At 27.8% G+C, this 57,671-nt stretch carries 58 protein-coding genes and 1 riboswitch (2 of these 59 only partly in view); of the genes, 1 reads left to right on the forward strand and 57 read right to left on the reverse strand.

Annotated elements, in window-relative coordinates:
* From KXZ80_RS11660 to KXZ80_RS11760, 21 genes are all read right to left on the reverse strand, one after another.
* Positions 1-1,782 carry the 5' portion of a cellulose biosynthesis cyclic di-GMP-binding regulatory protein BcsB gene (locus KXZ80_RS11660; protein WP_021433636.1) on the reverse strand. 285 nt of this gene lie to the left of the window's left edge, so the window shows 1,782 of its 2,067 coding nt (coding positions 1-1,782); the start codon lies at positions 1,780-1,782; its stop codon lies off the left edge, out of view.
* Positions 1,783-1,793: 11 nt separating this feature from the next.
* On the reverse strand, positions 1,794-3,050 hold the full coding sequence (locus KXZ80_RS11665; RefSeq protein ID WP_021433637.1) for a glycosyltransferase: 1,257 nt from the start codon (positions 3,048-3,050) through the stop codon (positions 1,794-1,796).
* Positions 3,051-3,052: 2 nt separating this feature from the next.
* On the reverse strand, positions 3,053-4,678 hold the full coding sequence (locus tag KXZ80_RS11670) for a DUF2334 domain-containing protein (protein ID WP_052011333.1): 1,626 nt from the start codon (positions 4,676-4,678) through the stop codon (positions 3,053-3,055).
* Positions 4,668-5,516: a GGDEF domain-containing protein gene (locus tag KXZ80_RS11675; protein ID WP_021433639.1), complete on the reverse strand. Its 849-nt coding sequence runs from the start codon at positions 5,514-5,516 to the stop codon at positions 4,668-4,670. Before KXZ80_RS11675 ends, KXZ80_RS11670 begins: the two co-directional genes overlap by 11 nt.
* Before the next feature lie 161 nt (positions 5,517-5,677).
* Positions 5,678-8,845: a ligand-binding sensor domain-containing protein gene (locus tag KXZ80_RS11680; protein WP_021433640.1), complete on the reverse strand. Its 3,168-nt coding sequence runs from the start codon at positions 8,843-8,845 to the stop codon at positions 5,678-5,680.
* A gap of 27 nt (positions 8,846-8,872) precedes the next feature.
* Entirely contained in the window at positions 8,873-9,442 is a 570-nt protein-coding gene (locus KXZ80_RS11685) for a hypothetical protein (protein ID WP_021433641.1), read from the reverse strand.
* A gap of 271 nt (positions 9,443-9,713) precedes the next feature.
* Positions 9,714-10,730 carry a 5-oxoprolinase subunit C family protein gene (locus KXZ80_RS11690; RefSeq protein WP_021433642.1) on the reverse strand — a complete coding sequence of 339 codons (1,017 nt, stop codon included), beginning with the start codon at positions 10,728-10,730 and terminating at the stop codon, positions 9,714-9,716.
* Complete coding sequence (gene pxpB, locus KXZ80_RS11695; RefSeq protein ID WP_021433643.1) at positions 10,730-11,425, reverse strand: 5-oxoprolinase subunit PxpB; 696 nt, start codon at positions 11,423-11,425, stop codon at positions 10,730-10,732. Before pxpB ends, KXZ80_RS11690 begins: the two co-directional genes overlap by 1 nt.
* 29 nt (positions 11,426-11,454) lie before the next feature.
* Positions 11,455-12,645, reverse strand: a complete 1,191-nt coding sequence (locus KXZ80_RS11700) for an NRAMP family divalent metal transporter (protein WP_021433644.1) — start codon at positions 12,643-12,645, stop codon at positions 11,455-11,457.
* Between the two features lie 14 nt (positions 12,646-12,659).
* Positions 12,660-13,430, reverse strand: a complete 771-nt coding sequence (locus KXZ80_RS11705; RefSeq protein WP_021433645.1) for a LamB/YcsF family protein — start codon at positions 13,428-13,430, stop codon at positions 12,660-12,662.
* A 104-nt stretch (positions 13,431-13,534) separates the two neighbouring features.
* Entirely contained in the window at positions 13,535-14,944 is a 1,410-nt protein-coding gene (locus KXZ80_RS11710) for a glycosyltransferase family 2 protein (RefSeq protein WP_021433646.1), read from the reverse strand.
* A complete protein-coding gene (locus tag KXZ80_RS11715) occupies positions 14,938-16,074 on the reverse strand; it encodes a HEAT repeat domain-containing protein (protein ID WP_021433647.1) in 1,137 nt (378 codons plus the stop codon). The genes KXZ80_RS11710 and KXZ80_RS11715 overlap by 7 nt, the downstream gene beginning before the upstream one ends.
* 13 nt (positions 16,075-16,087) lie before the next feature.
* Entirely contained in the window at positions 16,088-18,154 is a 2,067-nt protein-coding gene (locus KXZ80_RS11720; RefSeq protein ID WP_021433648.1) for a hypothetical protein, read from the reverse strand.
* Between the two features lie 15 nt (positions 18,155-18,169).
* On the reverse strand, positions 18,170-19,681 hold the full coding sequence (locus KXZ80_RS11725; RefSeq protein WP_021433649.1) for a CotH kinase family protein: 1,512 nt from the start codon (positions 19,679-19,681) through the stop codon (positions 18,170-18,172).
* A gap of 10 nt (positions 19,682-19,691) precedes the next feature.
* Positions 19,692-20,360: a DUF4956 domain-containing protein gene (locus tag KXZ80_RS11730; protein ID WP_021433650.1), complete on the reverse strand. Its 669-nt coding sequence runs from the start codon at positions 20,358-20,360 to the stop codon at positions 19,692-19,694.
* 12 nt (positions 20,361-20,372) lie between these two features.
* Positions 20,373-21,065, reverse strand: a complete 693-nt coding sequence (locus tag KXZ80_RS11735; RefSeq protein ID WP_021433651.1) for a polyphosphate polymerase domain-containing protein — start codon at positions 21,063-21,065, stop codon at positions 20,373-20,375.
* A 449-nt stretch (positions 21,066-21,514) separates the two neighbouring features.
* Positions 21,515-22,360 carry a MurR/RpiR family transcriptional regulator gene (locus tag KXZ80_RS11740; RefSeq protein WP_021433652.1) on the reverse strand — a complete coding sequence of 282 codons (846 nt, stop codon included), beginning with the start codon at positions 22,358-22,360 and terminating at the stop codon, positions 21,515-21,517.
* A 3-nt stretch (positions 22,361-22,363) separates the two neighbouring features.
* Complete coding sequence (locus tag KXZ80_RS11745; protein WP_021433653.1) at positions 22,364-23,437, reverse strand: MupG family TIM beta-alpha barrel fold protein; 1,074 nt, start codon at positions 23,435-23,437, stop codon at positions 22,364-22,366.
* A 159-nt stretch (positions 23,438-23,596) separates the two neighbouring features.
* Positions 23,597-24,958, reverse strand: coding sequence for a PTS transporter subunit EIIC (locus tag KXZ80_RS11750; protein WP_021433654.1), 1,362 nt, complete (start codon positions 24,956-24,958; stop codon positions 23,597-23,599).
* A 21-nt stretch (positions 24,959-24,979) separates the two neighbouring features.
* Entirely contained in the window at positions 24,980-25,885 is a 906-nt protein-coding gene (gene murQ / locus KXZ80_RS11755) for an N-acetylmuramic acid 6-phosphate etherase (protein ID WP_021433655.1), read from the reverse strand.
* A 202-nt stretch (positions 25,886-26,087) separates the two neighbouring features.
* The gene (locus KXZ80_RS11760) at positions 26,088-26,408 is read right to left on the reverse strand and encodes a MazG-like family protein (RefSeq protein ID WP_021433656.1); all 321 of its coding nucleotides are present in this window, start codon (positions 26,406-26,408) and stop codon (positions 26,088-26,090) included.
* 327 nt (positions 26,409-26,735) lie between these two features.
* Between KXZ80_RS11760 and KXZ80_RS11765 the strand changes: the two genes are divergently transcribed.
* Complete coding sequence (locus KXZ80_RS11765; RefSeq protein ID WP_055830801.1) at positions 26,736-26,921, forward strand: hypothetical protein; 186 nt, start codon at positions 26,736-26,738, stop codon at positions 26,919-26,921.
* Between the two features lie 44 nt (positions 26,922-26,965).
* Here KXZ80_RS11765 and KXZ80_RS11770 read toward each other — a convergent pair whose 3' ends face one another.
* From KXZ80_RS11770 to KXZ80_RS11945, 36 genes are all read right to left on the reverse strand, one after another.
* Complete coding sequence (locus KXZ80_RS11770) at positions 26,966-28,084, reverse strand: hypothetical protein (protein WP_021433658.1); 1,119 nt, start codon at positions 28,082-28,084, stop codon at positions 26,966-26,968.
* 254 nt (positions 28,085-28,338) lie between these two features.
* On the reverse strand, positions 28,339-29,094 hold the full coding sequence (locus tag KXZ80_RS11775) for a flagellar hook-basal body complex protein (protein WP_021433659.1): 756 nt from the start codon (positions 29,092-29,094) through the stop codon (positions 28,339-28,341).
* Positions 29,095-29,103: 9 nt separating this feature from the next.
* Positions 29,104-29,877 (reverse strand): flagellar hook-basal body complex protein, encoded by a 774-nt coding sequence (locus tag KXZ80_RS11780; RefSeq protein ID WP_021433660.1) that lies wholly within the window; start codon positions 29,875-29,877, stop codon positions 29,104-29,106.
* Between the two features lie 8 nt (positions 29,878-29,885).
* A complete protein-coding gene (locus KXZ80_RS11785) occupies positions 29,886-30,590 on the reverse strand; it encodes a sigma-70 family RNA polymerase sigma factor (protein ID WP_021433661.1) in 705 nt (234 codons plus the stop codon).
* A 21-nt stretch (positions 30,591-30,611) separates the two neighbouring features.
* Positions 30,612-32,669 (reverse strand): flagellar biosynthesis protein FlhA, encoded by a 2,058-nt coding sequence (gene flhA, locus KXZ80_RS11790; RefSeq protein WP_021433662.1) that lies wholly within the window; start codon positions 32,667-32,669, stop codon positions 30,612-30,614.
* 13 nt (positions 32,670-32,682) lie between these two features.
* The gene (locus KXZ80_RS11795; protein WP_038285330.1) at positions 32,683-34,515 is read right to left on the reverse strand and encodes a fused FliR family export protein/FlhB family type III secretion system protein; all 1,833 of its coding nucleotides are present in this window, start codon (positions 34,513-34,515) and stop codon (positions 32,683-32,685) included.
* 9 nt (positions 34,516-34,524) lie between these two features.
* Positions 34,525-34,794 carry a flagellar biosynthesis protein FliQ gene (gene fliQ, locus KXZ80_RS11800; RefSeq protein WP_021433664.1) on the reverse strand — a complete coding sequence of 90 codons (270 nt, stop codon included), beginning with the start codon at positions 34,792-34,794 and terminating at the stop codon, positions 34,525-34,527.
* A gap of 17 nt (positions 34,795-34,811) precedes the next feature.
* Complete coding sequence (fliP, locus tag KXZ80_RS11805; protein WP_021433665.1) at positions 34,812-35,477, reverse strand: flagellar type III secretion system pore protein FliP; 666 nt, start codon at positions 35,475-35,477, stop codon at positions 34,812-34,814.
* Positions 35,461-35,865 carry a flagellar biosynthetic protein FliO gene (locus KXZ80_RS11810; protein WP_021433666.1) on the reverse strand — a complete coding sequence of 135 codons (405 nt, stop codon included), beginning with the start codon at positions 35,863-35,865 and terminating at the stop codon, positions 35,461-35,463. The genes fliP and KXZ80_RS11810 overlap by 17 nt, the downstream gene beginning before the upstream one ends.
* Before the next feature lie 11 nt (positions 35,866-35,876).
* On the reverse strand, positions 35,877-36,641 hold the full coding sequence (locus KXZ80_RS11815) for an OmpA/MotB family protein (protein WP_021433667.1): 765 nt from the start codon (positions 36,639-36,641) through the stop codon (positions 35,877-35,879).
* The gene (locus KXZ80_RS11820) at positions 36,631-37,446 is read right to left on the reverse strand and encodes a motility protein A (protein ID WP_021433668.1); all 816 of its coding nucleotides are present in this window, start codon (positions 37,444-37,446) and stop codon (positions 36,631-36,633) included. Before KXZ80_RS11820 ends, KXZ80_RS11815 begins: the two co-directional genes overlap by 11 nt.
* 13 nt (positions 37,447-37,459) lie before the next feature.
* The gene (gene flgF, locus KXZ80_RS11825; RefSeq protein WP_021433669.1) at positions 37,460-38,293 is read right to left on the reverse strand and encodes a flagellar basal-body rod protein FlgF; all 834 of its coding nucleotides are present in this window, start codon (positions 38,291-38,293) and stop codon (positions 37,460-37,462) included.
* A gap of 4 nt (positions 38,294-38,297) precedes the next feature.
* Complete coding sequence (locus KXZ80_RS11830) at positions 38,298-38,903, reverse strand: flagellar hook assembly protein FlgD (RefSeq protein ID WP_021433670.1); 606 nt, start codon at positions 38,901-38,903, stop codon at positions 38,298-38,300.
* Positions 38,904-38,912: 9 nt separating this feature from the next.
* Entirely contained in the window at positions 38,913-40,139 is a 1,227-nt protein-coding gene (locus KXZ80_RS11835; protein WP_021433671.1) for a flagellar hook-length control protein FliK, read from the reverse strand.
* 14 nt (positions 40,140-40,153) lie between these two features.
* Positions 40,154-40,594 carry a flagellar export protein FliJ gene (fliJ, locus tag KXZ80_RS11840; RefSeq protein ID WP_021433672.1) on the reverse strand — a complete coding sequence of 147 codons (441 nt, stop codon included), beginning with the start codon at positions 40,592-40,594 and terminating at the stop codon, positions 40,154-40,156.
* A 15-nt stretch (positions 40,595-40,609) separates the two neighbouring features.
* Positions 40,610-41,917, reverse strand: a complete 1,308-nt coding sequence (gene fliI / locus KXZ80_RS11845) for a flagellar protein export ATPase FliI (protein ID WP_021433673.1) — start codon at positions 41,915-41,917, stop codon at positions 40,610-40,612.
* Entirely contained in the window at positions 41,914-42,687 is a 774-nt protein-coding gene (locus KXZ80_RS11850) for a FliH/SctL family protein (RefSeq protein ID WP_021433674.1), read from the reverse strand. Before KXZ80_RS11850 ends, fliI begins: the two co-directional genes overlap by 4 nt.
* A complete protein-coding gene (gene fliG / locus KXZ80_RS11855; protein WP_021429700.1) occupies positions 42,674-43,726 on the reverse strand; it encodes a flagellar motor switch protein FliG in 1,053 nt (350 codons plus the stop codon). Before fliG ends, KXZ80_RS11850 begins: the two co-directional genes overlap by 14 nt.
* A gap of 13 nt (positions 43,727-43,739) precedes the next feature.
* Complete coding sequence (gene fliF, locus KXZ80_RS11860; protein WP_021433675.1) at positions 43,740-45,314, reverse strand: flagellar basal-body MS-ring/collar protein FliF; 1,575 nt, start codon at positions 45,312-45,314, stop codon at positions 43,740-43,742.
* 23 nt (positions 45,315-45,337) lie between these two features.
* Positions 45,338-45,652, reverse strand: a complete 315-nt coding sequence (gene fliE, locus KXZ80_RS11865; protein ID WP_021433676.1) for a flagellar hook-basal body complex protein FliE — start codon at positions 45,650-45,652, stop codon at positions 45,338-45,340.
* Between the two features lie 12 nt (positions 45,653-45,664).
* Positions 45,665-46,069, reverse strand: a complete 405-nt coding sequence (gene flgC, locus KXZ80_RS11870) for a flagellar basal body rod protein FlgC (RefSeq protein ID WP_021433677.1) — start codon at positions 46,067-46,069, stop codon at positions 45,665-45,667.
* Positions 46,070-46,073: 4 nt separating this feature from the next.
* A complete protein-coding gene (locus tag KXZ80_RS11875; protein WP_021433678.1) occupies positions 46,074-46,400 on the reverse strand; it encodes a flagellar basal body protein in 327 nt (108 codons plus the stop codon).
* A 509-nt stretch (positions 46,401-46,909) separates the two neighbouring features.
* Positions 46,910-46,993: riboswitch (cyclic di-GMP riboswitch) on the reverse strand.
* A 177-nt stretch (positions 46,994-47,170) separates the two neighbouring features.
* Positions 47,171-47,827, reverse strand: coding sequence for a hypothetical protein (locus tag KXZ80_RS11880; RefSeq protein ID WP_021433679.1), 657 nt, complete (start codon positions 47,825-47,827; stop codon positions 47,171-47,173).
* Positions 47,828-47,935: 108 nt separating this feature from the next.
* Positions 47,936-49,150 (reverse strand): flagellin lysine-N-methylase, encoded by a 1,215-nt coding sequence (gene fliB / locus KXZ80_RS11885; protein WP_021433680.1) that lies wholly within the window; start codon positions 49,148-49,150, stop codon positions 47,936-47,938.
* A gap of 109 nt (positions 49,151-49,259) precedes the next feature.
* Positions 49,260-50,513, reverse strand: coding sequence for a flagellin N-terminal helical domain-containing protein (locus KXZ80_RS11890; protein ID WP_021433681.1), 1,254 nt, complete (start codon positions 50,511-50,513; stop codon positions 49,260-49,262).
* A 99-nt stretch (positions 50,514-50,612) separates the two neighbouring features.
* On the reverse strand, positions 50,613-50,939 hold the full coding sequence (locus KXZ80_RS11895; protein WP_021433682.1) for a hypothetical protein: 327 nt from the start codon (positions 50,937-50,939) through the stop codon (positions 50,613-50,615).
* The gene (gene fliD / locus KXZ80_RS11900; protein WP_021433683.1) at positions 50,940-52,970 is read right to left on the reverse strand and encodes a flagellar filament capping protein FliD; all 2,031 of its coding nucleotides are present in this window, start codon (positions 52,968-52,970) and stop codon (positions 50,940-50,942) included. It abuts the gene before it with no gap.
* A gap of 15 nt (positions 52,971-52,985) precedes the next feature.
* Entirely contained in the window at positions 52,986-53,366 is a 381-nt protein-coding gene (gene fliS, locus KXZ80_RS11905; protein WP_021433684.1) for a flagellar export chaperone FliS, read from the reverse strand.
* Positions 53,367-53,376: 10 nt separating this feature from the next.
* Positions 53,377-53,589, reverse strand: coding sequence for a carbon storage regulator CsrA (csrA, locus tag KXZ80_RS11910; protein WP_021433685.1), 213 nt, complete (start codon positions 53,587-53,589; stop codon positions 53,377-53,379).
* Positions 53,573-53,968: a flagellar assembly protein FliW gene (gene fliW / locus KXZ80_RS11915; protein ID WP_021433686.1), complete on the reverse strand. Its 396-nt coding sequence runs from the start codon at positions 53,966-53,968 to the stop codon at positions 53,573-53,575. Before fliW ends, csrA begins: the two co-directional genes overlap by 17 nt.
* A 10-nt stretch (positions 53,969-53,978) precedes the next feature.
* Positions 53,979-54,944 (reverse strand): flagellin N-terminal helical domain-containing protein, encoded by a 966-nt coding sequence (locus KXZ80_RS11920; RefSeq protein ID WP_021433687.1) that lies wholly within the window; start codon positions 54,942-54,944, stop codon positions 53,979-53,981.
* Positions 54,945-54,959: 15 nt separating this feature from the next.
* Positions 54,960-56,333, reverse strand: coding sequence for a flagellar hook-associated protein FlgK (gene flgK / locus KXZ80_RS11925; protein ID WP_021433688.1), 1,374 nt, complete (start codon positions 56,331-56,333; stop codon positions 54,960-54,962).
* Positions 56,334-56,354: 21 nt separating this feature from the next.
* Complete coding sequence (locus KXZ80_RS11930) at positions 56,355-56,768, reverse strand: flagellar protein FlgN (RefSeq protein ID WP_021433689.1); 414 nt, start codon at positions 56,766-56,768, stop codon at positions 56,355-56,357.
* Between the two features lie 11 nt (positions 56,769-56,779).
* Positions 56,780-57,040 carry a flagellar biosynthesis anti-sigma factor FlgM gene (gene flgM / locus KXZ80_RS11935; RefSeq protein WP_021433690.1) on the reverse strand — a complete coding sequence of 87 codons (261 nt, stop codon included), beginning with the start codon at positions 57,038-57,040 and terminating at the stop codon, positions 56,780-56,782.
* 21 nt (positions 57,041-57,061) lie between these two features.
* On the reverse strand, positions 57,062-57,385 hold the full coding sequence (locus KXZ80_RS11940) for a FliM/FliN family flagellar motor switch protein (RefSeq protein ID WP_021433691.1): 324 nt from the start codon (positions 57,383-57,385) through the stop codon (positions 57,062-57,064).
* A gap of 17 nt (positions 57,386-57,402) precedes the next feature.
* A protein-coding gene (locus KXZ80_RS11945) for a YaaR family protein (RefSeq protein WP_021433692.1) crosses the window boundary here: on the reverse strand, positions 57,403-57,671 show its 3' portion. 157 nt of this gene lie beyond the right edge of the window; only the last 269 of its 426 coding nucleotides appear in the window; the start codon falls outside the window, past its right edge — the gene reads right to left on this strand; its stop codon occupies positions 57,403-57,405.

Consider the following 57,671-nt stretch of genomic DNA (forward strand, 5'->3'; position numbering starts at 1 on the left):
AATAGCTGAATTTGATTTACTATAAGGTGAATTTATAAGTTGTATTGTTGATAATTGTTTTGAATATTTATCATCTAAAAATTTAATCTTATCGTTATTTTCAAATCCACTAAAATTCTTATCAAATTTAATGTATAAGTCTTTATTTATATCTTTTAAAATACTATTATCATCTGGAGTCCCCATAACTATAAGATTTCCTTTTTTGTTCGTATTTAAAAATTCACTATCAGTTAATACATTTAAGTTTCCTGTATTATAAACTGCATCTCTTCCCATATTTCCAATTATATTAGATATATTACTTAAATCTGAAGAGTTTAAATTCTTAGAAACAACTACATTTATATCATTTGCTTGTTGATTATCTATAAAAGGATAAGGATAACTTTTGAAATTCAAACTATCATTGTCTTTAAAATCAAACTTTATAAATGAACTATCCAAAATATAAGCCCATGGGTTATCTGTATCTCTTGTAACGCACATTAAATCTTTTAACTCTAAATTAAATACAACTTTTATTTTATAATAATTTTTACCTAAAACATCCGTTGGAAGGTTTACTTCTAAATTATCATTATCTGCTTTTTCTAAAGATAATTTTTTACTTGAAATAGGCTTATCATTTACATATACAGTAACTAATGATCTTTCAAAATCTAAATTTTTAGCGTATCTAAACTTTAAATTCAAATTTGATCCAGCTGTACTTATTTTATTTTTAGGTATAGATACATCAAAGTTAGTTTCTTGTGAAAAAGGTCCCTTAAGTAAAAAATCATTATACCCTAAGTCATTTAAAGTCAATTTATTTTTAGTATCTTTTTTTATATCTGAAACATCTTTAGTTTCATCAATTATGAAGCTACTACTATTTAATTCATCCAAAAGTTCATTGCTACATATTAATTTAGTTGCATTTTTAAGAGCTTTTCCATTGTCTGATATTATTAAAATCATTCTTTTTTCTTTATTAAACGGAGAAATTACTTGTTTTATAACAGCTTTATTTTTAGCCTGATTTTTTTCGTCATTGCTTAGCAAATTTAAAAAATCTGTAGATGTATCATTTGTTCCACCTACATATATAATATTGTTATTGTATTCTTTTAAATTTGATTTTAGTTTTACATCTAATTTAAAATTGTCAGCTTTTAGTTTTTGTCCCATATTTAAACTTAAATTCATTATGGAGCTTAATTCATTACTATTATACTTATCTGGTAATACAAAAGTTGTGTCTACATACTCCTCATTACCTATATTTGTAAATATACTATTATAGTCTTTTATTTCATTTGAGTTAGATTTTAATGAATAATTCAATTCTATATCTGATTGTTTATGTATTACTAACCAATTTGCAGTATTAGAATCATCTCTACATATTTTATCTGATATAGTTTTATATGCTTTTATAGAAATGCTATTATATCCTGGTTTTACAAGTTCCTTAGGAATGTTAACTTGCCATTTATCCTGATATTTTCTATCTCCATCTAACCTTTTTGAGCTTACAGGCTCTCCATTAATAAATACTGTAATGGTTGAATAGTTTACATTCAATAGCTCACTTTTTGTATATACTAAATTTAATTTCAAATCCTTAACATCCCAATTTTGAGATACATTAAAAAATCTTTCGGTGCTTCCAATAACACCATTTATAGTCACGTCATCTTGAAATTTGTATGCTTTTACATCTTCATTATCTGCAAATATCAAACTAATATTAGAAAAAGTTAGTATTAACGATAATGCTATAGTTATTATTCTCATTAAGTACCTCCCTAGAACCTTTCTGTTTTATACCATTTAGCTTCTCTTTTTAAAAATACATCTTGGAAATGTCCAAACATACCCTTAATCGCTACTAATAGCCACATTTGTGAATATGTGAAGTACATAATTGCAACTAAAAATATATTTTCAAGTCCACTTTCGCCTTTTTCCATAGATAAAGTTATGCTAACTTGCAAAATAAATAGGATATATGATAATACCCATACAATCCAAAAGTTAAACGGTATATTAACCTGTACTATATTAAGTAAGCTTAAAACAAATATACAGTCTGATATTACAACTGAAGTTAAAAATAAAAAATATACAGAGAAGAAATATACTATATCGAATAATACTCTATTTTGCTTACCTTTAAATATATTTTTTATATACTTAACTAGTACATATATATTTCCTTTAACCCATCTAGTTCTCTGCTTTATCCATACATTTATAGTTTCTGGCTCTTGTTCCCAAGTTACAGCTTGAGGAACATACGTTATTCTTTGTCCTAATTTATAAATTCTAAAACTTATCTCTGTATCTTCGGCTATTGCTTTCGTATCCCATCCACCTAACTGCTCAATAGTTGTTTTTCTTAATACAAAGTTGGTTCCTGGTATCGTACAAAGCCCTAATAATTGTCTTCTTCCTGCTTGAGCTATCCATTGAAAACTCAATGTTTCTATATTTATAAATTTTGTTAAAATATTTTTATGTTTATTTCTAGTTCTAAATTTCCCAATAACAGCGCCTAACTTATCATCTTTTACTATGGTTTGGATTAAATATCTAAGTGCTGTTTTTTCTGGAGTGTTATCTGCATCATATATTGCAATAAACTCTCCTATTGCTTCTTGATATCCAATATTTAATGCATTTGATTTTCCTTTACCTCCAGTAATATTATCTGTATTTATAATGGTAAAATTATATTTTTTGTATTTATTTTTTATACTCTGAAGTATATCTTTAGAATCATCACTTGAATTATCATTTATCACTATCAATTCCATCTTATCTCTAGGATAATCTAATAATAATAATGACTCCACAGTTTTTCCTATAACCTTTCCCTCATTATGAGCTGGAACTAATATAGATACATATGGATATTCTTTTAATCTTTCATCTTTAAAACTAAGATTTTTAAGATAATATACATATCCACTTGCAGCTAAAAGAATATTTATAAAAAGTATTGCCCATATAGATATTAAAGAAAATAAAAATAAGTAATCTACTATAGTAAATCTGTTCATAACTATCTCCTTCTAAATTTTCGTCTATTTATAAATCTAAAGAATATAAATATTATCGTAAATACAACCAATACAGCAGAAACAAATATTACGATTATCTTATTTATATTAGACATAGAGTTTTCAAAGTTTATCTCAGATTTAGATTTTTCATTTGACTTATTCTTATCATACGTAACATCTATTTTACCATCTTGCGATTTTATATTTATGTCATCAATTCTTACATAATTATTTATATCTTTTAAATTCAAGAACTCTGCATCATTGTCTTTTAAGTAAGATATAACTTGTTTTAAATAATCTATATTCATATAAGGATGAAAGAAAAAACCTCCAGTGTATCCTCTTACCATCGAAAGTTTATAAAAGTTATTCTTTATAATGTCTATTGAAAACTTATTATCTCGTTCTATATATCCTAAATTTTCAGGAATTAAAATGTTGAAGTTTTTACTTCCTTCTATGATATATGGAAAACTACTTGTAGCAAAGTTTTCGTTATTGTTTTGGTATTGACCAACATAAGTTGAAAAATATTTTTTTAACTCTGTATAGCCATTTTGATCCATAGCATAGTGAGGTGCTTCAAATCCAAGAGGGTAAATACCCTGTTCTACACACAATCTCAATCCACTTAAAACTCTATCCTTAACATAGTTCTCCATATTTTTAGATATAGGCTCATCTTTTTCCATATCCCAAAACTCATATCCTTCCCCTGAAATCTCTCTTTTATCTAAAGAATGCATATATCCATGTAAAATAACGCTACCACCTCTATCTTGCATATACTTTATAGTTTGTATAAACTCCGGATCATCTTTTATGGTATTTATTTTCCCAGTTTTGCTATCTACATATGCTGGAATTAATGCTATCATAAAAGGTATGCCTTCAGAATATAAATAGTCTGCAATCTCTTTTAGGTTATTTTTATCTCTAAATAAATGCACATCCTCAATCCTTACAAATACTTTACCTTTTTCAAAGTTTTTTATATTATAAAAATCATTTAAAGTATCTTCAAATATGAAGGACTGATCTATTTTGTACTCTGCAATGAAATATAAATTTTTATTGTTTATAACATAAGGATATTCATTATAAGAATCTTTCATAGTTGCTAATACCTTATTACTCTCACCCCTAGTGTTAACTACATCAAAATAATCACTTCCAGATATAGCTAGTTTTTTCCCTTTATAATTTAATTCATTTATGCTATTTACCTTTTTATCATATATTAAATCATACTTTTTACTAGAGCTTAAAAAGTCTTCAATTCTATTTCCTATCCAATATATATTGTTTTTATAATTTGCTAAATCATCTAACAAATCAGTATTATTTATTTCATTTTCTATATTTATTACAAATACTGAATCATATTTTGTTAGATTTCCTTTTTTGTAATCATTTACATATATATTATCTACACTCTTGTTAAACCTATATAAAAGTTCATTTAAGTGATTTACTACATTTTCTTTATACGAAAATGTCTTTTGATTTTCATATATTATTAGAGCTTTTTCTTTTTTCTGTATGTCTGCAAAAACTATGCTGCTACTGCTAAAAACTAATAAAACACTTAGAATTATAGCAATATATTTTTTACACATCATACTGAAGCTCCTCTTCACATAAATTTTTAAATTCTATAGAACCATTTATACTTTCTTTATATTCAACAATAGCTATTTTTGTATCTATATCTATATATGACTTTCCTTGATTTAATTCTAAATTTAATTCACTTATATTTTTTTTAATTCTTTCTTTTACTGTGTTTGCACCATCAAAATCGGTATATGGCATTATAATCCCTATCATATCACTTTCTAAGTAATATCTCTCATCTTCAGATCTTGTAGAATCTATTATTATATTGCTTACACTTTTAACTAAGTTATATGTTTTTTCTTCTCCAATTATTTTTCTAATTTCTTTATAATAAGGAAGCTTTATCATCATTAGTGTTAGCTTATTTTTGTGTCGATTTGATTTACTCATTTCTTTTTCTAAAGTAGAATAGAAATGTCTAATATTTCCAAGACCTGTTACTTCATCAACTGTAACAAGATTTTTATATTTTTCTTTTAATACTTTGTTATCTTTTTGAAGCGCTAAAATAACATTAGATAACCTTCCACTAGTCATACATATGATAGGCATACTTAACATCCAAATATAAGATATATAGTTTATATCTATATTCAATACTGTATTTCTATAAAATATTAAAGATGCATATAAAAATATTGCTACTGATGTTAATATAAGCCCAAATATAATGCCTCCTATATATGTTGTTATCGAAATTAAAAATGTAATTCCTAGCATGATAAAATTCAATAAAAAATTAGTATTTTCTTTTGATATAAATAATATCATTACAACAATAAATAATTCTAATACTAGTGCTATCATATACGAGTCTATTTTCTTTGATAACTTATCCATTTTCCCCTCCTATTTATATTTTTTACTTAATTAATCATGTGTATATTATACTCCTTTTTTTACTTTTTTCGCGTTTTTTCGATTTTTTTTAACATTTTTTGCCTTTAAAATTTCTAAAATAAAAAATAGAACACACTTAGTGTATTCTATTTTTTATTTAGTTATTCAATTGGTAGTATTATAATGAATTTACTACCTTTCCCAAATTCACTTTCAATATAAATCTCTCCTCCATGTAGGTTTACTATTTCCTTAGTTATCGTAAGCCCTAATCCACTTGAGTTTTGAATTTCTTCATTTGCATCTACTACTTGTCTAAATCTATCAAATATAATCTTTTTATGCTCTTCATCTATTCCAATTCCATTGTCCTTTACATAGATCTCCACTTCATTTATATGATCTTTTATACCTAATTCTATAGTTCCGCCTTCTGGTGTGTATTTTACAGCATTACTTATTAAGTTCTCTATGCATCTTTTTATTTCTATTTTATCAAAGCTAACTATTTTTTCTTCTATCTCTGGATCTATTATCAGATCTATTCCTTTGCATTCTACATGATTTTTTAGCCTTAAAGCTTCATTTTCTATAACCTCAACTATATCTTGCTTAGTTTTATTGATTTTATATTTTCCATATTCTATTTTTTCTATATCCATTAAATTTGTAATTAATTCTAATAACCTCTCTGCATTTTTATTAATTACACTCATATGATACTTTAGATTTTCTTTACTTAAACCTTTTTTATCAAGCATAATACTTATTAGCTGTTCAGTTGATGATATAACATTTAATGGAGTTCTTAATTCATGAGACAAGTTTACAAAATAGCTATTTTTTTTCTTTTCTAAACTTAAAACTTTATTAAATAATTTTTCATTTTTTTCAATTTCCTTTGTAAGTGCCTTTGTTCTTTTATTTACCATAGAATCTAGTAACTTTACTTTACTATCATAATATAGGATAGCAAATATGCATATAATTCCATAGATAACCATAGCTATTTTACTTTTCCAAATTGGAGGTTTTATAGAAAATTTAATTGTTTTTTCATTAGATTCAGCTACATTATTATTTATTGCCTTAAGCTTTAAAGTATATTTACCCGGGTTTAAATTTACTAGGTTTAATTTATTACTTTTAACATCTTTAAAATCTTTGTCTACTCCATCTATCTTATAATAATACTTAGTATCCCTCATATTCTTATAGTATGGTAAAAACATCTCTATGCTTATATTATTTTCACTAAATTTAAAGTTAGCATCATCAATACTGTTATACCTTTTTTCATTTACATATATATCTCCTATAGATAAATCTATATAATATTTCTTCTTCTTTAGCTCTTCACATCTAAATGAATTTAAACCATTTGTTCCTCCAAAGAAAATTTCACCATCATCACTTATATTAAATGATTTTCCATTAAATTCTCTTCCTTGTAATCCATCTACTATATCAAAATTTGTAAACTCATTTTTTTTGTAATCAAATTTTGATAATCCGTAATTTGTACTTACCCATATATGATCTGATTTATCTATAACTATTCCGTATATAGTATTATTAGGTAATCCATCTTCCATTGTGTAAACTTCAAACTTTTCTGTTTTTGGATTAAATTTATTAAGCCCATAATTTGTACCTATCCACAAGTTCCCCTGTTTATCTTCATTTATAACTCTTACAGAATTATTACTTATAGAATTTGAGTCATTTTCTCTCATCCTATATAATTTTGTTTTTTGAGTTTTTGGATCAAATTTTAAAAGTCCACCATCTAAAAAATATCCTATCCAATATATGCCATTGCTATCTTTATAAATACATCCATTTAATTTATCTTCTATATTATATTTAGATGACAAACTAGACATATCGACTATTTCACCTGTAGATATATTTAATATTACAACCCCTTCAGTTGTTCCCAGCCATACCTTATCATCATCGATAAGCACACTTCTTATATTGCTATTTTTTAAACCATTGTCTTTATTGTACACCTTTAATGTTTTTTCTTTTTTATTGATTACATTAAGCCCATCATCTGTCGAAATTACTATTATGTCTCCTTTTCCCTTTATATCATACACTTTGTTACTACTTAGCCCATCTTTTCTCTTTATATAATAAGTTTTTTCCTTTTCTCTATTTAAAACCGTTACTCCTTCCGAATTTGTTCCAACCCATAAAACGCCATCCTTGTCCTTATAAATGCCACTTACCATATTATCTGAAATAGATGTCTTATCTTCTGGGTTTGGATCATGTTTATAGTAATTTATATTAGTCTTTGAATCAAATATACTTATACCTGAATAAGTGCCAAGCCATAGAAGACCGCTTTTATCTTCCATTATGCAAAATATTAAGTTATCGGTTAACCCATTTACATCGTACTTTCCCTTTTGATAAACTCTAAACTTATCTTTTAACTTATCGTATTTTACTAATCCCGAGTCTGTCGCTATCCAAAGGTCTTTATTTTTATCCTGTAATATGTCTCTTATAGATGAGTTTTTATCAATTCCTTCTGGAGGATCATACTCTTTTATCTTATTTGTTTTTGTATTTACTTTATATAAATTTTCATTTCTAGTCCCAACCCATAAATTCTTATCCCCATCAAAATAAACTTTGTATACAGTTAAATCTTTTCCACAAGTATCTTTAGTTAGAAATTTTTCAACCGTTTCATCTTTTTTATCAAATTTATATAATCCCTTTTTAGTCCCAATCCAATAGTTTCCACTATCATCTTCAGTTATATCGTATATATGTTTACTTTTTAATTCATTCAAATTTTTAATTGCTGTTTTAAACTTATCATTTTTTTCATCATATATATCTACACCATTTGCTGTTGCAATTAAAACTTTACCATCTTTGTTTATTAAAATATCATAAACACTGCTATCTGATAAATTGCCATTATCTTTGCTATTATAGTAGTTTTTTATAGAATCAGTTTCAGTATTTATTTTACTTACCCCTCCTATAGTTGCAACCCATAAATTGCCTTTCTTATCTTCTTTTATATCGATAATATAACTATTTGCTATTCCTTTTTTGGGGTCCTTTTTTTGACCATACACTTTAAATTCATATCCATTGTAAACATTTAGTCCATCATTTGTTCCTATCCATATTCGCCCTTTACTATCTTGTTCTATTGCTTGTACTGTTCCCTGAGATAATCCTTGGTTTATAGTTATATTTTTAAAATTTATACTTTCTTGTGCATTAGAAATATCCACTCTGAGTATCATTACAAAAACTATAGATATAAATAGTTTTAAGTATTTTATTCTTTGCATAAATTTTTTCTCCTAAATATTTACTTATTAATCGCTGTGTAGACCTTCAGTATATTTTAAAATCTTTTTATACTTTAATCTTGGGTAACTATCACTTATAAGTGCATAGTTCGAAAGCTTATTTCCTATCCATCTAGAATGTATTTTGCTATATATCCTAATTGATGCTAAAAATATCCTGCAATCAGGACACGTATATATATGATGTATCCTTTTATTTTTATTTTTAAATTCAGTATCTATATTATATGCTCTAATTTTGTAAAGCATATGGCTATTGCAGCTAGGACATATATATATAGATTTATAATACAGTGAATTTTTTTTAAATTCAGAGGTATAACAGTCTTCTTCACTTAATGATTTAATTTCTTTTATTCTATCACTAGACTTAACCCAATCTATTTTTTTTAAAAACCCTTTACCTCCAGATTCAAAATCAGACTTATCCAAGCAGTCTTTATTTAAATTAAATTCTTTTAAGTAACTATGTCCTGCATACTTTCTATTTAAATAGCTTTTGTTATTTTCTGCTATGTAATTTTTTTCATTACAGTTAGAATTTTCCCGTCTAAATAAATCAAATTTTATTTTCATGGAATCACTCCTTTAATACTTTTTGTTATTACTACGAGTATACACTTTTTAACTGTAAGTTTTTGTCGAAATTAGTATTTTTTTAAATTTTTGTACAGAATTTTTTAAAAATACTATTAAATATTTAAATTAAAAATAACAGACATTATGAGTAGCGTTAAGGTTTGTCCTAAATATAGTGATTGTGAAATAGTATGAGTAAAATAAATAAAAAAATTACCAATATAATTATATATTGGTAATTTTTTTATTTATTAAGAGTTTTTAAAATTCAACGTATTTCTTCACATATAGTACTATAATTAACCCCATTTAAATCTATAATGTAAATTTTTTTATTCACTACTTCAAATTTTTTTATATTGTTCTTAATTTCAGAAATTTCCTCTTCATATTTTTTTAAAATTCTATGTGCCTCATATATATCTACCTCTTTAAATTTAACTTTATCTCCTGGTTTACATTGAGCTAGTTTGCATAGATCTACGCTTATAACATTAGCTATTTTTGTATAACCTCCTACTGTCTGCCTATCCGACATCATAATAATAGGATTCCCATGTCCTGGAATCTGAATTGCCCCAAACGCTATTCCATCTGAAACTATATCTGCACCATCTAAATGCTTAATTTTATCTCCAGATAATCTATACCCCATTCTGTCACATTCATTTGTTATATTATATACAGAGTTATAAAAAGTTTTTATATTTTTTGAGTCAAACATATTATCTTGTGGTCCCCTTATTGCTCTTAATATAATTTTTTTACCATACTCTTTTACATACTTTTTAGGCAAAATTGAATTTATATTACCATCAAATTTTAAAAGTTTTATATAGTCTTCATCTCTGAGTTCCCTACCTTTATATCCTCCTATATTACCTTTTATATAAGTTGACTTACTCCCCATAACAATAGGTACGTCTATTCCTCCACCAAATGCAATATAAGTTCTACATCCATTTTTCATCCCAGAAAAAGATAATATATCCCCACTACTTACAATATAACTTCTATACATATCAATTCTAATTCCATTTAACATAGGTCCTAAATCTCCACCTGTTATTGCTAGAATAGATTGCTCATCGAACTCTATAGTGGGCCCAATTATTAATGATTCTATACATGCTTCATATTCATCATTTCCAACTAATACATTTGCAACTCTTAATGAATAATCATCCATTGCTCCAGAAACAGTAACCCCATATTGTTGAAACCCTATTCTAGGCCCACCTTGGATTAAGCTTAGTAATCCTTTATTTAAAACTTTAGCTCCCATTAATTGTTGCCTCCTTCATTTAAAAATGTATCGAACTCATCCTTTGTTATAGGTGTAAACTTTACATAATCTCCTGCTTTTAATAATATAGGATTTTCTCTTTTAGGATCATACAATTTAATAGGTGTTCTTCCTATTAACTGCCATCCTCCAGGACTCTCTATAGGATATACTCCTGTCTGTTTTCCAGCTATACCTACAGAGCCTTCTGGGATTTTAACCCTTGGATTATCTAACCTAGGAGTCTCTAGTTTACTATTCATTCCCCCTAAGTAGGTAAACCCAGGAGTAAATCCTAACATATAAACTAAGTACTCAGCTTCACTGTGAAATCTTATAACATCTTCAATGCTTAATCCATTATGTTTTGCAACAGTATCTATATCAGGACCAAAGTCATTTCCATAAAAAACAGGTATCTTAATTATATTTTTTTCACTTTTGTCTAAAATTTTTAAATTACATTCTATATTTTTTACTGAATTTATAAGATTATTAAATGTTATTTTTAATGGATTATAAATTATCATAAGAGATCTATATGTTGGTATCATCTCATATATAGAATTAATCAAACTAGACTCTTCTATATTCTTCATTAAATTTATAACTTTTCTATTTATCTCTTCATCTATAATGTCTCCAAATTCAACTACTATAGCTTTATCTCCTGCTAACAAGTATTTCGTTTCCATAACTAATTTTATCCCCCCACCAAGTATTTTTAAAATAACTTCGTTATATCTTTAAGTGATATTAAACCACCTACAGCAGTAACTATTACTACTAGAATCCCTAAAATTAATAACCATTTTGGATGCTTATATTCACCTACAATTTCTTTGTTTTTAGATGCTAATAGTATAACGCCTAAGGTAATCGGAAGAATCAATCCATTTAAAGCCCCAGCTAAAATAAGTAAACTTGCTGGCTTTCCTACTGCTGCCATTATTAATGTTGAAATAAATATAAATAAAATTATAAATTTATTTTCATGTTTATCTATTAATGGATGAAGTGTTTTTATGAAAGATACAGATGTATAGGCAGCTCCAATAACTGATGTTATACTAGCGCTCCATAATACTAATCCAAAAAATTTATATCCTAAATTTCCAGCTCCATATTTAAAAGCTGATGCAGCTGGATTTTCAGGATCTAAACTTAATCCTTGTGAAACAACTGCAAATACCGCTAAAAACAATAAAATCCTTACTATGGTTGCTACACTTATGCCTAATATCGAAGATTTTGTTACATCTTTTAAATTCTCTTCTCCTGTTATTCCCGCATCAATAAGTCTGTGTCCGCCTGCAAAAGTTATATATCCCCCTACACTACCGCCTAAAAGAGTTATTATTGGAAAAATCAATCCTCCTGGATTTTCTGGAATAAATGTTCCTTTTACAACTTGATACATATCAGGTTTGTTTATTATAGCAACATATCCTACTACAACTATTACTATAATTGCTAAGAATCTTGTAAATCTGTCTATTATTGGTCCAGATTCTTTTATTAAAAAAATTGCTATCGCTATAAATCCACATACTAAAGTAGATATTGTAACATTGGCATTAAACATTACATTTACCCCAAGCGCTGCTCCCCCCACATTTCCAATGTTAAATGCAAGTCCTCCTATTCCTACTAATATAGCTATAAAATAGCCTAATCCCGGCAAAACCTTATTTGCTATATCCTGGCCTCTAAGCCCAGATACTCCTATTATTCTCCACACATTAAGCTGTGCTCCAACAAAAAATATAGTAGTCATTAAAACTACAAAGCCAAAACTAGCTCCATATAACTCTGTAAATTTAGCTGTTTGAGTTAAAAAGCCAGGTCCAATAGCTGAAGTAGCCATTATAAAAGCAGCTCCCATAAGAGCTGTTAAGTTTTTTTTATTAGACATAAATACCCCTCCAATTATTTAATAACTTCACTTATGCAACACATATTTATGCCTTCCTTTATAAGCTCTGATTTTATACTTTTTACAAATTCTATAGCTTTAGGATTATCTCCATGTACACATATAGAATCCGCTTTGATATCTATGTATTTTCCATTTATATCCTCTACTTTATTTTCTTTTACCATTTTTATAACTCTTTTTATTGCTATATTTGGATCATGCATAATAGATCCTTCAATACTTCTTGATACTAACGTTCCATCGCTATTATATGCTCTATCTGCAAATACTTCATTGGCAACCCTTAATCCTACATCTTTCCCAGCATCTATAATTGAGCTATTTGCAAGTCCAAGAAGAATTATATTTTTATCAACCTCATATACTGCTTGTGCTATAGCTAAAGATATCTCATAATCTTTTGCTGCCATATTATAAAGAGCACCATGAGCTTTTAAATGCTGTATATTTGCTCCATTTGAAATAACAAAAGAATTTAGTGCACCTAATTGATATTTTACATAAGCCTTAACTTCATCTTTACTAATCTTCATTTCCCTTCTTCCAAACCCTATAACATCCATAAACCCTGGATGAACACCTATTTGCACATTATTTTCTATCGCTAATTTTACAGTTTTATCCATTTGTATTGGATCACCTGCATGAAATCCACAAGCTATATTTGCTGAGGTTATATGCTTTAAAACCTCCTCATCCATACCTATTTTATAACAACCAAAACTTTCTCCTAAATCACTATTTAAATCTACTTTATACAAATTCTATTCCCCCTATAGACATTTTTAATTTTTATTTATTGTCCTACTTAAATTTTATGAATAAAAAAATAATGGTATGACTTAATTTAAGTCATACCATTATTTTATTTAATCTTATTTTGTTTTTTTCTACTTATTTTATTCCATTGATATTTTCTTTTTCTATATCCAATAAATCCTGTTATCCTATACCATGAACATAGTTGCCTATACCCAAAACTTTCAAGAAATGCAAATAACATGAGCTTTAATAAAGTTGATAATTTTAAAATATATTTAAACATGTAGTTTTCAAGTATTATCGCTGTCAAAGAAATTATTACACTATAAAAAATATATATAAATAAAAAAGTGATTAAAAATTTTAAATTAAGTAATCCACTAAAATACGATATTAAAATTATAATTAAACCAAAAACATCAATTATACATGAAAACATTTCATACACAACAAAGTAAAGAAAAGAAAAAATACCTACTAATCCATATTTAGGATTTAAAAATATGTATCTATGACTATTTAAACTAGTTATTAGACCTATATGCCATCTTCTTCTTTGCCCTTTTAAATCCTTAAGTTTTTCCGGAACTTGTGACCAACATATAGCTTTGTATTCATATTTAATTTTATATTTAATCTTATTTTTCCTATAAAAAGAATGAAGTTTTACCACAAGGTCCATATCTTCCCCTACAGTGTCTGTATCATATCCACCTACATTTAAAACTGCATTTTTTTTAAATAGCCCAAACGCTCCTGATATTATTAAATTTCCATTAAAACTATTAAACCAAACCCTTGTTGTTAAAAACACTCTATAATATTCTATTGTTTGAAATATTGTAAGAATCTTTTTAGGTGGCATTACTTTAATAACTTGGCCTTTGTCTAAAACAACTTGATTGGCTACTTTTATACTTCCTCCTACAGCTATAGTTGTATCATCTTCCATAAACGGCATAACTATATTACTAATTGAATCACGTTGTAAAATTGAATCTGCATCTAAAGAAACAAACAATGGATATTTAGATACATTTATGCCCATATTTAATGCATCTGCTTTTCCTCCATTTTCTTTTTTTACCAATATCAACTTTATACCATCTTTGATATAACCTTCATATATAAATTGTTCATTTTTACATTTAACCAATCTTCTTATAGGTCTTGGAACTTTTTTTAATTCAAATTTATTTATTAATTTATTAGAAGTATCATCATTTGATCCATCATCTATAACTACAATTTCATATTCTGGGTAATCTACATACGACAACGATTCAATACAATCACAAATTGTTTCTTCCTCATTATATGCTGGAACTAATATGGAAACAGGTACATAGTTATCTGTGCTTTTCAGTGAAAGTTCGTTTAAATACATTTTATTACGTTTATCTTCATTTAAATTTAAAATAGCAAATATAGTAGATATAAAAAATACTATAGCGTAAATAAACATATAATATAAAAAGAACACATTTAAATAATCTACGAATAATCTTAACATTGATATTCTACCTCTATCTCCTCTAATTTTTCTAAATACTCTTCGTATGATATCTTGTTGTCCATAAACATTGCATAGAAAAGTATATCTTTTGCATATTTATCATCATTTTCCAATATATAATTTATTAAATCTTTATCACCAAATTTTAATATGCTTATTGCAGAGTTATATCTAACATACCAATTTTTATCATTTATACTTTTTAAAAGAGCTTGTTCACTAAGCTCACACTTATAATTTTTTAAAGCGCTAGCACATACAGCCCTATACTCCCAATCTCCATTTTTTAAGAATTCAATGATTATATACTTACATTCATCATATTTTATAATAGTAAAATATTTTACTATACTTATATTAATCTCTTTGCTTATATTATCTTTTAATATATTTAATAGTTCTTCTTTTACAAACGTAGTTTTATTATTTTTAAAATGTTCAACAATTACTTTTTGAAAGCTTTCATTAAACTCTTTTAAATCATTTATCAAATATTTATCTAATTCACTTTTGTCTCCTCCAAATTGATTTATTATATCTGTGAAAACTTTATTATTTATATATTTTTCTTCTTTAGATACATATTCAATAGCACTTTTCAATGTATTTATATTTCCTATTTTCGATATTGATTCTAATGCTGCTACCCTCAGATATATAGACTTAGTATTTATACAACTAAGCAAAAACTCACTTATTTCATAGTTGCTAAGCTTGTATTCTCCTAGATTTATAGTCATATATGTTTTTAATGTATTATCCTTTAATTTATGCTTTAAAACGTATCTATTTACTATATCTTCGAAATTCTCCATATAAGTTTTTGTATATTTATGATTATTTATATCTTTATTAAAAACTTCTATAGTATTATTAAAAACCTTAATATATGGTCTATATTTTAATTTTTCTATAACATATGATATATCCATTTTGGATATATCAGTTCCATTTTTTACACAACTCAATTGTTTTAAAATTTCAGCTTCAAACTTTGGCTTTATAGCTTTTACTTTTTTAAAAAATCTAAAGTTTAAAATATCTTTTGCTATCATATAAATAACAGCACAAGCTATTATATAAATAAAAAAGCTCAGTACTAAATATATATCAACTATATTTTTCATAAAATTTTCCTCTTTACTTTTTTAACTCATCTTTAACTATATAATAAGATTGCTTTAAACGCTCATGATACTCAGGTACATTCCATCCCTTTAAATTGTACGCTTTACTATTTAATCTATTTATAGTGTTATTCTCTTCTTTTTCAGTTACTCCTATATTTATAGCATTTATTCTTAGAGGCTTCGTCTTAAATTCTTTATAAAAATCATCTTGAATTTGTTTTGTTGAAGGATCCATAAAGTTTATAAGACCCCATGGTATACGCACCTCTACATAATGGTCTCCTATATAATAATCTGTAGCTGAATTATAGTTTTTGCTATTAGGATTTCCATTGCCTTTAGTTAATTTGCCAGTCTCATAACTTATTTTATTTAATGTCTCATTCAATGATTTTACATACATCTTAGGTCTTATATCCATATAAATAGGTGAGAAATAGTCCATATCAGGTGTATTTTTTATTAAATCTGGTCGTTGTTCATAAAGTGTTTTGTTTTCATAAAAGTTAAATCTATTATAATATTCATGTACTGATACCATCGAATTATTATTATCATTTATACTAATTATAAAATCTACGGGTTTATCAAATTTTAGATTATACTGAGTACTTTTATTTGATCCTGACTTAGGAGTTACATCTAAATCTATATATAATCCTTCTTTCTTTAAATTTAGTTTTCTTTGTGACTTAACCATTAAATATAGATACTTATCATCACTTTTTGCATGTAAACTTAATTTATCATTTTGACTTAAAATATCACTATCATTCCAATCACTTAAGCTATCATCCGGGTATGGAGTTTCATTTGCTTTACCTGGCTCAAAGTCCATAAGCCCAAAACTTTGACTATATGTTTGTGCATCACTCCAATAAGCTGATCTATCTAAGATTTTGCTATCTTTAGTATTCCATGACGAAGATGCCCAGCTATCTTGAAACTCAAATATAAAGCATCCTGAAATTCCCGATTTTTTTATAGCCCTATATGTACTAACTAAAGCTTTACCCTGTTCCTGCTCAGTAATATAGCCTTTGTTAACGTCTTTATTAAAATCTCCACCTGCCCTGCTTGATGGGACACCCATTTCTCCGATTATAACCGGTATTTTATAATGATCATTAATTTTTTTAAAGTATTCATCCATATTATCCTGATATTCTTTTAAATCCGTAAAAGATGGATATATATTGTAACTAGCAACTATACCTGTTTTTAGAGATCTTGTCCTTTTTATATTACTAACATCTACAAAGTTTTTTATTTCTTTTTCATCTTTACTCGATTTGTTATTGATTATATTTGATGGAGATGTACCTATAAAACTTATTAAACTTTGTTTTTTGTATTTTGCAAATTCATATTTAGTTAAATAATCTCCCATACTAGCTAGGTATGATTCAAATGAAGATGCATCTTTATTTGTATACATATATTTCCCATTGTATGGAGATTTTTGGTTCATTATATCTGCATATATTATGTCATGCTTTGCAAATTCAATTCCTACGCTATACCCAATAACATATTTTGATACATCTGTCTTATATCTTTCAAATATATCTGATTTTTTTAAATTATTTAAATTCCCATGCACAGAATCTATTGCAATTTTAATATTATTTTTAAATGCTTCAGATGCAGTTTTCCCTTCAGGATCTTTACCATTTTTAAGCAATTTTTCATCAAAGTAAATTCCTTGCATTAAGTATATAGGATTCTTTTTATCTTTATTGAATTTATGTAGCGCATCGTAAAAACTAGCATCCATTGTATGAGAAACCTTTATACAGTTAGCCCCCATATCATAAATATAACTTATCCATCTTAAATATTCTTCTTCACTTATCATATTTTCACTTGAAAATACACCAGGTTTAGTAGAATTCAAATCTACACCTACAATTTTTAAATTTCTCCATCTATCATTCTTAGCTATATAAATATCTTTTCCTTTAGTTTTTATAAAATAAGTTTTATTTTTTGCCAAAACATCATTGGATATAAAGTTTCCAAATTCAACTATACCTATTAAAAATATTAATATACAAATAGTTAAAAACTTCTTCATTTAATTTCACTCCTATTAAATAGACCACTTACTTAAGGTGTTTATATTTTGATCCATCCACTTACCTCTATTTTTTATAAAACTTTTCATTAAGTTCAATTCTTCTTCATATGATTTAGCTTTGCCTTCTGTAGATTTTACTAAATGAGCATGTTTATCTAAGAACTCAATATATTCTTGTGGCGTTTTTATATTCGAATCACTAAATAAATCTGAACTATTCTCCTCAAATACCTCTGCTTGATTACATAGTTTGATTGGCCATTTATTAAAATTTCTTTCAATTGATTTTCCTAATTTTTTTTGGTTTTTATCTATTTCCTTTATCAAATATTCATCACTTAAATAAGTTTTTCTCAGTTCTTTGTATCTATTTATAACTTTATTAGCAAATAATTTATCTTCAATTAATCTATCAAACCAAGGTCTTTGATTCATAAAAAAACCTTTATAGTCATATGGCTGTCCTATATCTTCAGTATGATTTCCTAATGATTGATTGAAATCCCAAACTGGACCAGCTTTCAGTTTTCCATTATAGTCCTTATACATATATGTACTATAAATTCCAGCATCAGTATTTTTAAAAAATTCATTAATTATATAAAAATCAACAAATGAATCATCATCAATATATTTTTTATATCCTACATCTGGATCATTAAATTTATCAGAATAAAGCATTCTTTCAAATTTACTTATATATTTTTGTATGTATCGGTATTTCCCGGGTGTTAAATCTTTTTTAGGATATTCAATGTTTAATCCATTATTATATAATGAAATTTCTTTCCCATAACTATCAACTTCTATATCTCCTTCTTTTTGTCTATTTTTAGCCAATATAAAACTAGTATCTTTTCTTCCCTCTATAGTTTTAGTTATATCTACTCTGTCTTCTCCTCTGTTGATTTTTTCAATCATCATATATACACCTTGATAATTAGAATCATCTATATTAAGGCTTTTGTTATCTACTAAAAACACTTCACAAAATTTTACTCTAGGTGCATATCCCATTATTTTGCTAGATGTTTCTAATGCTATATAATTTCTCATTAAAGATTTATCCGCAAAAGGTGCGTTTAACACCCATTCAGAATCCCTTGGCATTCCTAGTAAACTTTTTTCTTTCTCCCCACCTTTTTTATCCATAAGTTTTATTATGTATTGTTTTTTAGGGTACTTACTAGTACTATTTCCTCTTATTTTAAAACTCGCTCTACTTGTTAGGTTGGGTGTATCACTTAATCTATTTAATCCTGATTTATTATCATAAATTTGAATTTCTCCAACAGTTTTATCTTCTCTTTTGATAGTGTTTCCATCTGTATCAATCAAAACTATAGGTAAGTTGTAATCTTTGCTTATTTTACTTTCTTGCTGGTATGTTTTGAAGTTTTTTTGTTTAACTTTTTCGAATTCTTTTTGTGATAATTCTTTTATATAACTTAGGTTTGCTACTATTAATAATGTTAAAAATAAAAAAGCAATTGCTACAAAACTTTTAAATATATCTTTTTTCATAATATATCCCCTAACCTATTGTCTCTCCATTTTGAGCAACTATATTTACAGTGCTAACCCCTTCTATACTATATAAGCTACCTATAATATTTTCATCTTCATTATTTTTAATTTTTATCTGATATATTATTTCTATATTGTCTCCTACTGAATTTTTAGCTCTTAATTGACTCCCTTTAAATGAGTTAAATACGCATCTCATAATCTCTTCTTCTTTTTCTCTTAAACCTCTTATTATTAATATATATCTGTCTTCTTTTCCAAATCCACTAAAACTAAACATAGATAAAACTGCAAATAAAAATAATGAACCTATAATTGCTACCATATAATTTGAGCTACCTACACTAAGGCCTATTGCTATACACCAAAATATATAACCAGTATCTCTTGGGTCCTTTATTGCAGTCCTAAAACGAACTATAGATAATGCCCCTACCATACCTAGAGATAAAGCTATATCACTACCAATAACTATCATTACCATAGTTGTAACTAAAGTAAGCATTACTAAAGATACGTTAAATTTTCTATTGTACATAACTCCGCTAAATGTTATTTTGTATGTCCAAAATACTACTACCGATAGTAATAGTGCTATACACATTGTTTCCAATGCTCCAAAAGCTGTTATAGTTCCACTTTGGTTTGTTAAGTATTTGTATAATGTTTCCTTCATTCCACCACATCCTTATAATATATAATTTTCAAAAAACTGTCTTGAACTACAATACTTACTAAGAGATCTGTTTGTTGTATCTAAACCAGCTAAAGCTTGAGATATCCAACAAAACAATTCCCCATCAAATTTCACTTCTAAAACTGCATTATAATAGTCTACAATAGGTGTCATTAGTATATCTTCATTGAACATGTCAAAATCGAATTCATTAGACTTTATATCACTGTCCAATGTAACTCGTATATTATTTTCATTATGTATATAAGCCCTTCTATTATAATCTACAAGTACTACTGGCCTATATTGACCTATAGTCATTATATTGTACGCGGATTTAGCTGTTTCATTTTCATAATTTAAAAGTACACTATAGTCTTTATTTATAAGAGCAATTGCATCTTCTCTACTTATAGTAGTTGTCTCTTTTCTTTGGCTTACATTCATCTTTCGCTTTATTTCAAGTTTGACCTTATCTGTTTTAGTGTCATATATTCTCAACCTTATTTTCTTTCTTATCTCTTCTCCATTTACTTTTGCATAATAATCATCATTGTTTAAACTATCAAAGTATAAGCTTCGTATACGATACCCATAACTTTTATTATTTGGATCGGGTGTTAATACCTCCTTAAAAAGTTCATTAACTTTGTAATAATCCATTTCACCTATTGGGTATTTAAGTTCTCTTCTATTTACTATCAAATTTCCATACTCCTTGCGTAGATTTTCCGGTTAATATATTCTATATTCTAGCACATCATGATATTTTATTATCTTTTTCGACATTACAGTCAATATTGTACTTAGCTAATGGTAAAAAATAGTTTTATCTATTATTCTAAGCTAGAATTATATATCTTTACTTAATTGATATACCCAATGTTAATTAAGTTCAATAAAGTTTTTAATTTCCTTTAACTGTAATCATATTTAAAAATACTTTGGATATTACGTAAAATTATTCATAATTTGTGGATTTACTTTATATCGCAAAGAAGGGTGTAGGTAGTTGACTCTTAACACCAAAGTCTCTGACTTTTAAGTGTTTAAAATCAACTACCTACACCCTTATCCTTCTTTTCCACAATAAGCATAGGGATATAGTTGTATTTTGCTTGTGTATCAAAATACAACTATATTCCTCTCTTTACTTATAACTTTAAATCTTTTACTGCTTCTCTTGTTACTACTAATTTATTTTCTATTTCTTCGATATTTTCTTTAGCCATACCTATAAATAGCATATCGATTATCGCAAGTTGAGATATTCTTGAGCTCATAGCTCCTTCTCTTAAAGATTTTTCTACATAAGGAACCTTTAACGTTATATCAGATAAATCTTCCAACTTATTACTTATACTTGCCTTTGTTATACTTATCACTGGAACATTATTTTTATTTGCATTTTCTACACACTTTATTACTTCTTTTGTCGTTCCTGAATATGATATTGCAACTGCTACATCTTCAGGTTCCATTAAAATAGATGAAGTAATTTGTAAGTGAGTGTCCACATGTGCTATACATCTTTTATTTATTCTACTTAATTTATAATAAAAATCTTGTCCTACTAACCCTGAAACTCCAACGCTATATACATATATATTCTTTGCTTTAGAAAGCAAATCTATCGCTTTTTCTAAATCTTCTTCTTGAATTAAATTTACAGTTTTATCCATAACTTTATCAATCGATTTTTTTATCCCATATATTATATCTGTTGTCTCAAGTTTTTTGTTTATATACTCAAAATCAGCTTTTTCTTTTATATCTCTTAAACTCATAGATAACTTTAACTTCATTTCATTTAAACTTTCAAATCCTAATTTTTTTGAAAATCTAATCAATGTAGCTGCCGAAGTATTTGTTATTTCCCCTATTTCTTTAGCTGATAAATTAATTATACTCTCATTATTAGAAAGTAAATAGTCAGCTATAAGCTTCTCGCTATCTGTAAAATCTTCATAATTTTGTTTTATATACTCTAAAATATTCATAACTTAGACCTTTCTAAAATAAAACTTTTTACCATTCTTTATATATTTTAATAGATAAAAGTCATCTTGTAAAACTGATGCTACTTTATTTATTCTAACATCGTAAGCTTGATTTGTAGTTAAAATTTGAAGCTCTCCCATATACCTCTTATATCCTTCATTGTCTATAGTTATATCTCCATAATTTTTATCTACTGTATTTTCAGGTTTTATATTATTCCCATTTAATATTAACCTACTTTCACTAGCTCTTATAGCATCTCTTGCTCCATCAGTTCGTGAACTATATATTTCTTCTAATAATTTTAACGAAACTTTCTCTTTAGTATCTACTTTTATTCTTAATTCTACTCCTTCAGTGAAAAGGTTGGCTAAATCATTTAACTCTTGTTTGCTTGGAAGTGAATCCCCTATAAAAACTGATTGATTTCCTATTGCAAACAAATGATTTGCAGCTTGCCTTACATCTTTATTTCTATGATCTTCTAATGTTGGTAATCCATCTTTTAATGGACTTCTTTTTCTGTTGTTAGATTGAACGAATGCACATATCTTTATTCCTCTATCATTTAAAATTTTATTTTTTTCTAACATACATTCCTCAGATATCCCCGTTCCGATTCTTGGATAAAAATTGTGAAGTGCATCTATATTTTCATAATTTGGAGAAAATTTATCTAAGTTTTTAAAAAATGATTCTGTTATTGTAGACGCATTTAATTGTATTTGTATACCATAATCATTTTTACTCATATTAGATATCTCTTCTTCTGTATATCCAAAATCAATTCTTATTGTTTTTACTCCCATATCTCTTAACCCTTTTAAATCCATGTTATTTAAATCTAAAAATTTAAAAGTATTTGGAGATATATCACTAATTATATCCATATCATATTGTTTTGCTAACTCAAAAAACTCTCTCACTTCAACTTTTAAAATATCATAATTAGCTTCTGGAATATGAAGCGATGTGAAAATCCTAGTAAATCCTAACTCATTAGCATCTTTTAATAATTGTATATTTTCATCTTTTGTATTATCTAATCCAAAATAAACTGAAAATCCTAAACTCATAATTACTTCCTCCTCATATAAAAATGGACTGCCCTTATTTTTTGGACCAAGATATAATACTAATTTGTAGCGACCTTCAAAGCATCTTTTAAGCTTTGGGAGCACAACTTAGTATTATATCTGGAGTGCCCAAACCTTAGGTCAGTCCTTTACTATTTTTTATTCTACCGGATCTTCAAACCCTAATAATTCTGTAAAGAAATATCCACCTACATATGAAGCTACAACTCCAATTAAGAAGACAAACATTTTCCCATCGGCTATTAATAGTGCAAGAGGTAATCCTGATACTCCCATTGCTACTGCACCAACTTTGAAAAATGCCATTACTGCTCCACCTATTCCTGCTCCTAAACAAGCTCCTAAGAAAGGTTTTCCAAGAGGTAATGTTACTCCATATATTAAAGGCTCTCCTATACCTAAAAATCCTGGTACTAATCCATTTTTTGCTGTTTCTTTTAATCTTTTATTTTTAGTCTTTTTAAAAACTGCTATTGTAGCTCCAACTTGAGCCATACCTGCTGTTGCAAGTATCGGAAGTAAAACTGTTGAACCTGTACTTGCTATTAAATCTGCATGTATAGGTGTTAAAGCTTGATGCATTCCAGTCATAACTAATGGTAGGAATAATGCTCCTGACACTGCTCCTGATATAACAGAAACTAACATATTTCCTGATGCTACAGTATTTGCTACTACTAACCCTATTGAATCAGATATAAATCCACCTACTGGTTGCAATATTAATAATGCAACTAAAACTGAAACTGTTAGTGTAACTAGTGGAGTTATAAATAAGTCTAGTACATCTGGCACTACTTTTTTACATCCTTTTTCAATATAAACTGCTAATAGCGCAACTAGTATTACTGATATTATTCCACCTCTACCTGGTGTTAATGTCATTCCAAATAAATTTATATCAGCAAGTACTGGAGATGATAAAATTCCTCCAAGTACTCCACCCATCATAGGCATTTGTGATCCAAATTCTTTTGCTGCATTTAACCCAACTAATATAGATAAAACTGAGAAAACTCCATTTCCTATTAACCCTATTATCTTAGCTGCAGTTGTACTTGTATATGCTTCTCCAAAATATACACCTGCAATATTATTAACTGCTAAAACCAATCCACATGCTACAAATAACGGTATTAAAGGTATAAATATATTTCCAACTTTCTTAAGTGCATTTTTGAATTTTGTATTATTTTTTTCCTTTAATTTGTCTTTTGTTTCTTTTATTGCATCATCACCTAGCAATACTTTTTTACCAACTATCTTATTTACTTCTTCAGTTACTTTATTTACTTTACCTGGTCCATAAATAATTTGTAATTGTCCTTCTGCTTGAACTACTCCTAACGCACCTTCTGACTTTTTCAATTCTTCCATTTGAACCTTTGAATAATCTAAAAGTTCAAGTCTACAACGTGTCATACAGTTTTGCACACTTTTAATATTTTCTTTTCCACCAACTAACTCAATTAAATTCTTTGCTATTTCTTGGTTTGTCATTACAATTCCTCCTATCTATTTTTATATATTTTTAAGAGCTTTTGCTATATATCCATTATTCATTTCTAATATTACTTTAGCTTCTTCTTTTTCTAAATTTGACAAGATCATAAATATAGATAGCTTTACATCAAAATCAGTTTCATTTAAAACAGTTTCTGCTTCTTTAAAACTTACTCCTGTCGCTTCACACACTATTTTTTTAGATCTTTCAATTAATTTTTCATTTGTTGCTTTTACATCTACCATTAAGTTTCCATATACTTTTCCCATTTTTATCATGCTTCCTGTTGATAGCATATTTAATACTAATTTTTGTGCTGTCCCTGACTTTAATCTTGTAGACCCTGTTACAACTTCTGCTCCAACGACTGGAGATATTGCTATTTTAGCTTCTTTTGCTACTTGTGAGTCTGCATTACATGTAACTGATATCGTTAAGGCTCCTATTTCATTTGCATACTCTAATCCCCCTATTACATATGGTGTTCTCCCTGATGCAGCTATACCTACTACCGTATCATTTTCATTTAAATGTTTATCCTTTAAATCTAATACAGCTAATTCTTTAGAATCTTCAGCACCTTCTTTAGCTCTAAATATGGCCTCTTGACCTCCTGCAATTAATCCTTGAACTAATTCTTCTGATACTCCATATGTTGGAGGACATTCTGATGCATCTAGTATTCCTAACCTTCCAGAAGTTCCTGCACCTATATATATTAATCTTCCACCTTTTTGCATTCTCTCTACTATTCCATCTATGGCTTCTGCTATTTGAGGTAGTTCTATTTCTATTGCATTTGCTACCTTTTTATCTTCTTCATTTATCATCTTAACCATTTCTAAAGTTGATACTTTATCTATATTTAATGTATTTTGATTTCTACTTTCTGTTGTTAATTTCGATAAGTTTAATTTATCCATTTTTTTACCTCCATATTTTTATGAATTCGTTTTCTTGTTTGTAATTTCATAATACCATGTTTGAAATATCATTTCAATATATTTTATAAATAAAGAAATATTATTTTATAGATATGGTAAAAATTTATATCTATTTAATACATTTAAGAGAATACATTTTCCTAAAACTAAAAAAGTTAACTCACTTTTTATGAGTTAACTTCTACTTTTGACTGCACTTTTCTTTCCATTTTCCTAATTTTTTATTGTATATTTCTTTTATAAGTTCAATATCTACTTCATTTTCATAATTTTGACTTATTATTGAGCTTGCAACGATAATAACATCTAAACATTCTTCAGTTATATCATGCTTTGACTTATTTTTATATCCACATCCACATGCGTTTATACTGCTAAGTATCGACTGTGCTACTTCTCCTGTTTCTTCTGTTAATTTTAAAGCTCTTTGTTCTATTGTTTTTTTATCTATTTGTGTTAGTTTTTGAATTTCTTCAAAATTAACTAATGTGTTGTTGTTCATTGTTATACCTCTTTTCTTTAATTAAACACCATATTTAGTATAGCATAAGTCTTAGATATAAGAGGATATACATGTTTTGATCCACAAACAAAGTTCAGCTTGAAATGTCCATAACCCATGTATACCTTTTTCTCAAACTTTAATATATATTGAATAGATTTTCAATGTTAAATCTTATTAACAAAATCAGTAAAGTAGCTAGTTTTATTGGTTTAGTATTAAATTTGTGTTAATATATATATATGTAGCTAATTTGAAATTTAATTGGCTACCTCGTGTTTTTACTTCCTACGATTTTCGTAAATTTAAAGGGGGTTGTAATCAGCAATGGATCGGTTGAGAAGAAGTTATAATATGGTTATGTTCTTATTATTAGGACTAATCTGTGGTATATCTGGAAATTTACTAGATAAACCCGTATTAACTCCTGTACTTTATATAGGTTGCGCATTATGTGGACTTATATTTTCAGGGTTAGTATTCTCTCCAATGAAAAAAGGACTTGAAAATTAAAACTTAAATAAAAAAGAGCTATTCATATAGCTCTTTTTTTCATGTTATTTTACATTTTCTACATTATAATCATTGTCTAACTTTGACTTATATCCATTAACTAGTGAATCTAATGCTTGCTTTATTTCATATTCACTTGGTAATATTACATATCTTCTTGCATCTAATATAAATTTACTTTCTTTGTTAACTATGTTCACACTTGAAATTTTCTTATTTACACTACCTTTCATATCTAAAAGCAGCTTAGAAAATTCTCCTTTAGTGATATTCTTTAAAATTATGTACACTTCTTTTTCTGTTAACAAATTATCTTTTGAAACTCTTTCAACTTCTTCATTAAACATTTCCATAACTTCTTGATTCGTATTTTTTATATACTTATCAAGCATTAACTTTGATAATCTAGCTGTTAAAAATCCACCTACCCCTATACCTAATATATTTAACAATATATATAGTGAAGCATTATCCAATACTTTACCAAAATTAGTTGCAATAGCTAAAATGAAAAATGCTAAAGTTCCTCCTAAAATGCCTAATATCAATTTAACATTATTAATTTTTTGATAACTTTTTTCATCTTCCAATGAAAAATTGTCTTCTATTGTGTGATTTCTGTATTTATATAAATCTATATCAAATGAATTATTAGTAGAGTGCATACTTTTAGCAAACCTGCAATATTCACTCTTATCCACAGTATTATCTAAATTTATACTTTCAATAAATTTATCTCCATAAATTTTTATACTTCTCAATATAGCTTTTATAAGTGCTTCATTTTTAGAATCTCCATTCCATATAGATAGTGCATATTCTATACATCCTGACATCCCTAACATATGCTCTACTTCTACACTTCCATCAATTTCAAAAAACTCTATTCCTCTTACTTTACCTTCATTAGCTATAATCTTAGCTTGATTGTATGTAAAAGCTCCTCTTTTTAATATCTCTTTTGGCTCTAGTGTTGCATGTGTCATACCTTCTTTTATTCTATCTTCAAAATCAGCTATAGCTTCTTCATATTTATCTAGAGGTATTTCAATGCTAATAGGTGATCCATCTTCATTTACAAACCTTAATTCACCATAATTCAAACATGCATCAACACATCGTTCGCCGTTGCTATTGTATTTATTTTTCAGTATCTTTGTCATATATAATTTCACCCTTTACAAATGAACTTCGTTATCTATGGTTGTTATTTATCTATTGCGTCTACTATAATAAGTCCTTTTTTATTTTTTATAAGCCCTGGTTTGCACTTATAAATATTATATCCATTTACACAAAGTAGTGCAAGTCCATTAGCTTTAGTGTCTAGTTTTGATATACAGCATTGGTAAATTCATATTGACCTTCTATATCTCTAGATATTAATCTATAAATTTAAGAAGCATTTCTTCATCTTTTATCTACTCTGAAGATTATTTACCATAGACCACATATCATCCCCTACCTGTATGCCTTTGCTATTATATTGAAATGATCTCTGAGCCATTATTAAATTTACCATTTCATCTTGCATATTTACGTTAGACATCTCTACATGCCCTTGTAATATGCTTTTATTTTGTACAACTTCAACATTTACCGGTTTTGCAGTGAATAAGTTATCTCCTACTGATGTAAAATCAACATCTCCTTTAGGTTGATATAAATTAATTTCTCCAACTTTATTTTTATCTAGATAAATTTCCCCATTTTTATTTATACTCAAGTCTCCATTTTTTAAGTTAATATTTTTAACATTACCATTTATAGGCTGTATATCTAATACATTTCCCTTATCATCTACTAATTTACCAGTTGAATCTAAGTTAAATTCACCATTTCTAGTATAAGCATAGCTTCCATCTGATCTTATTACTCTAAAAAATCCATTTCCATCTATTGCTAAATTAGTATTTATTTTAGTTTCTTTAATTGCACCTTGTTCATAATTTCTAGTTGCTTGAGATATTCTGCTCCCAGTACCAGTTCTAATATCCGGAGAATTAGTTGGGTATGAGTTTTTATGTAATGATTCTTGATATAAATCTAAAAAGCCAGCATCTAATTTTTTATATCCTACAGTCTGAACATTTGTTATATTGTTAGATATTAACTCTATATTAGATTGACTTGATAACATTCCAGCCTTGCTATTATGCATTATATTATACATATATTATACCTACCTTACACTTCCGATTTCATTAGCTATTTGTCTTAATGTTGAATCTATTGTTTGTATAACTTTTTGGTTCGCTTCAAACTCTTTAACAGTTTCCATCATTTCTGTTACCGAACTTATGTAATCTACATTTGACCCTTCTACATATCCTTGCTTTATAGAGTAATTATTTGAATTCATAGGGTTATTTCCTGAATATAGATTATCTCCAACTTTTTTTAGGCTTTTATAATCATTAAAATCTACAATAGAAAATTTATAACTATCTCCACCTTCTACTGTAAGCTCATTTGAAGAGCTTACTGTAATTTTGCCATTTCCTACATATATAGGTTCATTAGCTCCTGTTGCCTGATTTAATCCCATAACATTATGACCACCATTTGTTACAAGGTATCCTTGTGAGTTAACTTTAAATGATCCATCCCTAGAATAAAATGTATTTCCACCAAAATCTCTTATTTGAAAAAATCCACTTCCATCTATTGCAAAATCTGAATTATTTCCAGTTCCTACAAAAGTCCCTTGTTTAAAGCTAGTATTAACTTCATCCATCCTAGTTCCAAAACTTACTCCGCCTAAAATTTGTTGATACGCTTTTCCATTTTGATAGTTATCATTATTGGATAAAGTCATTTCTTCAAAACTTTTAGAAATTAATTTATCTTCTTTGTATCCATTAGTTTTTATATTTGCTACATTGTTTGTTATTATACTTTGTCTTGACTGCAAATTTAGCATTGAAGATACCGATGCATATAGTCCTCTTATCATAGTTCCTCCTAATCCAGGTATTTCATTTTTTTCATAATACCTCTTAAATTTGAAATAGCTTTTTTACTCAACTGTGAAACTCTAGATTCTGTAACTCCTAATACTTCACCAATTTCTTTAAGTGTCAATTCTTCATAATAATATAGTGATAATACAAGTCTATCTTTTTCCTTTAACATGTCTAAAGCCTTAGCTACTGTTTCTATCAACTCTTCTTTTTCTATTGATGCCTCTACATTTATAGAGTCGTCTTTTATTATGTCTATCAATTTTAAATCATTATCACTATCTAGAACCATATTATCAAGAGAACTTGTGCTTAAACTTAAAGTACTTTTTCTTATTTTATGGACTTCGTCATTGGATACTTCCATAAATTCAGCTATTTCATTTACTGTAGGTTCTCTAAAATGTTTATGTTGTAAATTTTCTATACAATTTTTATATGATCTTACTTTACTTATACATCCTCTAGATACCGGTGATTGCTTTCTAATTTCATCTATTATATAAGATGTTATTCTTATTGAAGCATATGTAGAAAATTTAACACCTTTTCCTTCGTCAAACTTATCACTTGCATCTAATAATCCCATAACTCCATAACTTACTAAGTCCTCGTATTCCATTCCTATTTTATTAGTATAATACTTGGAAGCAATACTTCTAACAATAGGCATGTTTTGATTTATAAGTTCTTCTTTACTAATCATAATGTCCAACAACTCCAATCACTATATATTAATTACCCCTTGAGATTTTATTTGTATATCATTAGGTATTTCATTTAATGACAATATAGTTAAATTTGTAAATACCATTTCAACCAATTTTCTAAATGGTGCTCTTATCTTAGGCGAAACTAATATTATCGGTCTATTATTATTAAAGTTAACAGACTCTATAGTTGATTGTATTCCTTTAAATATTTGGTTAGTAGTTTCTGGATCTATAGCTGGATACGTTCCATTTACTGATCTTTGTAAACTATTAGCTACTAAATTTTCAATATCCATAGATAATGTTGTAACTACTATCGAATTATTTTCATCTATTAATTCAAGACATATACTTCTACTCATAGCCATTCTTACATATTCGGTAAGTAGCTCTAAATCTTTAGTATTTCTTGCATTATCTGCCAAAGTTTCTAGTATAGTAACTCTATCTTTTATAGATACCTTTTCTTTTAGTAAATTTTGGAATACTTTTTGAACTTCTCCTAATGTCATTAAATCTGGTATTAACTCTTCTACAACTGCACTATATTTTTCTCTTGTAGCATCTATTATTGCCTTTACTTCTTGACGTCCCATAAGTTCATGAGATTTAGATTTTATAGTCTCAAGTAAGTGTGTTACTAATATAGTTGTAGGGTCTACAACCGTAAATCCATATAATTCTGCCTCTTCAGCTTTGTCTTTTTCTATCCATAATGCATCTAACCCAAATGTAGGTTCTTTAGTTGATATTCCATCCAAATCTACATCCATGCCCATTGGATTCATACATAAAAGCATATTTGGCATAAGCTCATATGTTGTAACTGGTATACCTTTTATTTTTATAGTATATTGATTTGGATTTAATTGTAAATTGTCTCTTATTCTTATAGGGTGAACGATTATCCCCATATCAATTGCACATTGTCTTCTCACTGATACAATTCGTTGTAATAAATCTCCACCGGTACTTTCATCAGCTAAAGGAATTATTCCATATCCGATTTCAATTTCTATAGGTTCTACATTTAAAAGAACAGATACGTCTTCTGCATTTTCTAAACTTTCCTCTGCAGTTGGTGCAGCTTCTTCCTCATATAAAGATTCTTCTTGAGCCTCTTTTTCTTCTTTTTTAAGTGTATATCCTATAAATATGGCTCCTGCGCCTAAGGTGAAAAATGATAATTTAGGTAGCCCAGGTAATAACCCTAGTACTACTAAAACTATACCTGACATAATCACCGCTTTAGGAATTGATATTAACTGTTTTCCTAACTGTTTACTAAAGTTTTCATCGCCATTAACTTTAGTTACTAATATACCTGCAGATGTTGAAATAATTAATGCAGGAACTTGACTTACTAGTCCATCTCCAATTGTAAGTCTTGTATATGTTTGAATAGATTCCATAAAGTCCATATCAAGCATTACAACTCCAATAACTATTCCCGCAAGTATATTTATTGTAGTTATTATTATTCCTGCAATTGCATCACCTTTTACAAACTTGGATGCTCCATCCATAGAACCATAAAACTCAGCTTCTTGTTGTAATTCTTTTCTTCTTTTTCTAGCAGTTTTTTCATCTATCATTCCTGCATTCAAATCTGCATCTATACTCATTTGCTTACCTGGCATTGCATCTAAGGTAAATCTTGCAGATACTTCAGATACTCTACTTGAACCATTTGTTATAACAACAAATTGTATTATTACAATAATTAAAAATATGATTATACCAACTATGTAATTTCCTCCAACAACGAAACTTCCAAAAGACTCTATAACATTCCCTGCATAACCTTGACCTAGTATAAGTCTTGTAGATGATATATTAAGACCTAGCCTAAATAAAGTTGTCACTAGAAGTATGGTTGGAAATATTGATAATTCCAATATACTAGTTGAAAGTATTGTCATTAGTAATATAAGTACCGATAGACCTATATTTATAGCTAACATCATATCTAGTAAAAAGGGTGGTAGTGGAATTATTATCATAAGTATAATTCCAATTATTCCAAATCCAACTAATACATCAGCTCTTTTTTTAAGTCCTAACTTTTCCATTTAAAACCTCTTTTTATATTTTTTTATATCTATTTTTTATTTTATAAACTGCAACTAATACCTCTGCTACTTCTTGATACATTTTTTCAGGTATCTCTTGTTCAATCTCTACCTCTTTGTAAATAAGTCTTGCTAAAGGCTTATTTTCTATAATAGGTATATCATGTTCTTTCGCTATTTCTCTTATTTTAAAGGCTATTAAATCAGCACCTTTTGCTACTACTATAGGTGCTGAATCCGATCCTTTTTCATACTTTATAGCTATAGATATATGAGTAGGATTTGTTACAATTGCATTAGCTAATGGAACAGATTCCATCATCCTTCTTGAAGATATCTCTCTTTGTTTTTGCTTTATCTTTCCTTTTATCTCCGGATTACCTTCCATTTGCTTAAACTCTTCTTTTACTTCTTGTTTGGTCATTTTAAGATCTTTTTTATATACATACTTTTGATATGCAAAATCTAAGGTAGATACAACTACTAAAACTAAAAGTATGTTCTGTATTAAATCTCTTATCAGTTCGACTATAGTTCTCATTAAATATGGTAAATATATATCTCCAGTTTTCATTATCCCCATGAAGTTTTTCTCCATAAAGGAATATCCAACCTTAAAAAGTACAACAATAACAAGTATACTTTTTATTAAATTTCCTAATGCTTTTTTAGAAAACATGTTTTTAAATCCACTTATAGGATTTAATTTCGATAACTTTGGCTTTAGTGGATCTGTTGTCATTAAAAATCCACTTTGCATAAGATTTCCTATTGATGAAAAAAGTATGATAATCATACCGATAGGTATTATTATTTTCATAAATCCCATCAGAAGGATCATTAATAGATTTCTTACCATAGCTATAGAAAATTCATTTGTAAAACCAGTGTTTAGATATTGAACTATATAATTTTGTAATTCTCCAATTACAAAATCAGACATAGCATAAATTATCATAAGGACACCTAAAAGAGTTACTGTCGTTACAACTTCCTTACTTTTTGCCACATTTCCGCTCTTCCGAGCATCTTTTATTTTTTTTGATGATGGTTGTTCAGTTTTATCATCAGTCGAAAGTAAAAAACCTAATGGAGCCATAGATGTCATGTGCATTGCACTAGTTGACTTAAAAGTTCCATCTAAAATGTCCGTCATATTTATTAATAAATTATGTAACTCATTCAATATAAATGGTAATGAAATTACAAAGAACATTATTCCAACTATTACTTTTAAAGGCATTCCTATTACCATTACATTTAATTGGGGTACACTTCTTGAAATCAAGCCCATTATAAAATCTGTTATTATAAGTGCCAATATTATTGGAACTGCTATTTTAAATCCAATTATAAAGCACTGGATAAATATATTTACAACATATGTGTAATTATCTTTTAATATATAACTTCCAACCTCTATAAGTTTAAAGCTTTGACTTATGCCTTTTATAAGCTCATGGTGTCCATTTATACTGAAAAATACCATTATTCCAATCCAATAAACTATATTTTCAATTAATGTATTACTCTCATGACTACTTGGATCATAAATATTTATCATAGATAATCCAAGTTGTTGATCTATTAAACTTCCAGCAATTTTTAAACTGTTTATACATATACTTGTTATATAACCTAAAACTAATCCTGTTATAGTCTCCATAACTCCAATATTGACTAGTTCATACACATTTTTAACTTCTACATGAACATTTATCGTAGAAGTAATTATTACCGACATAAATAGTGTGAAAGTAACTTTAAATACATTTGGCGTTCCACTCGGAAAAATTATACTTATACATGAAAAAAATGCAATTAATCGTAAAAATACAAATATCAATTTTAAAAGTTACCCTTTTATATTTGCAATCATATTCATAATTTTATTTGTAAATTGAATAAGCTCATTTAACATCCAAGCTCCGCCAATTGCCAATGTAATCGCTACAACTATTAACTTGGGTATAAAAGTTAATGTTTGTTCTTGGATTTGAGTGGTTGCTTGGAATATACTTATAAGTAATCCTACTACTAAAGATAGTATTAAAATAGGTCCTCCTATTAACATGCCTGTATATAAAGTTTCTTTTACTATGCTGACTACTACACTTTCACTCATTTTATTACGCTCCTCAATTATTGAAAACTTAGCAATAAAGATTTTATTAATAAATTCCATCCATCTACCATAATAAATAACAATAGTTTAAATGGTAGAGAAATCATAACAGGTGGTAGCATAAACATACCCATAGACATAAGTACACTTGACACTACTAAATCTATTAACAAGAATGGTAAATAAATTAAAAATCCTATTTGGAAAGCTGTTTTTAATTCACTAATAGAAAATGCTGGTATTAATATATATAATGGTACATTTTCTCTAGTTAAATTTTTTTTATTTAAATCCGAGTTTTCAACAAATAGTTTTATATCTTCTTGTCTAGTCTGTTTTAATAAGAATTTTCTTATAGGTTTTTCTGCTTGTTCTACCGCTTCTTCAAACTTAATTTCATGACTCATATATGGCTTTATTGCTTGTTCATTAATTTGATTAACAGTAGGAGCCATAATAAACATAGTTAAACATATTGCAAGTCCAACTAATACTTGGTTAGGTATTGTTTGTTGCGCACCTAATGCAGATTTTATAAAAGAAAATGTTATTATAATTCTTACAAAACTTGTCATCATAAAGACAATTGCACCTAAAAACATTAAACCTGTTAAAACTATAAACATTTTCATTAAAGGAGTGTAATCGCTTAAATATGGGGTTATATCACTTAGTGTTTGCATCTTTCTTCTCCTTTAGCTTACCTATTAAATTCATAGGGTTTTGTATATCTTTTTTTAAGTTCAATTTTTTAAACTTTAATTTATCTGATTTTAATATATTATTTTTTTGTCTTTTATCTTCTATTTCTTTTATGTCTTCTGGAGTTAAATCTTTTATTCTTTCTATATTATTATTTGATACTAACAAAACACATCCATCGTCTCCTGTTTTTAAAACAATTAAATATGTATCTTTGCTAATTCCAACTTTTTCTAAAATCTTTGCATATCTATCCATTCCAACATTTTGCAAGTTCATCCCATTCATTTTGTAAGCAATAGCAATTACCCCAATCATCAGAATAATAAATGCACTTAAGTTTACTAAGTATCTCAATGTTTCATACATGATAAGTTATCTTACTCCTTTGTGTCTTGGCTTTGTTGCAATTCTTGATTTTGATTTGCTTCTTCTTGCTTAGCTTTTTCTTTTTTATCCACTATCAAAATATCTACTCGTCTATTTGTCGATCTATTTTCTGGAGTATCATTAGCTACTAAAGGTCTAAACTCTGCATATCCTTTTACTGCAAATCTAGTTGGTGGAACCTCTTTATTTTCAACGAAGTACCTTACAACACTTACAGCTCTGGCTGTTGACAGCTCCCAGTTTGATGCATACTGTGAGTTATGTATAGGAATATTATCTGTATGCCCTTCTACTAAAACATCATTATCCATATCTTTAACTAATTTAGTTATAGTATCTAATGCCTTTATACTCGTTTCTTTTAAATCTGATCTTCCTGAATCATAAAGTATATTTTCATCTAGTTGAAGTACTATACCTCTGTCTTCTTCTCTTACTTTAACCGAGTCTTGCAGATTATTATCTTGAACAGCTTTATTAACTTTCTTTGCAAGGTCCTCTTTTTCTAAATTAGATTTACCTACTCCTACTTTTAAGTCTTCTATATTTTCAAGTTTTTCTATAGATGTGCTACCACCTAAAGAACTTTGTAAAGCTTTTGATAATTTACTTAACTTTTGACTATCTACTGCCGATATTGAATATAGTAGGATAAAGAAAGTAAGAAGTAGTGTTATTGTATCAGCATATGTGTCTATCCAAGACCCTGTTTCTACATCATCGCCTTTTCCTCTTCGTCTATCTCTACGCGACATTTACTGCTTCACCTTCTATCGTACCTCTAGTGTAATAAGATTTCTTTTCTTTTGGAGTTAAGAAGTTTACTAATTTTTCTTCAATTACTCTAGTGCTGTCTCCATTTTGGATACTCATAATTCCACAAATCATCATATCCATACGTTCACATTCTTTTTCTCCTTTTATTTGTATATTAAACCCAATTGGATTCAATATAGCATTAGCCATTAATGCCCCATAAAATGTTGTTATAAGGGCAGCTCCCATACCACTTGCAATTGCAGCTGGGTCGCCCATACCACCTGCAAGCATCTGAATTAACCCTATTAGAGTTCCAACCATACCAAACGCTGGGGCATAAGAGCCCCATATCTTAAATATCTTTGACCCTGTAATGTATTTACTTTCTACTTCATCTATTTCTATTTCTAATATTTCTTTAATATCTTCCATATCAATGCCATCTATAGCCAACTCTAGCCCTTTTCTTAAAAAATTATCTTCTATCTCAGAAACCTCTTGCTCTACTGCTAAAGGTCCATCTTTTCTAACCTTTCTAGCTAATTCTTTAAATTGATCTACTAAATCAACTTTATTTATATTTCCTGATTTTAATATTTCCTTAGTTACTTTTAATCCCGTTTTTAAATCATCCATAGAAAATGTTATAAGTAGTGATGCAAAAGATCCTCCAACTGTTATTGCCAGGGATGGTGTATCTATAAATGCATCTATCCCTGTTTTTCCTGATAATATACCATATGCAACAAATCCAAGAGCTAAAATAAGACCTACGGGAGTTAAAATATCATTTTTTTTCATATTATCCTCCTATTTATCTTTTTAAGTTTATTATTTCCTGTAAAAGTTCATCACTTGTTGTTATAACTTTACTAGATGCTTGGAATGCTCTTGTTGTTACTATCATTTCTGTAAATTCTTCTGACAAATCAACATTTGACATTTCTATAGCACCTTGGTTTATAAGTCCATGTTTTACTCCGTACATAGGTCTTCCTGAGTTAGCTGTTTCTCCATAAAGATTACCACTTAAAGATTCCATACCTTCTGGGTTTTGGAAAACTGCTATTTTTAATGCCTGATCATTATCAACTTTTGTTCCATCTGCTAATAAATATGAAATCTTACCTTCTTTTGATATGTTGAACGATAAAACCTTTTGCATTTCTCCACTTGGATTAGCTTTTTCTTTTGGTATTTCTACTGGCTTTCCATCTGTATTTAAAACTTTATATCCATCCGCTGTTACTAAACTTCCATTAGCATCCAATGTAAATGATCCATCTCTTGTGTAAGCTTCTTGCTTAGGTCCTACACTTACAACAAAGAATCCATCTCCATCTATAGCTAAATCTGTTGGTCTACCTGTTGGTTGTATCGCTCCTTGTGCCATGTTTCTAAATATCCCACTTACCTTTGTTCCTATTCCTACTTGACCTGGGTTAACCCCACCTATTACATTAGGATCTCCAGCATCTCCACCTGGAACACTTGAATATATTACGGTTTGATTTAATGCATCTGAAAATCTTGTAGTTGACTTTTTAAATCCAGTTGTTCCAACATTTGCAACATTGTTCCCAACTACGTCCATTTTTGTTTGGTTAGCTTTCATTCCGCTTATTCCTGAATACATTGACTTTAACATATCATTACTCTCCCTTTTTGTTTGTATTTGACTCTATAGAATCTTTATTTTCACTTGCTTTTATAAGAGCTCCATATTCTGTTGATTTTAATTCTCCACTTTCATCTACTCTTACTTCCATATATACAATACCGTCTTTAATTTTTATACCTTCTACCACTCCTGTAATAGTTTTTTTATCATCTTTATTTTCGTCATTTTTAACTGTGTTATCAACTTTTCCAGCATCTTCTTCCTTTGGAGCATAGGCTTCTATTCTTTTACCTATAAGTGCTGATGCTGTGCTCATTGCAGAATTCACTAAAACTCCATTAGTTAACCCTACTAGGTATTCCATTCCCTCATTCAAATTTTGCATCTGCTCTAACGAACTAAATTGAGCAAGTTGAGTTACATATTGCGTAGGGTCCTGTGGATTTAGAGGGTCTTGGTTACTCATTTGTGCTACTAGTAGCTTTAAAAATAAATTTTTATTAGTTTCTTCTCCAGGCATAACTATCTGTGTTCCATTTTCTGTTTTGCCAGATGATTTAGTATTTGCTACAGTTTTAGTATTTGATGTAGCTTTAGTACTTGATTGTTGTGTATTTAGTTTCATAAAATTATTCATAATTTACCTCTACGCTAGTATATTAAGATTTGATTCATCTATTTTTTCTTCATCTATATCTTCTATAGAATTTACTGTGGTCCTATTGCTTCTAGAGTTTCTTTTTTGCTTTTTTTGCTCTTCTTTTCTACTAAATTCTTGACTTAAATTATCCGAAAAGAAATTTTGATCATTTGATTTCATTTCAACAACTATATCTTTAGCCTTTATTCCTAAATCGCTTAAATGTCTATTTATATCATTTACATTTTTATTTAACATATTGAAAGTTTCTTCTTTTCCTACATGTATAAATACCTTTGTAGCTTCACTATCTTTTAAAAGTTTTATAGTCATATCCCCTAATTCTTTAGGATTTATATTTACTTTGATTTCTTCTATATTATTATTTTTCAGATATTTAACCATTTTTATAAAATCATCGCCAATATTACTTGCACGTATAGTCACTGCTGGAGGATTTTTATTTATAGCTGGTTCTTGTATAAATGTTTTATTATTTATAATAGATAAATCACTTCCATTTTTATCTGCTATATTTTCTAATATACTTAAACCTTCATCCTTACCTTTATCTTTTTGATTCACATCTACAATATTATTTTTATTAGCATTTGTTGCTATATTTAATTCTTCATATGACTTTAAAGATTTTATCTCACTGTCTACTTTTTTAATCCCATCTTTAGGGTTTTCATCCTGTTCATTGATATTTTCTGCCAGTTTAGTGTTTTTTTCACCAGCTTTTTTCGACAATTTATCAAGATTTAAACCTTTAGGTAAAATAACTTCACCATCAGTTGGTAAATCTAAATCATCGGTTTTAGTAAATTTATCTAAATTAAAATTTAAATCAATATAACTACTTATTTCATCATTACTTAATTTCATCATCTTATCAATATCTAATGTTTTTAAGTTTAAGTTTGATTTATCATTTATGCTCAAAATAGTATCGTTTATTGACTTCAAAATTTCTTCTTTTTTCAAATCTGGATTTACATATGAATTATCCATTTCTTTTAATTTATTTAAATTTGAAAAAAGATTTTGAATTAATGATGCTATTAAATCACAATCTTCATTTTCTTGATCTACATTTGTATTTTCAATGTCCATATCTAAAGAAGCTAGTAAATCTTCAAATCCACCTTTACTTGATAACTTAGTGCTTACATTGCTTTTTCCAAGTGCTAAGTTTACTAAGTCGAAGGAAAAATTCAAGTTAAAATTCATATCTCAATCATCCTTTATGATATATTCTTTTTATTTCTCATGTACGCATATAAAGCAAATTCATCATTTTCTATTTGCTCTTTTCTCGCTTCTTCTTTTCTTATTTTTATAAATTTATTCTCTTTTAATGTTTCTAAAGATTTTCTATCTATTTGTCTTTCAATGAATTTATCTTTTGCTTCTACTACTATTTTCTCTTTTTCTACTAATATTTTATTACTTTGTTCTATAGTTTGACTTATTGAATGAAGATAGTTTAATCTTACTTTTTGACTTATAGTATCCTCTGATTCTTCAAACTGAGCATATTTCTTATAACTACAACCTAACTTTTTTATGTTATCTTCTAATGTTTTTTTATCATTTTGTGCCTTTGTATATTCTAGTTTGCTTTCTTCTTCTTCTTTTATTTTTATATCTAATAACTTTTGTAGCTTAAATTTATAGTTTGTCAATCAAATCTCTCCTCGTTATTTAAATATGTTCTTTAGTTCGACTATACTCTCTTCAAATTTAGTTTTTTCATTTACACCTTGCTTTAAAAATGAATTAACTTTATCTATGTATTCAATAGCCATATCTATATTTTTATTAGAACCCTGTTCATAAGCTCCTATGTTAATTAAATCTTCGGCTTCTTTATATGTAGCTAATATATCTCTTGCTAAAGATGCACATTCCTGATGTTGATCCTCGCAAATTTCTTTCATAAGTCTACTTACACTATTTAATATATCTATAGCTGGATAATGGTTTTTATGTGCAAGGTCTCTAGATAAAACAATGTGTCCATCTAAAATACCCCTTACTGTATCTGCAATTGGCTCATTGAAATCATCTCCATCAACTAAAACTGTATAAAAAGCAGTTATCGAACCTTTTTCAGACATTCCACTTCTTTCCATAAGCTTTGGAAGTAATGCAAATACTGATGGTGTATATCCTTTTTGTGCAGGTGGCTCTCCTATAGCTAAACCAACTTCTCTTTGAGCCATTGCAAATCTAGTTACAGAGTCCATCATTAAAATAACTTTTTTACCTTGGTCCCTGAAATACTCAGCTATAGCTGTGGCTGTTAGCGCTCCCTTTAATCTAAGTAAAGGTGATTTATCAGAAGTTGCACAAACTACTACAGATTTTTTCATACCTTCTTCACCTAGGTCTCTCTCTATAAAGTCCAGTACTTCTCTACCTCTTTCTCCTATAAGGGCAATAACATTTACGTCAGCTTTAGCTGTTTTTGCTATCATTCCTAAAGTTGTACTTTTCCCAACACCACTTCCTGCAAATATACCTATTCTTTGACCTTCTCCACAAGTTAAGAACCCATCAATCGCCCTTATGCCTGTAGGCATGATATTTTTTATTCTTGGCCTTTTCATTGGATCTGGTGGTTCATTTGAAAGACTGTATCTTTCTCCTCCTAAAACCTCTTCATCATCTATTGGGTTTCCAATTCCATCTAACACTTTACCTAATAAGTCATTACTACATTTAACACTAAGTGGTATTCCTCTAGCAACAACTCTACACCCAGGAGCTACTCCTGCAAGTTCTCCTAGTGGCATTAAAATTACATATTTATCTTTAAATCCAACAACCTCACAATTTATAGGTTCATCTGCATAGTTGTAAACGATGCAAAGTTCACCTACAAAAGCCTTTATACCTTCAACCTCAACCGTAAGACCTATTATCTTAGTTACTTTACCTTCTGATATAACTTCCTTTACTTCTAAAACTTTATTTTTCAATCTCTCAAAGTCTATATCAATCATAAAAGTTCCTCTTTCACCTTTTCTAAAACACAATCAATTCCAACTATTAATCTTCCTTTATTAGTTTCAATTATTGCATTTCCTGGTTCTATAAAGTCATCTACTAATACAAATGCTTCTCCTTTTATTAGTTGTTGGTTTTTTAACTTATTTAGTTGTTCATTAACTTGTTCTATATATATTGCATTAGTTCTTATAACAAAATTTTCTTTTATTTCATATTCATTTATAGTAGATTCAAGTATATTATTCATAGAATCTATATCTTTGAATTTTTCTTTAAGCACCTTTTCTGCTATAGATATACTTAAGTTAATAATGTCTTTTTTGTTAGATTTTATAAAATTTGTTACTTGATTGTTAGCCTGAATTAAAATATCATTTGCTTTATTTATAATCTCTTCAGATTCTTGTTTTGCTTTTTCAATGTTATCTTCATAGGATTCTTTATATCCATCTTCATAACCATTTCTCAATCCTATATTATGACCTTCTTCATATGCTTTTTTCTTTATTTCTTCACATTGGTTTTGTGCTTCTTGAACGATTTTTTCACTTTCTACTTGTGCATTTGATATCATATTTTCACAAGTATTTTTAGCTTGTTCTAATTGTTGTTCAATTTCTTCATTTACTTTTAATACTTCACTTTCATCAAAAGTTTCTTCATTATTAGTTGTTTTTACCGTAGCAGTAGTTTTTAAAGGTTTAATACCTTTAAAAACTACCCCATCAGATTTTAAAATACAGTTACTCTTAAATAAACTCATCGTCTGAACCTCTAGATAATGTTATTTCTCCAGTATCTTCAAGTCGTCTAACAACATTTACAATAGCCTGTTGTGCTTCTTCTACTTGAGATATCTTAACCTTACCAAGTAAATCAATTTCTTCTCGTAACGCTTGTGATGCTCTTTGAGATTGATTTTTAAATATAGCACTTGAAACATCTGGTGATGCTGCTTTAAGTGCAAATGCAAGATCTTTAACATTAACTTCTTTTAGAATTCTTTGGATAGCCATATTGTCAAGTCTAACGATATCGTCAAAGATAAACATATTAGATTTAATTTCTTCAGCTAACTCTTCATTTCTCTGTTCAATAAACTTGATAATATTTTTCTCTGTTTTTCTATCAACATTTGTTAATATATCTACCAAGCTATTAACCCCACCAGCACTTTCCATTTCTAACTTTCCTAAACTGTTTAACTTTGCTTCTATAGCTTTATCTATAGATTTTATTACAGCTGGTGATATGTTTGCTGTCGTTCCTATTTTAAGTGCAATTTCAAGTTTATGTTCATCAGGTAATTCAGATAATACTACTGCTGCTTTATCAGGTTGAATATGAGCTAATATTATGGCTATTGCCTGTGGACTCTCACCCTGTATACATGTTAGTATCTGTTCAGGCTCAGCCTTTCTAGCTGATATAAATAACTTTGTATATGCATCATATTTTATACCTTCTAATAACTTAGTAGCCCTTTGACTTCCTAATGCTCCATTAAGTAGATTTTTTGCACAGTCAATTCCACCTTCTATTACAAACTCTTTACCTTTGTTTAGCTCTATAAACTCTTGTAAGACCTCTCTTCTTTCTCTTGGCTTTACAGTGTGTATATTAGCTATTTCAACCCCTATTTTTTGAATCTTTCTATCTGAAAGATTTTTTATTACACTTGAAGCAACTTCAGGTCCTAATGTCATTAAAAGTATCGCTGCCTTTCTAGAACCTGTAACTCGTCTAAACTTAGGTATATCTCCTAAGTCATATGCATTACCTTTTATACCATCTGTCTGCAAATAATCTCACCCTTTACTCATTTAACCAACTATTAACTAGGTCTGTAACTTGATCTGGATTGTCAGCTGCAAATTGCTTAACTTCATCTTCTAAACTCACATTTTCCTCATCTTCTTCTTCGTTACTATTTAATCTATTTTGTTCTAACTCTTCTAGTTTTTTGTTGATTAGTTCTATTTCATCTTCTTCATCTACATAATCTAATTCTCTAGATTCTTTCTTTTTCTTTATAATCATGTAAATTATTATACCTATTATTGCAAGTAAAATAATTACACTCAGTACTCCTGCTATAATTAACACCCTTCCTAATGATTTGTCCTTACTTATAGCACTCTTTATAACTCCAAATGTAGAAGTGTCTTCGTCTTCTGATCCAAATCCCATAGAAACTACTTTAACACTATCGCCTCGTTTAGGTTGCATTCCTACAGCATTTGCTACCATTCCCTCTACATTTCTTAACTCTGCACTAGTAAGTGTTCTATTTATAGCAACTGAAGCAGTTATTCTATTTATGCCGCCTTTAGCTTTTATTACTTTTGTCTCAGTTTTTCCTGTTTGATATTCTATATCTTGTTGAGTATCTTCATCAGTTCCTTTTCCACTTTCATTGATGTTGCTCATGTTGTTGTCTACAGCTCCGCCTGAGTTTTGTCTTTCACTCGACTTACTACTTGACTTTGATTCTTTTGTAATTACCTTGTTCGGATCTATTATAATTTCAGTTTTTTCGCTTGAATCAAAATCTAAATCTGTATTAACACTAGCTCTTATATTACCTGGTCCAAATATAGGTTCTAATAAACCTAATATTGATCTTTCTAAGTCTTTACTTAAGTCTTTTTCAGCCTTAATAGATTCATCAACTTCACTTAAACTATTTGTATGTATATTTCCTTTTTCATCTATTAATCCATCTGATAATAATTTCATGTTTTGATCTATTACCTCAACATTTTGTTTTGGTACGTTTTGTGTACTAGCTGAAACAAGTGACATTATAGATATTACTTGATCTTGTTTTAAAGTTTGTCCTGGATTTAACTCTACATAAACTGCAGCTTTTCCTGGTACTGTTTCATTAGCAAATACAGATTCTTCTCCTTGTGTTATATGAACTCTAGCACTTTGTACTTGAGGAAAAACTTTTATAGTCTTTTCAATTTCTCCTTGAATCATTCTTTGTTTTTTTATTTGGAATTCTTCATCCGTCATCCCAAATGATGACCCACTATCCATTATTTCAAATCCCTTTGATCCATTAGATATGTTACTTGATAATTCCATTCTAAGTTTATCTACATCTTCTTTGGGTACTAATATACTATCCCCTTTTATTTTAGTTTCTATTTTTTTTGATTCTAGTTCTTTAGTCACCATCGTAGCATCATTAGAATCTAATCCTGAAAATAGTACTGCATATTTATTTTCTTTTGCATAATTTATCGCAAATATTCCAGCTAAAATCAAAGTTACAAGTGCAGTTACAATTATTATTTTCTTTTTTTTGGGAAGCTCAATAAACTGGTCTTTTTTTACTATTACAAAATCTTTTGTTTTCTGCGGAAATTCCTTTATATTCATTTAAAATTCTCCTTGCTATGAAGTTATAATTGGACTCTATTTAGCTCTTGATAAGCTTCATATACCTTATTTCTAACCTCAATCATCAGCTGCATTGACAATTGTGCTTCTTGAGCTGACAACATTACATCATGCATAGAGACATTTTCGCCTTTTATAAGACCTTGGATTTTTTGGTTTGATTGTACTTGCTTATCATTAACTTTATCTAATGCTTCTTTAATTACATCTCCAAAGTTATTTTCTTTCTCAACTTTTCCAGTTTTACTAGCTCCTGTAAGTAAATCATTATTTGTTGCTATATTATTTATTGCATTTATAGTACTTATTCCACTCATAAACTACTCCTTTTACCTACCTATTTCTAAAGCTTTTGAAATCATACTTTTTTGTGCATTTAATGTATCTATATTTGACTCATATGATCTAGATGCTGTCATCAAATCAGTCATTTCAACAAGAATATCTACGTTAGGGTACTCGACATATCCTTGAGCATCTGCATCTGGGTGATTTGGTTCGTATAATTTTCTTAGTGGAGACTTATCTTTTTCTATATCCACTGACTTAACTCCCAGCATACCCAGTTTTTCATCATAATTTTCTTCAAATACAGCTACTTTTCGTCTATATGCTCCGCCCTCTGGTGTCCTAGTTGTTTTCATATTGGCTACATTAGCTGAAACAATATCCATTCTTAATCGCTCTGCCGATAGTGCACTTGCACTTATTCTCATACCTGAAAAAATACTCATTTACTTACCTCCCTGTTATTACACTTCTACTCATCCCCAGTTTTATATTTGTTAACGTTATAAGTGCATTATACTCAAGGGTTGTAGCTGCCTGGTTAACTTTTTCACTTTCTAGATCAATGTTATTACCATCTTCTCTTACTTTTGATGATTTATCTGTCTTAATCTCTGGCTTAACATTTTTATTCATAGAGTCTTTTAGCGCCTCTTCAAACTCTACATATTTTCTCTTATAGTTTGGGGTATTAATATTTGCAATATTATTAGCAATAACTCTACTTCTTAACTCAGTTGCATCTAATCCTGATTTTAATAAACTATATACTTCCATAGTTCCCCTCCAATATTTACAAATATCTCAATTCATTCTATATAAGCTTTATTAGTTTTAAATTTTATAAATTATAATTTTAATATAATAAAATTTTATTTTCACAATTAATTTGAATAAAGATATACCTTGAAATACTTTTTTTTAGTTTTAATTAAAATGCATTTAAAATTGAAACAGTTTTTAGTATAATTCACTACATTTTATACTATATAATATTGTATTATCTTAGATTTTCACTTACATTTTTCGACTTTTATATTTTGAATTCTTATTCATACACACTCCTTTTTTATTATTTTCAAAAAAAAAACTACTCCTAAAGAGTAGTTCATCACTTTTATAAAGTAATTTTACTAAATTATTATTACAAAATTAAATCAACTAAATTTTTTATAATTTATAAAACACATTGTAATATATATTCATATATGTGCATTATAATTTTTTAATTGCTATATTTTAATTTTGTAACTTTTCATCAATTATAACAAAAAGTTTATTAACTCTTCGGCAGCTGGCTGGCATAGTTTTTAACGTTAGCCCCTATAGTTTTGCGTCGCTAGATTTCTCTAGGTTTGCCTATTAAATTTTCTTAATTATTTACACCTACTTAAATAATACTTAAGTGTAAACTTTCCTACTACTATAGTATAATATTTTTCGACTTTTATCAAGGTTTTATGATTGTTTTCTCACTTTTTTAACATTTTTTAACAACTTTAGCAATATATGCAATATAAAATATGTAATAATTGCATTATATGCAATTATACATATATATTTATTATTATTCCGGTTTCTATATCGCCTTCTATACATATAAAATCTAATAAATTTATTATACAATCTTCCTTCAAATGCCTTTTGCTTTTATCTATCTTACATTCTCCTTTTTTTAATTCATTCTCCAATGAAATTAATTTTGATTTATGAATATTCAAATCATTTTTTATCTTACCTATTTTTCTTAATGCATCATTTATAACCAATATAATATTTTCTTTTTCCCTTACCATTTTTTCTTCGTATTCCATATTATTATCATTGTGCTTTTTATTAGTGTCTAATTCTGATAACTTTTTTGAAAGAGTTCTTATTCTTATCTTTTGTTTATTTTCCTTATTTTTAGATTTATTTAACTTTTGAGAATAATTAGATTTAACTTGTTCTAGTGTTCTTTCTAATTCTTTTATCTGAAGTTCTTTACTTTGAATTAGCGACATACGCTCTTGTAAACTTCTTTGTTGATAGTTTAGAACACTAGCTTTCCTTTTTATCCTATTGTTAACATTACTATTAATAGATTTTTCATCTTTTTTACTTTTTTTATTATTAATTTTAATTTGAGATGTATCTACCATTTTAGGAATTATATTTGTATATAAACTCATCTCATACATCTTTTTTTCAGTATCTATGTTCATAAACGCCTCCAAATTTTTAATTATATACTATATAATTCTAGTAATAGACAGCGTATACCTCTATCTCTAAACAAAACTAGACATGATATTCATCATGTCTTTTTATAATTATTTACCCATAAGAATAACCATATGAGCAAATGTATTCATTTCATTTTCAGATAAATATCTATGTAGTTTACCAACTATAGTTGTATCATGCTCTACAACCTTAGCAAAACTTTGTATAAAGTGTAATACCCTATCATCATCCATTTCTTCTTTATAATGACCACAAAGTCCCACAAGATTCATTTTTATTATAGAGAAATTAACTACAAGATTCACATAAGTATCTAATAAAGACATCTCGCTTATAGGGAAGAGATTTTTAAACATGTAATTCACTAGATAATTTTCATATATATATTCATACCTTTTCATAAAAGGATTGTAAAAATCATTTAATGATTCTACAAATCTTTCCTTTATAAGTTCTGGGTTACTGCTCACTAACTGAAGTTTATTGACTATATTAATAAAATTATCCATAAATCTTTGATCTTTTATGTTTTTACTTATTATAATTTTATAAATATTAGTTAAAAATTCAAGTTGAGAATCTAAAATTTTATCATTATCTATGTCATTTAATAAATTTTTTAAATTACCATTTTGTATATTATTATTATACTGTTGTATCGTTTGTATAACTAAATCTTCTTTAAGTTCGCTTATCGTTTTAATAAATAACCCTAATATTGTTAACCTTTCTTCTATAGAAAAACTTCTATTTTGTATTAATCCTATACTAAAAATTCTTATTTCATTAAAGTATTTTTCTCTAAGAGTTTTAAATTTTTTAGTATTTATGTTTTTTTGAATGTTTTTCACGTCTAATTCTTTTATATCTAAATTAAATTCTATAGAATTTTCTCTTAACAATACATTTCTTGCAACTTCTATACAAGAAATAGATAATGAACTTTCCATTATATCTTCTACTAAATTGTAACTTCTTGGATAAGTTTTACACGTGTTGCACATGTGTTCTTCTCCCAGATTATTATATACTTCGCATAACCCATCTTCAGATAGCATAGGACACTTATTGTTTACTAGTTTTATTTTTGCATAATCAAGCTCAGATTTTGACTGTCTATTTCTTCCTATACTCTCCATAAGTTTATTTTTAAATTCTGAATTCTTTAAATTTTTATATAACACATAAGTTTTTTTATCTATAGATATATTCCAATCTTTACAACAAGTATCTTCACATTTATTTCCAGAACATCTGAAATTATCATAATAATCCATTCTTAAATTTTTATATTTCTTCACTCCAACAATTCTCCTTTTAACTTTATTAATATATATCAATAAGTAAAATTTACTTTCTTATATATATTAATAAAGAGCAAAGCAAATGCTTTACTCTTTATATATAAAACTATCTTAATAATTGCATTACACCTTCTGGTTGTTGTTTAGCTTGTCCAGCCATAGCTTGAGAAGCTTGAGTTAATAAGTTTAACTTAGATAAATTCATCATTTCTTTAGCAACATCTACATCTCTTATTCTAGATTCAGCAGCTGTTAAGTTTTCTGATGAAGTTGTTAAGTTAGATTGAGCAGTTTCTAATCTATTTTGTGTAGCACCTAAATTAGCTCTATTAGTATTTACTGTTTCTAAAGCTTTATCTAAGTTTTCAATGAATTTCTTAGAAGCCTCTGTTCCTTTTGTTAAGTCAGCATCAGTTATAGCATCTATATCAGCTTTTGTTAATCCTAATGATTCCGTAGTCATATTAGCTATATTTACAGTTAAACTTTCAGAATCTCCAGTATTAGCTCCTACTTGTAACTTCATATCTAAATCTTCTGTTTTACCTTTTATATCCATAACTACTTTTTTATTTGCATCTATTAATGCATTTCCATTTAATAAATCTTTATTATCAACTGTTATATTTATCTTAGTATCAGCTATATCTGTTGATGCAGCTCCTTCAGTAACTACTTCTTTTAAGTTAGCTCCCGCAGCATCCTTAAGTTCAAACTCTAGTTTACCACCAGTTATAGTTGCTTCAGCTGCTTTAGCTATAACATTTCCATCTTTATCTTTTATCTCTAAAGTAAATTTATCAGCATCTGTTCTTTTTAATTCTACTGTTCCATCTTTCATTTTTTCAGAAAGTGAACCACCTACTAATTTATCAAACTTTTTAAGCTCTGTTGTAAGGTCTGCATTAGCTCCTGATTCTTTTATAACTGCGCTACCTTTAACTTCATTAGCTAATAAGTTCTTTCCATTGAATTGAGTAGATTTAGCTATTCTATCTACTTCAGAATGTAATTGCTTTAATTCTGTAGTTATTTTTTCTCTATCTTCTGCTTTGTTAGTTTCATTAGAAGCTTGAACTGTTAATTCTCTCATTCTTTGAGCTATATTTCCTATTTCTTCCATAGCACCTTCAGCAGTTTGAACTACAGATATACCATCTTGAGCATTTTTAGAAGCTTGATCTAAACCTCTTATTTGTCCTCTCATTTTTTCAGATATTGCCATTCCAGCAGCGTCATCTCCAGCTTTATTTATTCTTTCTCCTGAAGATATTTTGTTCATTGAAGTTCCAGCTAAAGCTGTGTTTTTTCCCATTTGATTTAATGCTGTCATAGCATTTAAGTTAGTGTTTATTCTCATTTTAAACTCTCCTTGTTTTTTGTATTTGACATCCTTGTCTTTTTAGTAAGTATCTTATTTACCTTACATTATTATATTTCGGCATGATTAATGATTACTTTACACTTTTTTTGAAAAAATATTAAAATTTGTTTTATTCATATTTACATAAGTAAAATTTCCATTTTGACTTCTTTTATATTCTGCTATTTCTTTTTTTACGTCTAATATTTTTTCTTCAACTAAAACTTTAATTTCTTTATCTATGTAATATAATTTTTCTTTATATATTTTTCTAAATTCATTTATACTTTCATTTAATTCTAACTCATTTATTATACTTTCTCTTTTCTCAAAATATTCATCTAAGTTTTCTAATTCATCATATTTTAAAGCCTCTAATATTTCATTAGAGACTTGTTTATATAAATCTATATAATTTTCCATCTACATACCCATGGAATTTGTTAAATATGCCATTTGTGAATTCAACTTATTCATATTAGCTTCTAATCTAGCAAACTTTTTATATAAATCGCTTTCTTTTTCTTTCATTTTTCGATTTAAATTTTTAATTTGAGCTTCTTGTCTTTTTAATTGTTCTGAGAAAAGATTATTTACTGCTGATGATGTTTTTTCCATACCTGCTTTTTTTACAAATACAGAACCTGAGCTTCCTGCATACTTATAAGTTACATCTTTTATTTTGCCAAATGCTCCAGTTGTAGCTTTGTACACCAAATCGCCATCTTCTTTCAATGCTTTAGTAAATTTATCTACATCTAAATTAAGCTGACCTGGTTTGTTATAATCGTCATCACTCTTTATTCCTATATCACTTAGAGTTACACCCAAATCTCCTATAGGTTCAAATATAGCTTTCTTCATATCTTCCATAAAGCTTCTTAATTCCCTATCATTTTTAAGCATTCCTTCTTTTGCTTTTTTTTCCCATTTTTCTATTTCTTCTTCGCTCATTTCTTCCTTTTGAGCATCTGTTAAAGGTGGATAATCTCTATTTTTCTTTTCTGTTACATCTTTATAAATATCATCCATCATTTTATTATAATCATTTAAAAAGGCTTGTAGCTTTTCTACAGTTTGCTTAGTATCTTCACTTGATGACATAGATACTAAATCTCCATCAGGATTTATACCATTTACGTTATATGTAATATTATCTATTGTAAATGAATTACTCTCCTCTGTAATTGTGTTCAATGCAGTTTTCCCATCTTTATCATACACTGTAACTTTATTATTACTTCCTTGTATAGCTTGGGTAGTTATTGCTTGTGTCTTTGGCTTAGATATACTAGCTATTCCACCAAAATTTTCGAAACTCAATACATCCTTAGATTGAATTTTAATTTCCCCTGTTGTTTCATCAAGAGTAGCACTAGTTCCAGGTATTTCTTTATTTATTTTATCTACTAGTGAAGATACTGTATCTTTTTCATCTATCTTTATTTCCTTACCATTTATTTTAAGAGGAGATGTTATCCCTTGTTCTAATAGTGGTTTATCTTTATCTAAATTAGTTATAGATACTTCACTATTATTTACATCTATACCCATTTTTTCAAATGCTTTTCCAGTTAATTCTATTCCCTTGTTAGAATTCGATGTAATTTTTAACTGACCATCTTCTAGTTTTGCTTTCACTCCCTTATCTGTAGCATTTATCTTATTAACTAAGTCAGAAATATTGTCACCTTCATCTATTTTAATAATATTTCCATTTATAGATATTTCGCCTTCTATACCTTGTTCTTTCAAAGTTTTATTTATATCTATTTTTTTTGATACAATACTAATAGATGTGTCTTTTAACATTCCTAATTTATTAAACAAATCACCTTGAACGTTTATACTCTGTGATTTACCTGTTTTGTTTCCTTCCACAGTAAACTTACCTGTCATTTCACTATATGTTGCTTTAATTTCTCCATTTGGAAATTTCTTATTTATTTTATCAACAATATCATTGATTTTATCTTTTCCGCTTATAGATATATTAACACCATTTATAGTTATTTCACTTTTACCATCTACAGATATAAATCCTTGTTCTTCCATAGTTTTGTTTTTATCTATTTTTATAGAACTGGTTTCTATCCTAGGTGGCTTTGCCATTTCATCAACTTTAAATTTATAATCAATTTTATTTGCCCCAGCTCCAGCAACTGCACTTATAACATTACTATTGGAACTATTTATCATAACCGTGCTGAACACTTTGCTACCTAATATAAAATCAGGTGAAGTCGCACTAAAGTATTTATCATAAAGCCCTTTAACATTTTTTATAATTTCTCTGTAACTTTCTTGTTGCCATTTAGTTATTTGTTCTTTTTGTTTTGCTTTATCTACTTTGTTTTGCTCTCCAGTTAACATATCTTTTATCATTTGATCTGTATCCATACCTGTTGCAAGTCCTGGTATTCTTGTTGAGCTAACTGATTTTACTGAAGACATAATATTTCCCCCTTTCTATAATCCTTTTGCTTTTTTTGAAACTTCATGCCACATGTCTCTAACATCTTCTATTAATGGTAATACCTCATCGATTATATTTATATCTTTTTTCATATTAGCATCTGCTAGTTTATTTTTTATAAATTCATAAAGATTAAATAAATCTTGTACAAAACTGCCTGAACTCATATCTAAAGTTGCCATAAGTTCGGTAAATATATCTTGAACTCTAATAAGCTCTTTATGCGCTCTTTGAATATCCTTTTTCTCTATTGCAATTTTTGCTATCTTAGTATATTTAACTGCGCCATCTACTAACATAAGTAATAACTGCTCTTTAGATGCCATATTTATTGAATTTTGCTTATATGTATTGTATGGATTTGCTGCGTACATTGTATTCCCCCTACTTCAGAAGTTCTAATAAATCTAAGTTGCTACTTGTAGCATTTTTATTTTCTTCTTTTACTTTTTCATATACTTCTTTTCTAAGTATTGTCATACTTTTGGGAGCATCTATAGCTATTTTCACACTACCATCATCAATTTTGGTTACTTTAATTTCTATGTCGTCTCCTATAAGTATAGATTCTCCTTTTTTTCTAGTTACTACTAGCATTTTGCTCACTCCTTATTAAAGGATGTTTTGTTTCATATTTATCAGTTTGTAAAATATATTGTCTTCCTAAATTACTTTTTATATTTATAATTATAGGTGCTTTTAAGTTTATAGTACTTTCTTGTAATGTTTTCCCTAATGTAATTATAGTTAAAACTAAAACATCTTCAGGATTCTCTATTTGAAGTTCTTTTATAGTTTCATCGTTTAAATTTATTTCGTAATCCTTATATATCTCAAAAGGGCTAGTTGTTACAAAACTTATATCTTCTTCTTTAGATTTTAATATTTTAAATTTTTCATTATTTTCTAAATTTTCTAACTCAAAACTTAACAACAACTCAAATCCAGGTAATCCTTTTTTAAAAGTTAGTTCCATAATTCTACTCCTATCTTAAATAATCTAATATTGTAGGTTGTAACAACTTAGATCCAACTTGTAATGTTGCATTATATATCATCTGAGCTTCTTTTAATTCCATAAATTTATCAGCATAATTAACATCTTGCATCAGAGAAAATGTACCTTTCATTTCTAGTATATTTTCTTCATTACTATCTTTAACCGCACTTACTGTATTAGTTTTTGCTCCAATTAACGATCTATTATTTAATACATCATTCATATAGTCTCCTAAATCAGAAGATAATTTTTTAATCTCATCCATATCTACAGGATCTGAATTAAGTTTTTGAACTACATCATTTAATATGTCTAGCCCACTTTTTTTCCCTGTTTCTTTTCCTGTTGTACTTGTTATATTGTTTATAGTTAAGTTATAGTCCATAGTTATACCATCTGATATTTCACTTTTTAAAGATGCATCTAACCTAGCACTTAAGTTAGGATCTACATTACCATCTTTATCAGTATTATTTACAATAATTTTTGCAAGTCCACTAGTTGGATCTGTTTCTACTCTTACAGGTGGCTGATCTGTTGCACTACCTCCAAATACATACTTTCCTGCATAAGTTGTATTCATAGCTTCTCCAACTTGTTTGATTTTTTCATTTATTTCCGTTTGAACAGCTTTAATTTCATCAGGTCCAAATGTCCCCTGTATAGAAGTTAAAAGTGTTTTTATTTCACTTGTTAAGTTTCCAACTCTATCCAGCGATTCATCTGTTATATCTAACCAACCTGTTATCTCATCACAGTTATAATTATATTTTTCAACATTATTTATTTCACCTTGAACATTCATTATCTTAACAGTTTTGAATGGATCATCTGATATTTTATTTACTTGTTTACTTTTATTTAATTGAGTATTTAATTTATCCATACTTTGCAGATTATTTTGAAGATCTCTTAAATATGTACTCATAACATTTCCATTAGTTATTCTCATTTTTTCACCTCTTTATTATCTTACTAACCCATTTACAACTACATCTAGCAAAGAATCTATTGTAGATATAACTTTTGCACTAGCATTATATGCATGTTGAAATTGAATAAGGTTTATCATTTCCTCATCCATAGAAACACCCGATACACTTTTTCTTGAGTTATCTATACTTAATAACATTTGACTTTGATTTTTTTCTTCTCTGATTACAGATTGAGATGATTGTCCTAGATTTTGTACCATATTGTTGTATAGGTTATTTATAGTCATTTCTTTTTCATTTGGAGCTTTTCCAAATTTAACTTTTTCATTTTTTAAATTGTACATTTTTAATGCCATATCAGCAGTCATCTTTAAATTAGATGGATCTTTTTCTATATCTTTATTTAATTTCATTTTTACAAACTTAGTTTCAACATTAGGTGGAGTTCCAACATCAATAGTTTCTATCTCAAATAAACTCGGATTTTTCTTTTCAGCATCACTAAGAACTCCATCCCCATCAGTATCTTTATATATTTTATTAACACCATCTGCTATACCTTGTGCTAATTCTCCAATTTGACTTTTGTAGCTTTCAAGCTCTTTACCCATCTTTATTGTTCCAGCTAACTCACCTGAAACTTCATCTCCAGCTTCTACAAGTTTTTGCATTTCTTTTAAATCATCTTGACTAAAGTTTCCATCTTTTATTAAATCTTGAACCTTAGGGTTATTTAAATTCATTTTAAAACTTAAATCATCTAGTATTCTATCTCTTTCATCTAGTAAATCATTTGGTGTTTTACCTGAACCTTCTACTATTTTTATATTTTTATTTAATTCTTCTAAATTAGAAAGCATATTGTTTATATCATTCATTATATTGTCTTGTTGCTTTGATAGTGAATCTTGTATACTATCTAGTTTTTCATGAACTTTATTTATATTATTAACTAGATATTTTGCATTTTCTATTACTACGTTCTTTGCACCTACACTATCTGGATCTTTGGATAATTCATGCCATCCGTTGAAGAAATTATTTAAAGATGCTGAAATTGCAGTGTCAGATGGTTCGTTAAATATAGTTTCCATATTCTTATAATAGTCATATTTTATATTGGTTTCTCCATAATTATGAGATTCGCTTCTAAACTGAAAATCATAAAACGTATTTCTTATTCTTATAACATCTGAAGCTTCTACTCCAGTTCCTAATTGACCTGCACCTAATTGGCTATTATACCCAGGATAGCTGTATGCACTTCTTGCTTTTTGATCTACTCTCTGTCTTGAATATCCCGGAGTATTTAAATTATTGATATTGTGAGAAGTCGTTTGTATTGATGCTTGACTTACGCTCATACCAGTTCTTGCTGATTGTAAACTACCTAATAATCCTGACATATATTCCCTCCGCTTATTTTTTTATTTTCCTAATTGTCCACTATAATTATATGTACCTATGCCTTGACTTGGTTTTAATACATTTAACATTTTTTTATTAAAAAATAACTTTTGTTTCAAAATTACATCATTAGATTCTTTTTGAATTTCTATCATTTTTATAGTTTGTTTAATTTCTTCATATGCTTCTTTAATATTTTTATCATCACTTTCTTCTATTAAAGATCCCATACTAAAATCAGATCCAACTATATTCCTTCTTTGTATTTCTAACTTTGCTACATTTCTTGATGCATTTTCTAATTTTTTAGCTACTTTTTCTAATAATTTAACATCTTTTCCAAGTATTAAATCATATTGTTCATCTAATAAATTTAATAATTCTCTAAATAGTTTTCTTTGCTCGTATATTATAACTTTTAACTCTGGCTTCAATTTATTCCCCCCTACAATTTTTCTACTATCTTCTTAGCTAAAATTCTAGAATCTACTTTATAAGTTCCACTTTCAATTTCATTTTTAAGACGGTTAATTTTTTCCATATCCATTGGCTCTTCTTTCGAATTTACTTTACTCAAATATTTTCCCAAATCTGATATTTGAATGCTATCAGTATTATTTTTATTTTTACTTTCATTATTATTTTTTAGTTTATCCATTTTATATATGCTATTGAATACTACATGTTTATCATTAGTAATTTTCAAAATACTACCTCCTCAAGAATTTTAATATTCTTCTTGCATTGATTTTATCTTTGATAATCTTACCGCTATTTTATCATTTATTATCATACTTTCTCCACTTGCTATAGTAACTCCATTTATACTTATATCTAATGGCTCTTCTAAGTATTTGTCTAATGCTAAAACGTCACCTTCTTTAAGGTTTACTATACTAGATATTTTCACACGAGTACTTCCCACTAAAACGTCCAGTTCCATTTCTGCATGTGATATAGCCTCTATAGCATTTATAGATTCTAAATTTCCAGTTTGTAATTGTGCAAACTTAGGTTCATATATATCTTTCACTTCATTTTTAATTTGCATAAATGTCTCTCCTTATATTACGAATATAGATCAATTAAAAGCCCGTTAATATTATCTATTTCTGAAATAATATCTATATTATCCTTTTCATTTTCTAAAACAGACTTAGTTAAGTTCTCTAATTTTTCATCAACTACTTTTACTGTTTTAAAATAATTATTGCTCCAAAAAGAATCTTTTTTATCTGTCTCATATGTGTAATCAACTACAGACTTTAAATATTTTTGTATAGCTTGCTTATATCTAATGACATGTGAATACCCTCTTGTATTTGCTAAGTCTTTTC

This window comes from Paraclostridium bifermentans, assembly GCF_019916025.1.
Lineage (GTDB): Bacteria > Bacillota > Clostridia > Peptostreptococcales > Peptostreptococcaceae > Paraclostridium > Paraclostridium bifermentans.

Coding starts and splice junctions, on each gene's coding strand:
- KXZ80_RS11665 (WP_021433637.1), bottom strand. CDS start 3,050: ATGAACAGATTTACTATAGTAGATTACTTATTTTTATTTTCTTTAATA.
- KXZ80_RS11670 (WP_052011333.1), bottom strand. CDS start 4,678: ATGATGTGTAAAAAATATATTGCTATAATTCTAAGTGTTTTATTAGTT.
- KXZ80_RS11675 (WP_021433639.1), bottom strand. CDS start 5,516: ATGGATAAGTTATCAAAGAAAATAGACTCGTATATGATAGCACTAGTA.
- KXZ80_RS11680 (WP_021433640.1), bottom strand. CDS start 8,845: ATGCAAAGAATAAAATACTTAAAACTATTTATATCTATAGTTTTTGTA.
- KXZ80_RS11685 (WP_021433641.1), bottom strand. CDS start 9,442: ATGAAAATAAAATTTGATTTATTTAGACGGGAAAATTCTAACTGTAAT.
- KXZ80_RS11690 (WP_021433642.1), bottom strand. CDS start 10,730: ATGGGAGCTAAAGTTTTAAATAAAGGATTACTAAGCTTAATCCAAGGT.
- pxpB (WP_021433643.1), bottom strand. CDS start 11,425: ATGGAAACGAAATACTTGTTAGCAGGAGATAAAGCTATAGTAGTTGAA.
- KXZ80_RS11700 (WP_021433644.1), bottom strand. CDS start 12,645: ATGTCTAATAAAAAAAACTTAACAGCTCTTATGGGAGCTGCTTTTATA.
- KXZ80_RS11710 (WP_021433646.1), bottom strand. CDS start 14,944: ATGTTAAGATTATTCGTAGATTATTTAAATGTGTTCTTTTTATATTAT.
- KXZ80_RS11715 (WP_021433647.1), bottom strand. CDS start 16,074: ATGAAAAATATAGTTGATATATATTTAGTACTGAGCTTTTTTATTTAT.
- KXZ80_RS11720 (WP_021433648.1), bottom strand. CDS start 18,154: ATGAAGAAGTTTTTAACTATTTGTATATTAATATTTTTAATAGGTATA.
- KXZ80_RS11725 (WP_021433649.1), bottom strand. CDS start 19,681: ATGAAAAAAGATATATTTAAAAGTTTTGTAGCAATTGCTTTTTTATTT.
- KXZ80_RS11730 (WP_021433650.1), bottom strand. CDS start 20,360: ATGAAGGAAACATTATACAAATACTTAACAAACCAAAGTGGAACTATA.
- KXZ80_RS11740 (WP_021433652.1), bottom strand. CDS start 22,360: ATGAATATTTTAGAGTATATAAAACAAAATTATGAAGATTTTACAGAT.
- KXZ80_RS11745 (WP_021433653.1), bottom strand. CDS start 23,437: ATGAGTTTAGGATTTTCAGTTTATTTTGGATTAGATAATACAAAAGAT.
- KXZ80_RS11750 (WP_021433654.1), bottom strand. CDS start 24,958: ATGACAAACCAAGAAATAGCAAAGAATTTAATTGAGTTAGTTGGTGGA.
- murQ (WP_021433655.1), bottom strand. CDS start 25,885: ATGGATAAATTAAACTTATCGAAATTAACAACAGAAAGTAGAAATCAA.
- KXZ80_RS11760 (WP_021433656.1), bottom strand. CDS start 26,408: ATGAACAACAACACATTAGTTAATTTTGAAGAAATTCAAAAACTAACA.
- KXZ80_RS11765 (WP_055830801.1), top strand. CDS start 26,736: ATGGATCGGTTGAGAAGAAGTTATAATATGGTTATGTTCTTATTATTA.
- KXZ80_RS11770 (WP_021433658.1), bottom strand. CDS start 28,084: ATGACAAAGATACTGAAAAATAAATACAATAGCAACGGCGAACGATGT.
- KXZ80_RS11775 (WP_021433659.1), bottom strand. CDS start 29,094: ATGTATAATATAATGCATAATAGCAAGGCTGGAATGTTATCAAGTCAA.
- KXZ80_RS11780 (WP_021433660.1), bottom strand. CDS start 29,877: ATGATAAGAGGACTATATGCATCGGTATCTTCAATGCTAAATTTGCAG.
- KXZ80_RS11785 (WP_021433661.1), bottom strand. CDS start 30,590: ATGATTAGTAAAGAAGAACTTATAAATCAAAACATGCCTATTGTTAGA.
- flhA (WP_021433662.1), bottom strand. CDS start 32,669: ATGGAAAAGTTAGGACTTAAAAAAAGAGCTGATGTATTAGTTGGATTT.
- fliQ (WP_021433664.1), bottom strand. CDS start 34,794: ATGAGTGAAAGTGTAGTAGTCAGCATAGTAAAAGAAACTTTATATACA.
- fliP (WP_021433665.1), bottom strand. CDS start 35,477: ATGCAAACACTAAGTGATATAACCCCATATTTAAGCGATTACACTCCT.
- KXZ80_RS11810 (WP_021433666.1), bottom strand. CDS start 35,865: ATGTATGAAACATTGAGATACTTAGTAAACTTAAGTGCATTTATTATT.
- KXZ80_RS11815 (WP_021433667.1), bottom strand. CDS start 36,641: ATGTCGCGTAGAGATAGACGAAGAGGAAAAGGCGATGATGTAGAAACA.
- KXZ80_RS11820 (WP_021433668.1), bottom strand. CDS start 37,446: ATGAAAAAAAATGATATTTTAACTCCCGTAGGTCTTATTTTAGCTCTT.
- flgF (WP_021433669.1), bottom strand. CDS start 38,293: ATGTTAAAGTCAATGTATTCAGGAATAAGCGGAATGAAAGCTAACCAA.
- KXZ80_RS11830 (WP_021433670.1), bottom strand. CDS start 38,903: ATGAATAATTTTATGAAACTAAATACACAACAATCAAGTACTAAAGCT.
- KXZ80_RS11835 (WP_021433671.1), bottom strand. CDS start 40,139: ATGAATTTTAACTTGAATTTTTCCTTCGACTTAGTAAACTTAGCACTT.
- fliI (WP_021433673.1), bottom strand. CDS start 41,917: ATGATTGATATAGACTTTGAGAGATTGAAAAATAAAGTTTTAGAAGTA.
- KXZ80_RS11850 (WP_021433674.1), bottom strand. CDS start 42,687: ATGAGTTTATTTAAGAGTAACTGTATTTTAAAATCTGATGGGGTAGTT.
- fliF (WP_021433675.1), bottom strand. CDS start 45,314: ATGAATATAAAGGAATTTCCGCAGAAAACAAAAGATTTTGTAATAGTA.
- fliE (WP_021433676.1), bottom strand. CDS start 45,652: ATGAGTGGAATAAGTACTATAAATGCAATAAATAATATAGCAACAAAT.
- flgC (WP_021433677.1), bottom strand. CDS start 46,069: ATGAGTATTTTTTCAGGTATGAGAATAAGTGCAAGTGCACTATCGGCA.
- KXZ80_RS11875 (WP_021433678.1), bottom strand. CDS start 46,400: ATGGAAGTATATAGTTTATTAAAATCAGGATTAGATGCAACTGAGTTA.
- KXZ80_RS11880 (WP_021433679.1), bottom strand. CDS start 47,827: ATGAACATAGATACTGAAAAAAAGATGTATGAGATGAGTTTATATACA.
- KXZ80_RS11890 (WP_021433681.1), bottom strand. CDS start 50,513: ATGAGAATAAACACTAACTTAAATGCTATGACAGCATTAAATCAAATG.
- KXZ80_RS11895 (WP_021433682.1), bottom strand. CDS start 50,939: ATGGAAAATTATATAGATTTATATAAACAAGTCTCTAATGAAATATTA.
- fliD (WP_021433683.1), bottom strand. CDS start 52,970: ATGTCTTCAGTAAAATCAGTTAGCTCAACAAGAATACCAGGACTTGCA.
- fliS (WP_021433684.1), bottom strand. CDS start 53,366: ATGTACGCAGCAAATCCATACAATACATATAAGCAAAATTCAATAAAT.
- csrA (WP_021433685.1), bottom strand. CDS start 53,589: ATGCTAGTAGTAACTAGAAAAAAAGGAGAATCTATACTTATAGGAGAC.
- fliW (WP_021433686.1), bottom strand. CDS start 53,968: ATGGAACTAACTTTTAAAAAAGGATTACCTGGATTTGAGTTGTTGTTA.
- KXZ80_RS11920 (WP_021433687.1), bottom strand. CDS start 54,944: ATGAGAATAACTAATGGAAATGTTATGAGTACATATTTAAGAGATCTT.
- flgK (WP_021433688.1), bottom strand. CDS start 56,333: ATGTCAGGATTATTAGGTAGTTTACAATCAGCAAGAACTGGTATGAGC.
- KXZ80_RS11940 (WP_021433691.1), bottom strand. CDS start 57,385: ATGCAAATTAAAAATGAAGTGAAAGATATATATGAACCTAAGTTTGCA.